Here is a 54,441-nt window from a genome sequence, read left to right as displayed (position 1 = left end):
TTCTTCGAAACCCTTGGCGCGATCATTCTCCGGGGTGGTGCCGAGCTGGCCCTGCAGGATCGCGATGCGGCCCTTGCCGTCGGTGATCTTGCCCACGTATTCGGCCAGGGTCTTGGCGCCGGCCACGCTGTCGCTGGCGATAAAGGTATCGCCGGGTGCGTCGGGGGCGTTGCGGTCCACGGCGATCACCGGAATGTTGGCGGCCTTGGCGGCTTTGACCGGCACACCCGCAGCAGTGGCACCGGCCGGGATGTAGATCAGCACATCGATCTGGCGGGTGATCAGGTCTTCAATCTGGCTGACCTGGGTGGAGGAGTTGCCCTGGGCGTCCACGGTGATCACCTTGATCCCCTTGGCCTTGCCCTCGGCTTCCACCGATTGCTTGATCTGGTTGAAGAAGTCGGCCTGAAGGTTCGCCACGGCCAGGCCGATGGTCAGGTCCTTGGCCCAGGTGGTGCCGGTGGCGGTGAGGGTCGCGGCCGCCAGAGCAGTGGCGATAAGCAGTTTCTTGGGGCTGAACATGTCGGTGACTCCTGGTTTTATTGTTGGAGGGTGTCAACTGTCGAACAGGGTTAACGGGCAGTGCTGGAACGGCGTCGCAGGGTGTCGATGGTCACGGCGAGGGCGATGACCACGCCGATCACCACTTGCTGGATAAACGGGGAAACGCCCAGCAGGTTGAGACCATTGCGCAACACGCCAATGATCAGCACGCCCACCAGGGTGCCGCCGATGCTGCCGACGCCGCCGCTGAGGCTGGCGCCGCCAATCACCACGGCGGCGATGGCGTCCAGTTCCAGGCTCAGGCCGGCACTGGGTTGCGAGGAGTCCAGGCGCGCCGCCAGGGTCACGGCGGCGATCCCGGCGAGGGCGCCGCTGATGGCGTACACCCACAAGGTAATCGCCCGTACCTTGATGCCGGACAGCCGCGCCACTTCCGGGCTGCCGCCCATGGCATAGAGATTGCGACCACCGGCACGAAAGCGCAGGAACACCCACGCCACCAGCAACATCACCAGGAACAGCCCGACGGTGGCCGAGAGAAAACCGAAATGCCGCACCGTGGCCAGGCTGGTGAACCACTCCGGGTAACCGACGATCTGCCGGCCTTCGGTGAGGATATTCGCCAGGCCACGCGCCACCGACATCATGGTCAGCGTAGCGATAAACGGCGGCAACTTGGCGTAGGTAATCAAGCCCCCGGACACCAGCCCGGCGAGCATGCCGGTGGCGATCGAAATCGGAATCGCAAAGCCCAGCGGCACGGCCTGATCCTGATAAAGCCAGCCGAGCATCATCATCGAGAAGGCCAGTACCGAGCCTACCGACAGGTCGATGCCGCCGATGACGATCACCGCCGTCATGCCAATCGCCAGGATGCCCAGCACCGTGACCTGATCAAGGATGTTCAGGCCATTGCGCAACGAGAAGAAGAATTCGGAGCTGAAGGAGAAGACCAGCACCAGCAGCACAAGACCGATCAGCGGGCCGCCGATATTGCTGGGGAGCAGTTTCACCAACCGTGGGCGGGGTGGCGGCTTGAGTTCGGCCGGGTGCTGGACAATAGCTTTGGCGTCCACAGTGTTCTCCTGATTTATTTTTTTTGGAGTGCTTTCAGGCGCCTTGAATATTTATGCGTGCCTGACTGTTAATTCAGATTCCAGTGACACCGTGTCAAAGTCAAGCGCTTAATTTTTCGGATATGCCTCTAATCCGGTGCTTTTATCCCGGCCAAAGCCACGGGATAGACCCGCCGGTGTGGGATTTTGCCCGTTTGTCCGAGGGATGTTTCTTCGATTTATTTGATTTTTCCGTGGATCGCTCACTTGACCGCGCGGACGATCAGCGTCTAAATAGAAATATATTGTCACTGCTGAATAAATATTCAAAACAGCTTTGGACGCTTTTACCTCACGTGGTCAGCCCCACAGGAGCCGCTGCATGAATGCCTTCCAGTACGACGCCCACCAGATCAAGGAACAGGCCCGCCTGATCCGCCGTCATGTGATCCGCCTCAACGCCGACTCACCGGCCGGCGGCCACACTGGGGCGGACCTTTCGGAAACCGACATCCTCGCCACCCTGTACTTCCGCATCCTCAATACCGGCCCGGAACGCACCGAAGACCCTGAGCGCGATATCTATATCCAGAGCAAGGGTCATGGTGTGGGCGGTTTGTACTGCTGCCTGGCGCAGGCGGGCTATATCCCCACCGAATGGTTGCCCACCTACCAGCACTTCAATTCCCACTTGCCGGGCCATCCGGTGCGCCAGAAAACCCCCGGTATCGAACTCAACACCGGCGCCCTCGGCCACGGCTTGCCGGTGGCGGTGGGGCTGGCGTTGGCGGCGAAGATGTCCGGCAGTAAAAAGCGCATCTATGTCCTGACCGGCGATGGCGAACTCGCCGAAGGCTCCAATTGGGAAGCCGCCATGGCCGCCGCCAAGTACGGGCTGGATAACCTGTTTGTGATCGTCGACAAGAACAAACTGCAACTGGCCGGCCTGACCGCCGAGATCATGCCGCTCGACCCGCTGGATGTGAAATGGGCCGCCTTCGGCTTCACCGTCAGCGAGTGCGATGGCAATGACGTGGGCCAGTTGATCGACACCCTGGAACGCATGCAGACCCAAACCGGCGCGCCCCAGGTGCTGATCGCCCACACCATCAAAGGCAAGGGCGTGTCCTTTATCGAAGCCCGCCCTGAATGGCACCACCGCGTGCCCAAGGGCGATGAAATCAATGCGGCACTGGAGGAGTTGAACCATGGCGAGTGAACATTTGGCGAGCGTCATGGTGCAGGCCTTTATTGACGCAGTCGACGCCGGGCTGGATGTGGTGCCAGTGGTCAGCGACTCCACGTCCACGGCCAAGATCGGCCCGTTTGTGCAGCGCTTCCCGGAGCGCTTGATCAACGTCGGGATTGCCGAGCAGTCCTTGGTCAGCGTCGCGGCGGGGTTGGCCCTGGGTGGCAAGATTGCGGCCACCTGCAACGCGGCACCGTTTTTGATTTCCCGCGCCAATGAGCAGATCAAGGTGGACGTCTGCTACAACCAGGCCAATGTGAAAATGTTCGGCCTGAACGCCGGTACCAGCTACGGCCCGTTGGCCAGCACCCACCACAGCCTCGACGATATTTCGGTGATGCGCGGCTTTGGCAATGTGCAGATCTTCGCGCCGGCCGATGCCATCGAGTGTCGGCAGATTGTCGATTACGCGCTGCGTTACCACGGCCCGGTGTATATCCGTCTCGACGGTAAAGCCTTGCCGGACGTACACGCTGGCGACTACCACTTCCAACCCGGTCAGGTGGATATCCTGCGCCAGGGCGCGGATGTGAGCATCGTCGCGTTGGGCTCGGTGGTGCATGAAGCCGTGGACGCCGCCGCCTTGCTGGCGGAGCAGGGCATCCAGGCGCAGGTGATCAATCTGTCATCGATCCGGCCGTTGCAGCGTGATGTACTGCTCAGCGCCTTGAGCGGCACCCGCGCGGTGATCAGCGTGGAAGAACACAATATCAACGGTGGCGTCGGCAGCCTGGTCGCCGAAGTGCTGGCCGAAGCCGGGCTGGGCATTGCCCTGATCCGCCTGGGCATCGGCGATGGCGAATACGCCGCTGCCGGCGCCCGTGAACCGACCCGCGCCTTGCATAACATCGACGCGGCTGGGATTGTGGCGGCTGCCACTCGGTTGCGGTGAACCCATGACTAACAACACTCCGCTGATCCTGGCGATAGACGAAGGCACCAGCAATGCCAAGGCGGTGCTGGTCAATGAACTGGGGCAGGTGATTGCTCGCGGTTCGCGGCCACTGAGCGTCAGCCATCCCCAGGCCGGTTTCTCCGAACAGGACCCGCTGTTTATCTGGCACAGCACCCTGGCCGCGATGGAGGAATGCCTCGCCCAGGTGGATCGGCCCATCACCGCCGTGGCGATCAGCAACCAGCGTGAATCCGTGGTGGCCTGGGACCGGCGAACCGGCGAGCCGTTGTCACCGTGCATCAGTTGGCAATGCCGCCGCTCCATGGCGTTGTGTACCCAATTACATGAGCAGGGGCATGAGGCGCTCATCCTCGAAAAAACCGGCTTGGCCCTCGACCCGATGTTTTCGGCGGGCAAATTCCGCTGGATTCTCGACAACCTGGACAACGGCCACGCCCGCGCCGCAGCGGGTGAGATTTGCCTGGGCACCGTCGACAGTTGGCTGCTGTGGAAACTCAGTGGCGGCCGGGTGTTTGCCACCGACTATTCCAACGCGGCGCGCACGCAGCTGTTCAACCTGCACACCTGCGCCTGGGATCCCGAGTTGCTGGACCTGTTTGCCATTCCGTTGGCGGCGCTGGCACCGATCCAGCCCAGCGCCGGTTTCTTCGCCGAAACCGTCGCGTTGGGCGGCTTGCCTGCGGGCATCCCGGTGATGTCGATGATCGGCGACTCCCACGCCGCGCTGTACGGGCAGGGCGGTTTTGCACCGGGGCTGGTCAAGGCCACCCTCGGCACCGGCTCATCCTTGATGACGCCCATGAGCGGCCCGATTGCGTCCACCCATGGGCTGTCGACCACCCTGGCCTGGCATGACGGCGGCAAGCCGACCTTCGGCATGGAAGGCAATATCGTCCACACCGGCGCCGCCGTGCAGTGGGCCTCGCGGCTGGTGGCCGGCGAATCCCTGGATGCCCTGACCGAGCAAGCGGCGCAACTGCCGGACAATGGCGGCGTGTACTTCGTGCCGGCCCTGTCGGGTCTGGGCGCACCGCATTGGAAAGCCGATGCACGTGGATTGATCTGCGGGCTGACGGAAGCCACCTCGGGCGCGCATATCCTGCGGGCGTCGCTGGAGTCCATCGGTTATCAGATTCGTGATGTGTTTGAAGCGATGCAGCAGGACATCGGCAGCCCGTTGAAGGAACTGTGGGTGGACGGCGGCGCCACGCGCAACCGTTGGCTGATGCAGTTCCTGGCCAACCTGCTGCAACGCCCGGTGGTGCGCAGCCTGTCGCCGGAAGTGTCGGCGTTGGGCGCAGCGCATCTGGCGGGCAGGGCGTTGGGGATTTGGGCGAGTGATCAAGCGTTGGGGCAATTGGAGCGCCAGCGCGAGCGGTTCGAGCCGCAGGATGATCTGGCGATGGCAGCCCGTTACGCAGAGTGGAAAAAGGCCTTGGCCCGCACCCTTCTCTAAAGATCCGTGGAGATCAACTGTGGGAGGGGCGGTGCGATGATTCGACTTGCCCCCGATAGCGGTTTATCAGTCAGCTCATCTGTAACTGTCGCCCACCGTCACCGGTTGCACCTGATAGCTGCGGCGCGCGTTTGCCGCTTCAACCGTGGCCACATCCAGGTTACCCCACAGCGGTCCCAGCACTTTCGCCGCGTCCTGCGGATGGTTTTTCACCCATTGTCCGGCGCTTCGAGCAGCGGCAGGCCGCTGGGGAATTCGTGCCAGCTCATCGCGGCCCGATCCGCCAGATAGCGAGCCGGCGGCTGGCCTACGGTCTTGCGGAACATGGTGATAAAGCCGCTGGCGTTTTCATAACCCAGGTCCAGGGCCACCCGCTGCACGCTGTCGCCCGTGGCCAAACGTTGCAACGACAGGATCACATGCAACTGCCGACGCCAGCGGCCGAAACTCAGGCCCAGTTCCTCCAGCAACAGGCGCGTCATGCTGCGTTCACTCATGCCGATACGCACGGCCCATTGGCCGAGGGTGGCTTTGTCGGCCGGGTCGGCCAGCAGGCTATTGGCCAGGCGGCGCAAGCGTGAGTCCTGGGGCATCGGCAGGTGCAGGGCTTCCAGCGGGGCTTGGGCGAGTTCATCCAATAGCGTGTTGATCAACCGTCCCTGGGCACCGTCGACCTCGTACAGTTGTGGGAAGCCGATCGCCTTGCTGATCAACTCATGCAACAGACCCGACACGCCCAACGTGCAGCATTGCGTGGGCAGGGCGCCTGCGGCATCGGGGTCGATCAGCAGGCAATACACATGGGCTTCGCCATTGCCCCGCGCCGAATGCGACACGCCACCGGGAATCCATAGCGCGCATTGCGGCGGAACAATCCATATCCCGGCCTCGATTTCACAGTGGATCACCCCGCGCAGGGTGTACATCAACTGGCCCTTGCGGTGAGTATGCGGGGTGTGCTCCCAGGTGTCCGACGCGCTGCTGGCGCCCACGGCCACCACGGCGCGCTGAACCACATCGGCATCCTTGGCCAGCAGCGGGTCGTGCAGATCAAGGCGCAGGTGTTTCATGGCAGGTCTCGAAAGTTGGCCGAATTGCGAAATAGTCTGGCTATTCTGTGCAATGCCGTCCAGCGCGGGCTTTCTTATAGTGAGATCCACTCTCATTAAGGAGCTTTGCCATGCGACTCGACAGTACAACGTTCCCTGTAGTCAAAATCGTCTTCGATGCCCCGAACCAAGGCGGGCCGGAGGACGCCTTCCGGGTCTTTGAAGACCTGTTGGCACGGCAGCAATCCTTCCTGCTGCTGCACGAAAAAGCCGTGGACGAAAACGACTACGAACACTCCCATGAACAGCGCAAGCAAGCCTCGATCTGGATGAAGAAGCACCGACAGGCGCTGCACACGTTCGTCAAAGGCATGATCCAGGTAGAACCCAGCGCCGCCAAACGCCTGGCACTCAAACCGTTTGCGCTGATGTTCGGCAAGGCCTGGGGCTATCCGTTGCTGGTGGTGGAGTCCAAGGACCAGGCCTGGGCGTTGGCGCGGGATGTGCTGGATGAGCGGGTGTCGGATGTGGCGCATTTTTGAAGGCGCGCAACACCTATCTGTGGCGAGGAGGCAGGCTTTCTCGCCGGTCGGCGAGCGGTGCAGGGTCAATTGAACTACTTTGACTGACGAGCGATCCCTACCCGGTACTGATCCATGCGCACGTTGTTGAAAAGATATATGGCCCTGTTGGACAACGACCTGAGTACGCAGATTTTCGACAATGTGAAAAACCTGCTGGTCTGCGCACTGTTGTTTGCGGCGGGCACCAACGCGCTTCTCGGTCAGCAGGCCCTTTTTATCGGCGTGTTTGCGTCAAACGTGGCGGGCTGGGGGTTGATCATCCTGTCCACGGTGTTGATGTTCCTGAACGTCAGCGATGGCATTCGCAGGCTGGCCAAGCTGCGTTATCACCTGGCCTTGCAGCTGTTGCTGGTCCTGGTTTATCTGGTGGTGGCCGAGCGGGTGGTAGAGATTGTGTGGGGCTTCCGCGCGCCTTGAAAATCGAGGTATTAACGCGTTCACGCTAGAATCGCCGCACGCGGACCCAGGATGCGCACCATGCCCACGCTTTATTGTTACGTCGATGGTTCTGACAACCAAGCAGTCGAATCGGTATTGGTCGACGCCTTTCGCGCGTTTGTCAGCGATTGGGCGCAATATTGCGCCGTGTTTGTGAATCACCAGCACGAGCGTACACCCGACATGGCGCCTGATGACCTGAATGATTGGTTTATCGGGCTCAACCTTCCTTTGCCTCCCGTTAGCCAATCTCAAATTGACCAATTGGTCCTGTTTGCAAAATCCTTGGCGGGCGCAGCAGGACGAGATTTTGTGGTGGGTATTTCGTTGCCGTCCGGGCTTTGCGAGGATCTGGTGTTTCTCGATGCAAACGCTGACGAGACTGAGGGGTTACGCCTGTACACACAGTTGGAGGCTGCGCTCCATGGGGCTTGATATTCATCTTGAGGCTGATAAGCGAATGTCCCTGGCACATCTGGCTGACGCTGTGAACGCGGTGGGTGGTGCTGAACTGGAACAGCATGAACAGTCGGTGGAGGCGCATTTTTATTCAGGTCTTTTTCTGAGCGGCTGCTATGAAGTGGATGATCCTGATATTCGGGCGCAAGACACGAATGATCTGGCATTTACGGTGGCCATTCGTTGTTATCTGCGCATCAAAGGGCCTGCGCCGGAGGGCGCTGATCCATTGGCTGACGTCAGGGAACTGGCGCAGCAACTGGCTACGAGGTGTGACGCCTGTTTCTTGATGTCGTTTCAGTACGAGTCCCTCATGTATTACCGGGACGAGGCGGGGTTTCACGTTCTGTAGTAGCTCACCTGACCTGCGTGTTTCAGGTATCCTCCGCGCCCCGCTTATCACTGATTCAAACCACGATGACAGGACAAGACATGCAGGCGCTGCTGGAGTCGATCCTCGACGAAGTGCGCCCACTGATCGGCCTCGGCAAAGTTGCCGATTACATTCCCGCGCTGGCCGATGTACCGGCCAACCAACTAGGTATCGCCGTGTACGGCAACGACGGCTCGGCCTACCGCGCCGGCGACGCCGATACGCTGTTCTCGGTGCAGAGCATTTCCAAGGTGTTCAGCCTGGTGCAGGCTATCGACCACGGCGGCGAAAGCATCTGGGAGCGCCTGGGCCATGAGCCTTCGGGGCAACCGTTCAACTCCCTGGTACAACTGGAGTTCGAGCGCGGCCGGCCACGCAATCCCTTCATCAACGCCGGCGCATTGGTGATCTGCGACATCAACCAGTCACGCTTCGCCGTGCCGATTCTGTCGATGCGTGACTTTGTGCGGCGCCTGTCGGGTAACCCGCAGATCCTGGTCAACAAAGTTGTCGCCGACTCCGAAGCCCAGCACGGCGCACGCAACGCGGCCATGGCCTACCTGATGAAGTCCTTCGGCAATTTCCATAACGACGTGGACGCGGTGCTGCACAGCTACTTCAACTACTGCGCCTTGCAGATGAGCTGCCTGGACCTGGCCAAGGCCTTCAGCTTCCTGGCCAACGAAGGCACCAGCGCCCACAGCGGCGAGCAGATCCTCACGGCGCGCCAGACCAAGCAAGTCAACTCGATCATGGCCACCAGCGGGCTGTATGACGAGGCGGGCAATTTTGCCTATCGCGTGGGGTTGCCCGGTAAGAGCGGGGTCGGCGGCGGGATTGTCGCAGTGGTGCCGGGGCAGTTCACGGTGTGCGTGTGGTCGCCGGAGTTGAACGCGGCGGGGAACTCGCTGGCGGGGATCAGGGCGTTGGAATTGTTGAGTGAGCGGATTGGGTGGTCGGTGTTTTGAGATCGTTCCCGCGCGAGTGGGAACGATGATCTGGGTCTCATGCAGCTGGATGGGCGTCATCCAGTGCTTTGTCCACCAACAGTTGCACGCCTTCCAGCATTCGGCAGATGCCCAATGCCACATTGCGTTGGGCGCCGTCGATTTCAAAGGCGAGGTGGGTGGCGATGTCGGTGATTGAGGATAGATCCTGGGAGGCGTTGATTAGCAGGGTTTCCGTGCCCAGGTTGGGGCGTACGGTGAAGAGTTTTTCTGGGGGATTTGGGGTGTCTTTGATCATGGTGGAACTCCAAGGGGAATGGAGCTGCCACGGTTCGCGGTCAAACGAATTAGGGTGGCAGCTATACGCGGGTTGACCGACCGGTCCCAAGGAGCCCGGCATACCCGAAGGTATCCCGCGTACAGCTGCCGCGACACGATACAGCAGGCGTCAAGAAAACGCCTGATTCGATGTGGCACAGATGCAGTTGGGAATCGGACGGTCAAATCCGGTCGCTGAATTGGCAGCGACGGCGCAGAGGTTAGTCAGCCGCGTTCCGAGCGACAACCTGAAACAGTCGTGGGAAAACTCTGAGAGTCTGGGGCGAAGTGCTATCCCTGTGGGAGGGGGCTTGCCCCCGATGGCAGTGTGTCAGCCAAAGATGCATCAACTGAAACGGCCTCATCGGGGGTAAGCCCCCTCCCACATTTGGATCTTCATTGGTTTTGGAATCGCCATCCACCCCAAACAAAAAATGCGCCCCTGAGGGCGCATTTTTTTGTTCGGTCAGCTATGCCTATCAGGCAATCGCATCCCAGGCCCGATCACCTTTCTCGTCCTTGATCCGAGTCGGCAAGCCCATCACGTCCAGCGCCTTGAGGAACGGCTCAGCCGGCAGTTCCTCGACGTTGGCCATGTGTTTCACATCCCACTCGCCACGGGCGACCAGCAGCGCGGCGGCTACCGGTGGGACGCCTGCGGTGTAGGAGATGCCCTGGCTGTCGGTTTCGGCGAAGGCTTCTTCGTGGCAGGCCACGTTGTAGATGAACAGTTCACGCGGCTGGCCGTCCTTGGTGCCTTTGACCAGGTCGCCGATGCAGGTCTTGCCGGTGTAGCCAGGGGCGAGCGAAGACGGGTCGGGCAGCACGGCCTTGACCACTTTCAACGGCACCACTTCCAGGCCTTCGGCGGTGGTGACCGGCTTCTCGGAGAGCAGGCCGAGGTTTTTCAGCACGGTGAACACGTTGATGTAGTGTTCGCCGAAGCTCATCCAGAAACGCACGTTGGGCACGTCGAGGTTTTTCGACAGCGAGTGCACTTCATCGTGGCCGGTGAGGTAGAGGTTCTGCGAACCCACGACCGGCAGGTCGTCGGTGCGTTTGACTTCGAACATGGTGTTGCTGGTCCACTGGCTGTTCTGCCAGCTCCACACCTGTCCAGTGAACTCGCGGAAGTTGATTTCCGGGTCGAAGTTGGTGGCAAAGTATTTGCCATGGCTGCCGGCATTGACGTCGAGAATGTCGATCGAATCAATGCGGTCGAAATGCTGTTGCTGCGCCAGCGCGGCATACGCGTTGACGACGCCTGGGTCGAAGCCCACGCCAAGAATGGCGGTGATGTTCTTGTCTTTGCACTCTTGCAGGTGGTTCCACTCGTAGTTGCCGTACCACGGCGGGGTCTCGCAGACCTTGCCCGGCTCTTCGTGGATAGCGGTGTCGAGGTACGCAACGCCCGTGTCGATGCAGGCACGCAGGACCGACATGTTCAGGAACGACGAACCGACGTTGATGACGATCTGCGATTCGGTCTCGCGGATCAGGGCCTTGGTCGCTTCCACGTCCATGGCGTTCAGCGCGAAGGCTTGGATATCGGCGGGAACCTTGAGGCTACCCTTGGCCTTGACGCTGTCGATGATGGCCTGGCATTTGGAGATGTTGCGCGACGCGATAGCAATACGACCGAGTTCGTCGTTGTGCTGCGCGCACTTGTGGGCCACCACCTTGGCGACACCTCCTGCACCAATGATAAGAACGTTCTTTTTCAATTGCTTTCTTTCTCCTATATCCGCCAGCTTACGAAAGGCTGGACAGGTAGTCGTCGTAACCAAATTCACGAACCACTTCGACTGTACCGTCGAGTTGTTTCACTACGATGGACGGCATTTTCAGGCCGTTGAACCAATTTTTCTTGACCATGGTGTAGCCAGCAGTGTCGATGAACGACAGCCGATCGCCGATGGCCAGCGGACGATCAAATTGATACTCGCCGAAGATGTCCCCGGCCAGGCAGGATTTGCCGCACACCATGTAGGTATGTTCGCCGTCGCTTGGCGCCAGCTTGGCGTTGAGGCGGTAGATCAGCAGGTCCAGCAGGTGAGCTTCGATGGAGCTGTCGACGACGGCGAGGTTTTTGCCGTTGTACAGGGTGTCGAGCACGGTGACTTCCAGGGAGGCGCTGTTGGTGATCGCCGCTTCGCCGGGTTCCAGGTAGACCTGCACGTCGTACTTCTGCGAGAACGCCTTGAGACGCTGGCAGAAGGCGTCGATGGCATAGCCTTCACCGGTGAAATGGATGCCGCCGCCGAGGCTGACCCAATTGACCTTGTGCAGCAGCGCGCCGAAACGTTCTTCGATGGTGTTGAGCATTTGGTCGAACAGGCTGAAATCGCCGTTCTCGCAGTTGTTGTGGAACATGAAACCAGAGATCTGCTCGATCACGCCTTCGATCTTCACCGGGTCCCATTCACCCAGGCGGCTGAATGGGCGCGCCGGGTCGGCCAGCAGGTAGTCGGAGCTGCTTACCTGCGGGTTGACACGCAGGCCACGGGTCTTGCCCTCGGAACGCTCGGCAAAGCGCTGCAACTGGCTGATCGAGTTGAAGATGATCTTGTCGCAGTTATCCAGCATCTCTTCGATTTCATCGTCGGCCCAGGCCACGCTATACGCGTGCGCCTCGCCTTCGAACTTCTGGCGACCGAGCTTCAACTCATACAGCGACGACGAGGTGGTGCCGTCCATGTATTCCTGCATCAGGTCGAACACCGACCAGGTGGCAAAGCACTTGAGCGCCAGCAGGGCCTTGGCGCCGGACTGCTCGCGCACGTAAGCAATCTTCTGCATGTTGACCAGAAGCTTCTGTTTATCGATGAGGTAGTACGGCGTTTTGATCATTTTTGAGAGCCTGCGGCGGTGCCTGCCAAAAAAGGACACGCATTGTGCCCGCACTTGGTCAGGATCGAAAGGTTAGTGAGCGGATTTAGCTGCGCCGCGATTATTCTGCCCTGCCAAGATGACAACCCTGCCTTGTGATCAGCCTTTCACCACAACAGGTCCGCTCTCCACAAAGCTAGCTCCCGGGCCTCACGCCACCCGATTACGCCCGCCAGCCTTGGCCTCATACAACTGCTGATCCGCCCGATTCAGCAGCGCCCGTGTGTCGCGGTCCGACGGTGCGGCAATGCCCACGCCGATACTCACCGTGACAGGCCCCACCTGTTCAAACTGCGCGCCGGCAATCGCGGCACGGATCTTCTCGGCCACCACATCCGGGCTGTCCGGTGCTTCGACCGCTGGTAGCAGCACGGCAAACTCTTCGCCGCCGTAGCGGGCGACAAAGTCGGTGACGCGGGTGGTGCTTTGGATCAGTTGGGCGAGTTGGCGCAGCACGTCATCGCCGACAGCGTGGCCGTGGGTGTCATTGATGCGTTTGAAGTAGTCGGCGTCGATCAGCAGCAGGGCAAAAGTGCGGCCGGTGCGTTGGAACAGCAGGCTGTTTTCCGCGAGTTTTTCGTCGAAGCGGCGACGGTTGTAGACGCCGGTCAGTGCGTCGTGGGTCGCAAGGTTGAGCAGCTCGGTATTGGCCTGGGTGAGGTCGGCGGTGCGTTGGGCGACGGTGGCTTCCAGGGAGGCGTTGGCGTCCTGCAACTGGCGCTCCTTGGCCAGCAGGGATTGGGTCATGCCGGTCAGCGAGCGGCCCAGCTGGGCGATTTCCAGCACTGAGTGCGCCTGGGGAAACACCGCGCCGGGCTGATGCTCCTGGACTTGCTTGGCGGACTTGGCCAGCCGTTCGATAGGCCGGCTGAGGGAGGAGGCCAGGCAATACGCCGCGACCACAAACGCCACGGCGGCGAGTACGCCGAGTATCAGGAGTTTGTAGAGCAGCGTGCGTGCCGGTTGCAGGGCCACCTCCAAGGGCTGGCGCACCATGATGTACCAGTTCATTTTCGCGTTGGCGGGGCTTGGCACGGCGACCGAAGCGGTCACAAAACCGTTGGCTGTGCTCCAGCCGGAAGACGTGACCAGCCTGTCTTTGGGCATCTGCTCACCGGCCAACACTTCGGGATAAAGCACCTTGCCATCGAAGTCGACAATCAGTGCCTCGATGTCAGGGATCGCGTCCTTCTGCATCACCGCCGAATCGACGATTTGCGTGACCCAACGCCAGTGCGCATGGGCTCCGAGTACGCCGATGGTCTCGCCTTTGGCGTTACGGATCGGCGCGGCGAAATCGATAAACCGCAACGGCTCGCCATTCGCCGCGCCCGGCAGCAACTTGGCCAGCAGCACCGCTTCATGGGGATCGCCCGTGTACTCGCCGTGCAGGCCCGCCTGGAACCAAGGGCGCTGGCTGACGGATTGATTCACCAGCAGGCCATTCACCGCCTGGCGCACACGGCCATCGACATCGGCGACGCCCATCCAGGCGTATTCGGCGCGAGACTGGGTGCGCAGTTCCATCAGCGTGAGGATGTCCGGCTCGTTCAAGTCACCTTTGCGAAACAGCGGCGCTTTGCTGAGCAGGGAAACCTCCAGCTGGCGCTCGTGCAGTTGCACAGCCAGCAGCGCAGCCGTGGATCGTGCCGTGCTCAACAAGGCATTGCCGCTGGCCTGCTTCATTTGCCCCGTGGCGATGTGCCCTACATAAAAACCCACGCTCAGTAACGTGAGCAAGGACAAAGCAGCAAACCATAGGGTCAAGTGAGTGCGCAGGCTGGCTTTGATCATGGGTGCTCATTTGGATGTGTTGTTCGCGAGCATAGTACCCGCAATGAATGGGTGCCGTGTCTGCTAAAGGTAGGTCTTAACATGAGTGAAACTTGTGATGGTCTAAAATATAATGAGTTTGTCTCACTATGATCTAATCCCGACAATGACTGCCATGCATAACGACATTGGAGTTGTAAGTCATGGCAGTCGCTCATTCCCTTGGATTTCCGCGCATTGGACGCGATCGTGAATTGAAAAAAGCGCAGGAAGCGTTCTGGAAGGGTGAGCTCGACGAAGCCGGCCTGCGCGCCGTTGGCCGTGACTTGCGCAAAACCCACTGGGATTTGCAAAAACAGGCCGGCATCGAGTTGCTGCCCGCTGGGGATTTCGCCTGGTACGACCAGGTGCTGACCCATTCGCTTATGTTCGGCGTGATTCCCGAGCGCTTTCGCCCGGCGGATGGCAAGGCCACGCTGCACACCCTGTTCGGCATGGCGCGTGGTCTCAGCGACAGTTGCTGCGGCGGTGCCCACGCCCAGGAAATGACCAAGTGGTTCGATACGAACTACCACTACCTGGTGCCGGAATTCAGTGTCGACCAGCAGTTCCACCTGGGCTGGGACCAACTGTTCGAAGAAGTCCAGGAAGCCCGCGAGCTGGACCACAACGTCAAGCCTGTCGTGATCGGTCCGCTGACCTACCTGTGGCTGGGCAAGGCCAAGGGCGGTGACTTCGACAAACTCGACCTGCTGGACCGCCTGCTGCCGTTGTATGGCCAGATCTTCCAGCGCCTGGCGGAACTGGGCGTGGAATGGGTGCAGATCGACGAGCCGATCCTGGTGCTCGACCTGCCGCAGGAATGGAAGAACGCGTTTGAACGCGCCTACAACCTGATCCAGCGTGACCCGCTGAAAAAACTGGTCGCCACTTACTTTGGCGGTTTGGAGGAAAACCTGGGCTTGGCCGCCAACCTGCCGGTCGACGGCCTGCACATCGACCTGGTGCGCGCGCCGGAACAGTACCCGACCATCCTCGATCGCCTGCCGGCGTATAAGGTGCTGTCCCTGGGAGTGGTCAACGGCCGCAACGTCTGGCGCTGCGACCTGGAAAACGCCCTGGCGACCTTGCGGCATGCCCATGAAAAACTCGGTGATCGCCTGTGGGTGGCGCCGTCCTGCTCATTGCTGCACAGCCCGGTGGACCTGGGCCGTGAAGACCAGCTCGATGCCGAGTTGAAAAGCTGGCTGGCCTTTGCCGTGCAGAAGTGCGCCGAGGTGGCGGTGCTGGCCCAGGCAGTCAACCAGCCTGAAGCGCCCAATGTGCTCGCTGCCCTGACGCACAGCCGCGCCGTGCAGGCCGCCCGTGCTGCTTCGCCGCGTATCCACAAACCGGCGGTCCAGGCACGCGTTGCCGCCATTACCGCCAAGGACAGTCAGCGCCGCTCGCTGTTTGCCCAGCGTATCGCGCAGCAGCGTGCAGGCCTCAACCTGCCGCTGTTCCCGACCACCACCATCGGTTCGTTCCCGCAGACCGCCTCGATCCGCCTGGCGCGCCAGTCGTACAAGGCCGGCAAGTTGAGCGAAGCCGAATACGTCGAAGCAATGCACAGCGAGATCAAGCACGCCGTCGAAGTGCAGGAAAACCTCGGCCTGGATGTGCTGGTGCATGGCGAAGCCGAGCGTAACGACATGGTCGAATACTTCGCCGAGCAATTGGACGGCTACGTGTTCACGCGCTTTGGCTGGGTGCAGAGCTATGGTTCGCGCTGCGTGAAACCGGCGGTGATCTTCGGCGACCTGAGCCGCCCGAAGGCCATGACGGTGGAGTGGATCCGCTATGCCCAAGGCCTGACCCACAAGGTCATGAAAGGCATGCTGACCGGCCCGGTGACGATGCTGATGTGGTCGTTCCCCCGCGAAGACGTGAGCCGCGAAGTGCAGGCCCGCCAATTGGCCCTGGCCATTCGTGATGAAGTGGTGGACCTGGAAGCGGCCGGCATCAAGATCGTGCAGATCGACGAAGCCGCCTTCCGCGAAGGCCTGCCATTGCGCCAGGCGCAGTGGCAGCCCTACCTGGACTGGGCCACCGAAGTGTTCCGCCTGTGCGCCTCCGGCGTACGGGACGACACCCAGATCCATACGCACATGTGCTACAGCGAATTCAATGATGTAATCGAGTCCATCGCGGCGATGGATGCCGATGTGATCACCATCGAAACTTCACGCTCGGACATGGAGTTGCTGGACGCGTTTGAAGCCTTCGCGTACCCGAATGACATCGGTCCGGGCGTCTACGATATTCACTCGCCACGGGTGCCGGATGCGTCGGAAATGGCCAACCTGCTGCGCAAGGCGGCCAAGCGGATTCCGGCCGAGCGGCTGTGGGTGAACCCGGATTGCGGGTTGAAGACGCGGGGCTGGCCGGAGACTGAGGCGGCGTTGATTCATATGGTGACTGCGGCTCGCCAGCTTCGAGCTGAATTGGCATAGCACGGTCAAAAAGTGTGGGGGGCTTGCACCCTCCCACAATTTAATCTAAGTCAGCTCAGAGGTATTTGAGCCACGCCAGATCCCGTCGACGCGCCTTCAACCCGGCAAACCAACGCACCGGCAAGTACAACGCCAGCGGCAGTAACAGCGCCGCCATCCAGACTGCGCCGATGCTGTCGAACCCGAAGTAGTTGCCCTGGTTAAGCCCGAACAGCGCCACACACGCCACATACAGCACTTTCAACACGTACAGGTGCAACAGGTAAAAAAACATCGGCGCGGCACCAAACACGGCCAATACCCCGATCCAACGCTTGTGCCCGGCGCGTTCAAACGCCAACAGCAGCAACAGCCCAATCCCCAGCGTCAACGCCAGGAACAACAACGAAGGTGGGTACTTGGTTACGTTGAAAAAGCTCATCAACGTCTGCACGCCACTCTCATAGGCCTGCCAAGGCTTCTCGCCATAGCCGTTGATTGCACGCAGCGCTACAAACCCTACCAACGATCCCATACCGGCCAGCAACAGATAGCGCTGGCGCACCGCAGGCAAGGTGGCATTGGCAAACCACGGACCGATGCCGTAGCCCAGGGCAATCACGCCGATCCACGGCAGTACCGGATACGTGGTGCGCAGGCGCAGGTCTGCGGAGACCTCGATCCAGCTGCGTTCATGCAGGATGGCCCACACGTCTTGCAGCGCCGAACCAGGAGTGAAGTGCACGCCATCGAGCAGGTTGTGCCCGCCGATGATCACCAGCGCGAGCGCGATCAGCAGCGGTCGCGGCAACCACACCAAGGCGGCGAGGGCGATCATGCTGAGGCCGATCGCCCAGATCACTTGCATGTAGATCACGCTGGGCGGCAGTTGAAAGGTCCAGGCGAAGTTGACCAGGGTGAACTCCAGCACCACCAGGAACAACCCGCGCTTGAACAGGAACGCCGACACATCGCGGCGGCCCTGGTATTTCTGGCCGTACAAAAACGCGGACAGCCCGGTGAGCAACACAAACACCGGAGCACACAGGTGGGCGAGGGTGCGGCTGATAAACAGCGCGGGTTCAGTGCTGTCGATGCTCATCGGGTCGCCGACCTGGCGGTGCAGCAGGAAGGTTTCCCGCACGTGGTCGAGCAGCATGAACAGGATCACCAGGCCGCGCAGGGCGTCGATGGAGAGCAGGCGTTGACGTAGGGGAGCAGCATCAGTCATGGGCGGGATCGCAGGGCAGGGTGGAAATTGGACGTTATCCTATAACATTAACGTGCCCGTTGCCCTCAATTGCTCTCTGATCGGGCTGACGGTTCTGATACCGTCATTGAAAGCGCTATCGGAGCCCCTCGCCATGATCACCCCACAATCCGTCATCGACTTCTGGCAACACGCCGGCCCCAAACGCTGGTTCGCCAAGGACGACGCCTTCGACGCACTGTTTCGCGACACCTTCTTCACCACCCACCTGCAAGCCGCCCGGCGCGAGCTGGAACACTGGTTGGACTCAGCCGAAGGCGCATTGGCCCTGCTGATCCTCCTGGACCAATACCCGCGCAATGCCTTTCGCGGCAGCGCGCACATGTTCGCCACCGACCCGCTCGCGCGCCTGTACGCCCAGCGCATGGTGGACGCCGGGCTCGACCAGCAGGTTGAGCCGGCATTGCGTGCGTTCTGTTATTTGCCGTTCGAGCACTCGGAAGACCCAAAGGACCAGCAACGCTCCCTGACCCTCAACCAGCAGTTGGATGCCAACACCTACCGCTGGGCCAAGGAGCACGCCGAGATCATTCAGCGCTTCGGGCGTTTCCCGCATCGTAATGCGGTGCTGGCCAGGGTCACCACCGATGAAGAGCGCGTTTTTCTGGACAAGGGCGGGTTTGCCGGCTAACCCGGTATTCCTCCCAGGAATGCCCCCATAAAAACCCTGCATTGTCTTTATCCGCGCACATCTCGTAGCGTGAATGCTCATTCAAGGAGATTGCCCATGAGCCAGAGCCCGTTGCGCCTTTACGTTGATTCGCTGTTCACCAGCCCGTACGCGATGTCGGTGTTCGTTACCCTGCGGGAAAAAGGCCTGCCCTTCGATCTGGTTACCCTGGATCTGGATGCGGCGCAAAACCAGACCGCCGATTTTGCCCGGTTATCTGTGACCCAGCGTGTACCGACCTTGGTAGAAGGAGACTTTGCGCTGTCCGAATCTTCGGCGATCACCGAGTACCTGGAAGACGCCTACCCTGACACAGCGGTGTACCCGGCAGATTTCAAGCTCCGGGCGAGGGCGCGTCAGGTGCAGGCGTGGTTGCGCAGTGATTTGCTGCCGATCCGTCAGGAGCGCTCCACGCTGGTGGTGTTCTACGGACGGCAGATGCCACCGTTATCACCTGTGGCCAAAGCGGCCGCCAGCCGGTTGATCACTGGGGCGCAGGCGTTGTTGGCGGGTAATCTGACGCACCTGTTCGGTGAGTGGTCGATTGCCGATGTGGACCTGGCGATCATGCTCAACCGCCTGATCCTCAACGGTGACAGCGTGCCGGCCGAGCTGGTGGCTTATGCCCAGCGCCAGTGGCAACGGCCGTCGGTGCAGGGATGGGTCAATCAGCCACGTCCTGCGCTGTAGCGTTGGCCGTCATTTGTTGCACGCGCCGGTCCAGGTCTTCCCAATCCGCCATGCCCAGCACCCGCGTGGTGTTCAAGCCGCGCAGGTAGCCGCGCAATTGTTGGGCGCTGGCGCAGGCTTGGTCGGCGTCGGCGTTGATGTCCTGCAGCACGGTTTCATAGTCGACCAGGTAATCGGCAATCCGCTCGCGAAACTCCGGCAGGACGGCTTCACGGATACGGTCGAAGGTTTTCTGGTGGGGCTTCATGGCGGCTCCTTATCGGTTTTATCGTGACACTATCGCTTCAGATAATAGTCACCATCACGCATCGCAAGTTCTGTTTTTACAAGGAAAGCGCAAAATCCCTTCATCGAGACGCTGTTCAAGGAAATGCGCGATGAGGACGATGATTCAGCTGGGTTTAATGATTCTGATGCTGGCCACGGTGGCAGTGAACAACGCGGCCATTGCCGGTGAACTGCGTACAGGCCATTTGCTACCCATCGTCGGTAGCGTAAACTCCCTGCAGCACGCGCAGTCAGTGGGTGTGTTGTTGAGCGACAACACCCGCGACAACCTCAGCTACCTCGAACGCTACCACGACATGGCCTTGAATGGCGCCAAGGATGCCCTCGACGGGCGTATCCGCCAGGCGTTCGTCAATAGTTCCGACCCGGAACTGGCCATTGACTGGTTGATGAGTTCGCTGCAAGGCACCTTTTTGTCGGTCACCGTCTACGACAACCTGGATGCCCTGGTGCAGGCTCACCCCGATGTGGTGGTGATGCTCGACACCCATAACCAACTGCTGACCCAGCGTAACGATCAGGTCGAGGCGCGTTTTATTGCGCGGTTCTATGACGCCGACCTGCAATACATCGCCAAGGCCGAAGGCGCGGTGCACAGGCAGGTGCCCTCGGTGTGGGTCCGCAACAAGGCCGCGCCGGAAATTGCCGCGCAGATCGAACAGCAACGCGATGTACAGCTCGATGCCTTGAAGCAGTTTGATGCGTCGCTCAAGGCGCTGGTGCGCGCCAGTTAACGTGAACTTTTACTTTTTTACCGTCAGGATTCTTAATGCGCTCTTTTCTCTTACCGGTCGCAGCCTTGTTGCTGGCCGGCTGTGTGTCCGCCCCCAACACGCCGACCTTGACCCTGCAAACCAGCAAAGGCCCCGAAGCCTATCTGCAATGCGTCCTGCCCAAGCTGGAAAAACACGGGATCACGTCGACCGTGACCCAGAACTCGCGCCACGCCCGCGCCGTGTTGACCAGCAAGATCGCCGCCGACGATGTGCTTGAAGCCTACAAGGCAGGAGAGGGCGGCAAGGTGTTCTTGTATGAGCGCAAGCCGCTGGCGTCGGCACTAACGCCATCGCGGCTGGAATTGGCTGCCAAGGAATGCCAATAACTTCAGGCAACCTGTAGTGAGCAGGCTTGCGCTGGGCTGCGAAGCAGCCCTTCCTACCGGTTGATGTGTACTCGGCCTAGGCTTTGGCTTCGTTGCTGAAGCTGTTGACGGTCTTGACCAACCCTTGAGCCGCCAACGCCACCAACTCACCGCCTTTCTCCACCGTCGCCAGCGCGGGGTCCGAGCCCATGCGTCCATCCGGGAAGCGCGCACGAAAGTCCAGGGCTTCACGGATCGGGCCGGTGTTGGCGATCTGTGGCGCATAGTCTGCTGTCTTGATCGAGCCCGGGTACGCCCATTGCGTCACCGCAATCTCCGACGGCGTGGCATGGCTGCCGTGGCCTACGGGGAATTGGCGGTGGGCCAGGTCGCTGACGCCTTCCAGGTCCCACCAGTTCACCAGCTTCAAGGCGAAGCCGGCTGGGCGGCGGGCGAAACTGGCTTCGGCGTACAACTCGGAAAACGCCGCTTCAATGGTCGCGATATTGCCGCCATGGCCATTGAGGAACAGGATCTTGTCGAAACCATGCCCGGCCAGCGAGCGCACCCAGTCGCCAATCGCGGCGATAAAGGTGGAAGGGCGCAGCGAAATGGTGCCGGGAAAACCCAGGTGATGCTGGGCCATGCCGATATTGAAGGTCGGGCCGATCAGGATGTCGGCGTTCTTTTGTGCCTCGACGGCGATGATTTCCGGGCACATCCAGTCGGTGCCCAACAGGCCGGTCGGGCCGTGTTGCTCGTTGGAGCCGATGGGGATCACCACCGTACGACTGCGCTCCAGAAACTGCCCGATCTCGATCCAGGTCGATTGATGTAGAAGCATGCGAAGCTCTCTTTTATCTGTGGGGACAGGCTAACCGCCACGGATTGTACGACTACTCGCCACCTGTTGGGGTTTGCAATTGAGGTACGTCGAGGACTTCAACCAGCGCTGGTCCGGGTACCACGAAAACATGAACTGCCCATCCTTGAGCTTGTCCACCACCTGGCGCGCCACCTGCGGGCGTACGGCCGGGCAACCCTGGCTGCGGCCGATACGGCCTTCGCGCTTGCTCCACAGCGGGCTCACATAGTCGGCGGCGTGAATCACGATGGCGCGATCACGGGCCTGGTCATTGAACCCCGGCTCCAGGCCGTCCATGCGCAGTGAATAACCGTGGGTGCCCAGGTAACTTTCCTGGGTGCGGAACAGGCCCAGGCTGGATTGATGGCTGCCTTCGGTATTGGAAAACTGGGTGGCGAAGTTTTCCCCGGACTTGGCGCCGTGGGCCACCAGGTCGCGCAGCACCAGGGTTTTCTTGCGCAGGTCGAAAATCCACAAGCGACGGGCGGTCGACGGTTGGGAATAGTCAATCACGGCCAGGCGCTCGGAGCGTTCCTCGCCATTGCTGACCGCGCATTGCATCGCGCTCAGGGCGCTTTTCAGTACAGTGGGGTTGAGTTCTGGAGCCGAGCGCGCCAGGCTGCTATACAGGGTAGGCGGGTTACCGTTGGCGGCGAGCGCAGCATTGCTCAATACAGCCAGACTGACGGCGATCCCCAGGCGGTACATAAAAGTCAGCATCTACAGTACATCTCCCCCACTGTGGATTGGAGCCAAGTCATTGTTCAAAAAACACGCATGTTACTTGAGCATTTGCTTGCTCGTTGCACCATTGGTCGCCACGGCCGACGCGCTGCCGGTGGAGCCGTTGCCGGTCACGACCCCCGCGCCGGTGGACCTGGCCCCGGTGCAACAGGCCCTGGCGCAACTGCCCAGCGTCTGCCCCGGCCTGGCGACGCAGATCGACGCGCCCGCCCTGGCGCGCCTGCAAGCCTTTTATCAGCAACAAGGCGATGCACCGTTATGGTCGGACGAGACGCGCCGCCAAGCACTCCAGACCCAGCTGCTGATGCTCGCCGACGATGGCCTGGACCCCACTCACTATAGTCTGGCCGTGCCACACGCCACGCAGAACGTGCTGTGCAGCGATATCGACAGCAGCCAGCACTACCTGCAAGCCCTGCAGGATCTGCACTTCGGCCGCTTGCAGCAATCGCGTTTCGAACCGCTGTGGCATTCCCAGCCACCCGCCCGCGACCCCGACACCGAGGTGTTGGCCTTTGCCGCCACCGGCCTGCACGACATGGCGCAAGCGTTCGACCAGGCCCGTCCCAGCGCGGATTTGTACCGCAGCCTGCGCAATGCCTATTCCACCGTGCGCCAGCAGCCGTTGCCCCAATGGGATGCGGTTGGCAGCGGCCCGCTGTTGCGTCCTGGCATGGACGATCCACGTGTTCCGGAACTCGCGCGTCGGCTGCACAGCGGAGGCTACCTGCCGATCGAACCCACGGGTGCCAGCAAGCAATACCGCCCCGAACTGGTCGCGGCGGTCAAAGCCTTCCAGGTCAGCCACTCCCTGCAATCGGACGGTGTGATCGGCGCTGGCACCGTGGCGGAACTCAATATCAGCCCGGCCATGCGCCGCGAGCAACTGCGCATCAACCTCGAACGCTTCCGTTGGCTGGCCCAGGACCTGGAGCCCGAGGGCGTGCTGGTCAACGTCGCCGCCGCGCAATTGAGCGTGTACCAGAGCGGCATTCCCGTGTGGCAAACCCGCCTGCAAGTAGGCCGCGCCGAACGCCAGACGCCGCTGCTCAAGTCACGCATCACCCGGCTGACGCTCAACCCCACCTGGACCATCCCGCCGACCATCATGCGCGAGGACAAACTCCCGGCCATCCGCCTTAACCCCGAATACCTGCGCCAGCAAAACCTGCAAGTGCTCGACGCCGAAGGCCATCCGCTGGCGCCCGAGCAGATCGATTGGGCGCGCCCCGGCAATATCCTGCTGCGCCAGGAAGCCGGGCCGCGTAACCCGCTGGGCAAGATCGTAATGCGCTTCCCCAACCCGTATTCGGTGTACCTGCACGACACCCCGAGCCAGCCGCTGTTCACCAAAGGCCCGCGTGCGTTCAGCTCGGGTTGCGTGCGGGTAGAGCAACCGTTGCTGCTGCGCGACCTGCTGGTGAGCCCGGCCGAACGCGCGCGCACCGATGAACTGCTGGCCACCGGCGTGACCCATGAATTCAGGCTGGCCACGCCGGTGCCGGTGCTGCTCGGCTACTGGACGGTCGAGGTCGACCGCCAGGGTGGGCTGGTGTACGCGCCGGATATTTACGCGCGGGACCTGGTGTTGATGAAGGCGATGGGGAGTGTGCTGTAGCGAACGGGCCGCTCACCTCAGGGCTTGTGATGTTTCAGGCGACCAGGCGCGATCAAACAATGGTGCCAACGCCGCCTGATGACTGATGCCAATCACCGTGCAGGCCGGCAGCTGTTCGCGCAGCAGCACCAATAGGGCATGCGCACTTGCCTCGTCCAACTGGTTGGTGGCCTCGTCCAGGTACAGCGTATCCGGCGCATACAGCAGCGCCCGCGCCAGGCCGATGCGCTGCTGCTCGCCACCGGACAGTTCCCGCGCCCATTCGCACTGTTCATCCAAACGCTGCACCAACCCCGGCAACCCCACCTGCAGCAGCACCGCAACCAAGTGGACGCCAGTCGGCACTTCAATCGCTGGGTAAGCCAGCAACTGACGCAGCGGCATGCTCGGCAGGTAAGGCTTCTGCGGTAGCAGCAAACTGCGACCCGGTGGCAATTGCCAGCCACCCCGGCAATACGGCCAGATGCCCTGCAAGGTGCGCAGCAATGTGGACTTGCCGATGCCGCTGCGTCCGGCAATCAACAGCCATTCGCCCTGGGCCACTTGCACCGACACATCAGCCAGCAGCAGGCCCGCGTCCGGGCGCAGTACATCCAGGCCGCTGATACACAGGCAGTCGCCAATCACCGGCGCCTGGGCCTGGCAGCGGCTGGCGGCGATGGCCTGTTCAAACTGCCCCAGCCGTTCCACCGCCGAGCTCCAGCGCATCAGCTTCGGGTACAGCTTGATAAACCAACTGAGGGAACCTTGCACCGCGCCAAACGCACTGCGGATCTGCATCAGGCCGCCCAACGTGATGGTCTTGGCCAGAAACGCGGGCAGGGCGGCGAACACCGGAATGATCAGGCTGACCCGTTCATAGCTGACGGTAAACAGGCTGAGGTTGCGCTCGCGGCCCATCAACTGGCGCCAGTTGTGCGCAATCGCCTGGAACCGCTCGGCCAGGTGCGCGCGCTCCACCGCTTCGCCGCGGTACAAGGCGATCTGTTCGGCATGCTCGCGCTTGCGCAGCAGGCTGGCGCGAAAGTCGGCCTCATAGTGCTGGCGGTCCACATTCAAACGGTGCAGCGGGCGACCGACCCAATGGGTGATCAAGCTGCCGGCCAGGGTGTAGAGCACCACAATCCACACCAGGTAACCCGACAACGTGACGCTGTACTCCCCGACGCTGAAAGTCTGCACCCCAGACAACTGCCACAGAATGCTCATGAACGCGCCGACCTGGGCCATGTTGATGATGAACGACGCTACCAGCTCCACGCTCAGGTCGGCGACGATATCCACGTCCTCGCTGATGCGCTGGTCGGGGTTGTCTGGCTCGCCGCTCAGGCCCAGGCGATAGAAGGCCTGGTCCGCCAGCCACGCGTGGGTGAACTGCTCGGTCATGGCCTGGCGCCAACGCAGCACCAGCGCTTTGCGCACCCAGTCCAGGGCGACGACGATCAGCACGTAGGCGCCCAGGTAAATCACATAGCGGCCCATCAGCGCGTACAGCGCAGGCGTGTCGAAGGCGCCGAGGGTGTCGTAGAAACTCTTGCTCCAGGCGTTGATCAGCACGTTGATCTGCACGATCAACAGGCCCATGCCGATGATGCTGGCCAGCATCAGCCAGCCCAGCCACTGCGAGCCCTGGCGCCAGAACGGCGCGGCCAGGCGATAGAACGTACGCAAGCTCTTCACGGCGCATCCGCCTTGGGCAGTACGCGCAGCAGCACTTGGTTATTGGGCGGGAACATCTGGCTGGCCAAGGGTTTGAGTAACTCCAGGCGTAGGCCGTCCGGCAAGCGGGCCTGGCGGCTCAGGTAGCGCGGGTCTTGCCATTGGCGTTCGCTGAGCAACAGGCGGCGCCATTGGGTGGTGGGGTCGAGCAGGCGTTTGTGTTCCTGGCGGCGCAGTTCCCTGCGTTCGCCGACGACCCAGTTGGCATCCACCGAACCGCCCAATTGCGCCAGGGTTTGCTGGGCCAGCGCCCAGAGTTCCTCGGCGCGTTGGGGGTCGCAGGTGAAGCTCAATTGGCTTTCGATACGCTGGGTGTCGGGGTTCAGTTCGCTGTCAAAACGTAGGCGATAGACGCCGGACGCTTCGCCGCGCAGGCGTTGCTTGAGCTGCTGGTTGGCCAACTCACGCAGGGCGGCGACACGGGCCGCCGCTTCGGGCGTCCAGGGTTGTTCGCTGAAACTGCTGGCTTCGAGCACCACCCGTGGCTCCAGAGCCACGGCGATGTCGATGCGGCGTTGACCGGGTTTTTGCAGGGCAGGGCGGCTGGGTTGGGCAACGCCACGGGGGATATTGGCCAGGTGTTCGCCCACCGAGTTTGCCAGTTGCACAGGGTCCACGTCCGCCATCAGGTAGTAGCTGACCGGGGCCTGGGTGAGTCGCTGCCAGTCTTCGGTCAGGGTGCCGGCTTGCAACACCTCCAAGGCCTGTTGATCCGGCGCTTGCCAGGTGTCGGCGCCGTAGCGCAGTTCACGTCGGGCGGCGGCGATGGCGTCCGGGCGGGTGCTCACGCGGGTCAGCAAATCATCGCGGGCAGCGCTGAACAGCTCGTCATCGATTGCTACGCCAACCTGGCTCTGGCGATAGCTTTGCAGCAGCGTGGTCAGTGCACCCATCGAGGCTTTTGACGTGGCGCTCAGTTGCAGGCGTGTGGCGCTTTGTTCAAGGCTCAAGGTTGCCTTGTGCTGTTTGCGCCACGCCTCCAGGCCTGGCGCGCCACTCTGGTTGCCCAGTTGCGCAGCCATCTGCAGGCGCCAGGCGGGTACGTCACGGCGCTCGTAACCGGCGGCCGATTCGGCTTGCAGGCGCCATTGGCCGTCTTCGGCATTGCGGCGCAGCCAGACCAGCCGATCACCGTTACTCAACTGCCAGTGCTCGACCTTTTCAGCGCTAAAGCTGCGCTTGCCGATCACCGCGCCCGGCGTGCCCGCCGTTGGCGGTGTGAAGGTGGCAATGGGCGGTTCCGCCGGTGCGGCTGACTGTGGCGCAACCAGCGATGAGTGGGCAATTGAGTCACGCAACTGCTGCACATCGTCCACCGTCGGCAGGCGTACTACGCGGTTGCCCGGCGCAGTGAATTGCAGCACTTGGTCGGGGCTGTCCAGCCAACGTTGCAGGCGGGCATCCAGGGCCGCAAGGTCGATGGTGTCCAGCGATTGGAGCGTACGCCGGGCGATCTGATGGGGCGCGACGACAGGGCGGTTCTGCACCGCGGCATCGTTGAGCGAGGTCACCCATTGCTCGAAGGTGCGTGATTCGTCCTTGGCCAGCATGCCGTCTGCCAATTGGCGGATTTTGCGCTTCTCCCGGTCCAGGTCCTGCGCAGTGAAACCGTGTTGGCGCAAACGCTCCAACTCGGTCAGCAGTTGCTTCAAGGCTTCATCATGATGAGCCCCGTCAACTGCCGCCGCGACGCCCAGTACGCTGGAGTATTCGCCGATCAAGGTTTTCTGTGCGGTCAGGCTGCGCACGCCGGCTTGCAGAGGCTGGCGGCGCAATTGGGTCAACAGGGCCGACAGCGCCATGCGGTCGATCAAGCGCTCGCGGGTGGCCTCGGCCGTGACGCCACGGCTGTCCGGTTCATGCAGGCGAAACAGCAGCGACACCTGGTTGCTGCCGGTCTGCGGGTCTTGCAGGCGGAAGATTTTCAACTGGTTGTCGAGGGGCAGTTCGCGGTGTTCACGCTCGGGCAATGCCTCGGCGGCGGGCGCGCCGAAGGCCTGCTGGATCTGCTGTGCCAACTGCTGCGGTTCGAAGTCGCCGACCACCGACAACACCATGTTATTGGGCACGTACCAACGCTGTTGAAAACGCTGCAACGCACCAAGCGAGGCCTCGCGGATCGCCGTTTCATTGCCGATGGTGCGATGTTGCGGGTAACGCGACCCGACCCGTTGGGTGGCTGCGCGCTGGTCATTCATACGCTGGGCCACGCCAAGGCCGCCGCGCCATTCTTCAATGACGATAGGCCGTTCGCGCTCAAGGTCAGCGGCGTTGTAATCACCCGCGAACACCAGCTGCGCGAGTTTCGACAGGGCCACCGGGGTTTGCGTGGTCCCGGCCATGGGGCTGAGCAGGTACTGGGTGCGGTCGTAGCTGGTCATGGCGTTGAAGTTGCGGCCCTGCACCCAGCCCAGCGCCGTCATCTGCGCACGCAGGTCGGTGGTTTGGCCGGCGCGGCTGCGGAAGGTCAGGTGTTCGAGCATATGGGCCACGCCCACCTGGTCGTCGTCTTCATCCACCGAGCCGGCGCGCACGGTCAGGCGCAGGTCCAGGCGCCCGGTTTGGGTACTGTCCTGTACCAGGCGGTATTCCAGGCCATTGGCCAATTGGCCGCGCACCACCTGCGGCGCCCACGGCAGCGGTGCCTGGGTGACGGGCGATGCGCAGGCGCACAGCAGCAGCGGGCCGAGCAGGCCTGCAAGTAATTTGTTCATCAGGGGTTCCAGGCTAATCAGGTGGCAGCGTTAGAAGCGGTAGCCGACTTCGAGCCAATATTGGCGGCCGACTTCATAGGTGACGGTGGAGCTGCCACTGCCGACGATCTCGTTGACGTGGTCGGTGACGTTGGTGATGTCCACGGCGGCGAACAGCGCTTGTTCCTTGCCCGTGGGGATTTCCCAGCTGACACGCATGTCCCAGGTGGGTGCCGCCTTGACCTTGGCGGCCTCGTACACGGCGAGGTCCTCGCCATTGACGGTTACGATTTCGCTGCTATCAATGATCTGTTCGTAGGCCCCGCGATAACGCAGGAAGTTACTCAGGGTGAGGTTCCATTGCGGGATCTCGGTGATGGTCGTCAGGCGGGCTGTCCAGGGGCGATTGAAGTCGCTGGCGGGCAACTCGCTGTAGGCGATGCGCTTACCGTCGTACAGCACGTCCTCATTGGCGTATTGATCGGCGGTGATGCCTGATTCATAGGTGCCGTAGGCGTCTTTGGTGCGCGACCAGTCAAACGCCGCCTGTACGCTGGTGCGTGACCCCAACCATTGGAATTCGTGCCGTGGGGTAATACTCAGCGTGACGTTGTCACTCTCGCTCGACGCGTCGTTGGTGTAGGTGTAATAGATGCTGTCGAAACCGGCTGCGGGGCCCAGCCCAAGCACGCGGGAGGAGGCCCGGCCGATCTTGTCCTTGCCGTCGCGGTGTACGTATTTGAGACGGAAGTCGGTGTCGAGCCAGACCTGGTCAAGCCCAAGGGTCCATTCATCGTCGTACGGCACCTTGAGGTCGGAGAACTTGTTCAGGTTCTCCACCTGGGTGGCCGTCCATGCACCGCCTTGAGTGGTGCGGGTGTAGCGGGTATTGAAGCCTTGGCGACCTTCGGCCAGGCGGTACTTGAACAGGTTGCGCCCGTAGTAGCGGTTGGCGCCGAACACCAGCACGGTGCTGCGATCACCAAAGAAGTCGTAGTCACCGGAAAAGCGCGGCGCCAGGTTCTGCTTCTGCATGTAGTCATCGCCTTCCAGGCGCAAGCCTGGGCGCAGGCCGAGTTTGCCGATCTGCAGGTTGTCGTGGATGAAAAATGCGTACTTGTTTTCGGTCAGGTCCAGCTTGCCGGCGCCATAGACGTTGCGGGCATTGGCCCATTGACGGGTGTTGCCATTGCGCAGCAAGCCGATGGAGCACAACGGGTCATCATTGAGGCAGGTGGCGATGTTGTCGCGGCGGGTGATGTTGACCGAGGTCGCTTCGGTTTCACGCTCCCAGGTCGCCTGGTTGCGGGTCAGCTCCATGCCGGTCACCACGGCATGTTCGGCGCCCGCCCAGCGGAACCCTTGCCAGTCGGCCTTGAGTTTGTAGTTGATGCCTCGCTGGGTTTGCGTGAGGTTGCCGTAGGAGCCTTCGCCGCTGCGTGAGGTCGCGGTGGTGGGCAGGCCCCAGTTCTTGGTGCTGGAGTAATACCAGGCGATCGCATCGTTGGACTCCGACTCCCTGGAACTGTTGAGGTCGGTTAACGCCAGTGTGTGCGACCAGCGTGCTGAATCGCCTTCCCACACTGCCTTGAGCGACCCTTGCCAGCCGCCGTTGATATTGGTGAAACCGGAGTTTTTGTAGTTCTCGCGAAAATAGGTGTTTTCCTGTGGCGCCTTGATGAACGAGCCGTCCAGACTCAAGCGCTCGTTGACGTTCCAGTACGCCTTGAACATGTAGTTGTCGAGCTGCCGCGTCTGGTCTTCGCGGTTGTCGCCATTCGGGCTGTTGTAGCCGTCTGCATACTTGTTGAGGGGGATCACCGAGCGCTTTTGCGAGAAGCTCACGATGGCGCCGAAGTCGTCGGTGAGGTGGCCTTCGAGCATGCCGCGCACGGTGGTTTTTTCGAACTCGGGCTGGTACTGCTCGTTGGACGCGTTGTCGAAATTGGCCTGGTCCTTTTCGGTGGTGTGGTAACTCGTCCACGCCGAACGGCTCATGGAATAGGACAGTTTGCCGTGCAGGTCCTGGCTGGGGCGACGGGTGATCGCATCGACCACGCCGCCGTTGAAGCCACCGTATTCAGCCGGCACGTTGCTGTCGTAGACCTTAACTTCCTGCAACAGGTCGGCGTCCAGGGCAATGCCGTGGGAGCGACTGGGCGAAGCATCGAACTGGCGGGTTTCGCCATAGCCGTGGGCGCCGGGGTCGAGGTCGTTATTGATCGAGATGCCATCGATCATGAAGTTGTTCTGGTAGAACTTGGCGCCGTTGATGCTGATGTCCGCGGGGTCGATTTCGCCCGGCGCATTGGAATTTTGCTGGGCACCGCTGAACTGCACGCTGGGGTGCATTTGCAGCAAGGTGGTGATGTCGCCGTTGGCGCCGGGGAAGGCCTGGATCGCCTTTTGATCGATCACCGTGGCGCCCTGGAACGAGTTTTCTTCGGTGAAGCCCAGCACGACCGTACTGTCCAACATCGTCGGGCCGCCAGCATCGGCACTGGGCAAGCGGTGAAACACCAGAGCACCGTCCTGATAGCCCCAGCCGATGCCGGTGCCTTGCAGCAGGTACGCGAGGGCTGCGTCGTTGCTCATGTCGCCGTTCACACCGGGGGAACTCACACCCTTGAGCAGTTGCGGATCGACGCTCACTTGCTTGCCGCTCTGTTGGCCGAAGGCAATCAACGCGCCGGCCAGGGCCTGTGGCGGGATGTTGAAGCCGTGGGTCGAGGCGGGCGTATCGGGTTGCGCCAGGGCCAGCGGCAGCGGGCCAAACGCGCAGCACAGCCCGAGCAGGCCGGCGGCGGCCCCTTTCTTCAGGCGCAGCGGCCACGTGCCCGGCGTACCGAACGTGTGAAGGGTGTGTGTCATGCAAAGATCCCCGCGCCGGCATAAAAACCGGCCAGTCAATGAATACGAATAAATCTCAATTGCTGCGCGCGGGACAGAAGACGGGACAGCGCGGGGGATTTTCAGAAAAAAGCTGAAATATTTTTAAAACACGGGAAATTACTTGCTCAACACCAGCAGCCACGGGCTGTAGGCGCTGACTTTTGCGCCGTAGGGTTGCAGCACGGCCTGAAGCGCCGCTTGGGGTTTGCGCAGGTCGTAGACGCCAGTGACCCGCTGCGCACCCAGTTGCTTATCGCGCAGCACAATGATGGCCGGGGTGTAGCGGCGCAGTTGCTCCAGCACCTCGCTGATCGGCAGGTCATCGGCAATCAACTGGCCCTGACGCCAGGACGCGGCCTGGCTGGGAGCAAAACCGCCGAGTTCGGCACGCCCGGCGCGCAAGGTGAGGCGCTGCCCCGGCACCAGGCTGGCGAGCGGGCGGCGGGCTTGTGCATCGTTGACATTGACCGAGCCTTGTTGCACGGCGACGCTCGGCTCATCCGGCGAGGCATCGACGTTGAACGCGGTGCCGGTCACGGTCACGCGCAGTGTCTTGGTCAATACATGAAAGGGTTTGCCCTTGTCCGGCATCACCTTGAAAAACGCCTGGCCGGTCAGCAGTCGCACATCGCGGTGATTGCCGGCGATATCCACCACAATCGCCGTTTGGCTGTCGAGTTGCACCACGCTGCCGTCACTGAGGGTGATGTCGCGGGTTTCACCGGCGCCGGTACGGTAATCGGCTTGCCAACGCAGCAGCAGGTTTGGCGCCAGCGCGACTACCAGACAGGCTGCGATGGCGGCGGCGACCCAGCGTCGAACCCGGCGCGGGCGGGCAGCGGGGCGCGGCATAGGCGCTGCGGGTTGTGGAATGGGTTCAGCGGGCGCTACTTGCCCCGTCAACTGCCACACACGTTCAGCCTGGCGATAGGCCTTGGCATTGGCCTCGCTGGCGGCGCACCAATCGGCCACTTGCCCACGCAGGTCCGCGTCCAGCGGTGCCTGTTGCACGCGCATCAGCCAGTCCAGGGCCTGGTCGCGGCGGGTGTTGGCGCTATCCTCAGTGGGCATGAATGGAGCATCTCCGCAGGCAAAAAACGGCGGGCAGGATCCCATGGATTCACCCTTCACCGCAAAAGACGCATCAGCCGCGGTTTTTTTCAGAAACGTCTCGGTGCGATCAGTCATCGTCCGTCCCCAGGCAGTCCATGCAGTGGCGCAGCGCGTCGTGAACCAACTGATGCACCAGCGCCGTCGACACCCCAAGCTCTGCCGCGACCTGCTGCAAGGTCAAGCCACCCAGGCGATGCATTTCAAAGGCGCGGCGGGTGCGTTGCGGCAATTGGGCCAGGGCGCGGGAGACGGCTTGCAGTTCGTTCTGGCTGCTCACTTCACGTTCGGGGGAGGCGCTGCTGGAGGGCAACTCGTTGAGCAGTTCGTCGCCACCGGGCTGCACCCGTTCGGTGGCGGTGCGGCGCGTCAGGTCCAGGGCGAGGTTGCGCACGATGCGGTACAGGTAGCTGGCCGGGTGGCGAATATCGGTGTGTTCATCCTGGCCGCTGAAACGCAACCAGGCTTCCTGCACCACGTCCTCGGCGCGGGCGCGGCAGCCCACGATGGGCGCGGCATAGTCCAGCAGCGCGGCCCGGTGGGTCAGGTAAAGCTGGAGTTTTTCATCCGCCAAGAGAGTCAGCTGCCTGCGCGCGACCGTGCCGCGTGGCACAGACTGGGAAGTGAGAGGGCGCGGAGTTTAGCTGTGGTTGATAATGGTTATCAACAACTGGATGGTTTTTGTGGCGCAGTCATCAATGGCGCAGGTGGGTGAGGAGCGCTTCAACCGCCTGCGTCGCACTGATCCGGGCGGTGTCGAGCGTCAAGGGCACTTCATCCCAAGGCTCGTATTCGTGAGTCGATACCGATTGCCAGCTCGGTGGAATCAGCCCTGGAATATCGCCCTCACGGCTGTCGACGCGGCGTTGGTGTTCACGCGTATTCGAGCAGACAAGCTGGATATCGACCAACGCCACACCCGCTGTTGCGGCGGTGACTCGCCACGCTGCGCGGCTTTCCTGCACCGGGTTCACGCAGTCGGCGACCACCGTGCGCCCCAATTGCAGGTTGCTCAGCGCCAGGGCATTCGCCACGCCGTAGCCGCTGGCGCCCGGCGCCACGCCCGCATCGCGAAGGGTTTGCTCGATCACATCGATGCGCAGGTAAACCGCAGCGATCCGGCCTGCCAGTTCACGGGCAATCGTGGTTTTGCCGGTGCCGGGCAAGCCGCTGAAGACGATAAGCATGGTTCGGTCCTTCGATAGGTCAGTGGGGCGGGTTCAGGGTATCCTCCAGTTCCCCCACAGGTCGACCCCAGGACACTCCATGCCCTTGCAGTTCGTAAAAATGCACGCCCATGGCGACGACTTCATCATCGTCGACCGCCGTGGCCTGGATGACCCGATTACCGCGCAGCTCGCCCGGCGCCTGGGCAATCGCCACACCGGCATTGGCTTCAATCAACTGGCCGTGGTGCTGGATTGCGAAGACGCCGTGGCGCGTATCAAGTTCTGGAACCCCAACGGCACGCCGCTGCAAACCTGCGGCAGCGCCACCCGCGGCGTGGCCGACCGTTTGATGCATGAAACCGGCAGCGATTCGGTGGTGCTGCGCACGGACCGTGGCCTGCTGACCTGCGTGCGCGAGGCGGGGCGACGGGTGTCGGTGAACATGGGCGAGCCGTCGCTGGACTGGGCCTCTGTACCGCTGGCCGAGGCCATGGATACCTGCACCTTGCCGATCGAGGGGAGCCCGGCGGCGTGCAGCATGGGCAATCCCCATTGCACGTTTTTTGTCGACGACATCAACGCCGTTGAAGTGGCCGCAGTGGGCCCTGCGCTGGAAATTCATCCGCTGTTCCCGGCCGGGACCAATGTGCATTTTGTGCAGGTGCTCGACCGTGGGCATATCCGCCTGCGCATCTGGGAGCGTGGCGGTGGCGTGCCGCTGGGGTCGGGTTCGTGCTGTTGCGGGGCGGTGGTCAATGGCATCCGGCGTGGCTTGCTGGATGCCACGGTGCAGGTGCAGTGCGATGGCGGCACGGTCACCGTGCACTGGACGGGCGAGGGCGGCGTGGTGTTGACCGGCAGCGTGGAGCCGGTGATGCAGGGCAGTGTCTATCTGTCTTGAAGGGCTACCGGTTCTGAAACTTCACCGTAAACGTGGTACCGCCCGTGGCGCAGGAACGCACCGCCACATCGCCGCCATGCACCTTGGCCAACTCGCGCACGATATACAGGCCCAGGCCCACGCTGCGCACTTCGCTGCCCTGGTCGGTGCCACGGGTCATAGGCTCGAACAACACCGCCAGCAAGGCCTCGGGAATGACCGCGCCGTGGTTATGCACGGCCACTTCGCATGCGCCGTTATCCAATTGCGAGGTGATGGTGATCGGTCGTTGCAGGTCGCCATAGGCCACGCTGTTGGCTACCAGGTTGCCGATGATCTGCTGCACGCGGTCGGCGTCCAGGCAGGCGTCGCCAGTGCCTTTGGCGGTATGTTCCAACGTCGCCTTGGGGAACGCCACACGCAGCTCGTCCACCGTGCGATGAATCACCTCATGCAGGTCCAGTGGCGCCGCCTTGATGGTGATGCCTTGGCCGACCCGGGCCTGGGTGAAGTCCAACAGGTCGGCGATCATGCGCTGGGCACGTTCGGATGATTGGCCGATATGCCCGAGCAGCTGGCGTTCCTTGGCGGTGCGCTCGCCACGGCGGAGAAAGTCCGACGCCATGCGGATCGCCGTGAGCGGGTTTTTCAGGTCATGACTGACAATCGCGACCATCTGCTCGGCAAACAGCGCACGGCGCTGGGCAATCGCGTAGGCCTCGCTCAGTTCAGCCTGGGCCCGTTGCAGCGCCAGTTCGGTGGCGCTCTTTTCCTGCAACAGCGCTTCGGCCAGGTTGCGTGCGTTGAGCAGCTCGCGTTCGTACTTGTCACGGTCGGTGGTGCCGAACAGCGCCAGGTCGTGCACTACCGCGCCGGCCTGTTCGCGTTTGTTGGCGTTGAGCAGCACGGTCACCTTGTGGCCGTCGTGGTGCAGCATGTCCAGCTTCACTTCGGTGACGCTGCCGTGCATGCGCAGCATCGGCGCCAGGTGGGTCTGGTGGAAGATCCGCCCGCCGATGGTCAGCAGGTCCTGGAAGCGTTGGCCGCACAGCTCGGCGTTGCTGAACCCCAGCCAATCACTGAAGCGCGCGTTGGCCTGCAGGATCGTGCCGTCTTGCGTGGTGACGGCCAGGGCGCAGGCGGCGCTGTCGAACAGCTCAGTGGGCACGGGCCACCGCCCACGGCGTGAGGAACGTGTCCATGGCCGCGGCGCAGGCTTGCGGCGCGCTCATGTGCGGGCAGTGGCCGACGTTGTCCACCAGGCAATAGGTGCTGTTGGGCAACACGCTGTGCAGGTATTCGCCCACGGCCACCGGGGCGATCAGGTCGTCGCTCGATTGCAGGATCAACACCGGGGTGGTCAGGCCAGTCACGTCCTGGCGGTTGTCGGACGTGAAAGTCACCCGCGCAAATTGCTTGGCGATGTCCGGCTCGGTGCGGCAGAAACTCTCGGCCAGCTCCTCACTCAGCGCAGGTTGCTCTGGCGTTCCCATGATCACCGGGGCCATGGCGCTGGACCAGCCGAGGTAGTTGCTGTCGAGGGTATCGAGCAGGTCGTCGATATCACTGCGCTTGAAACCGCCGACGTAGCCATCGGTATCGATATAGCGCGGTGAGGGGCCGATCATCACATGGGCGGCGATCCGTCCCGGCACCAGGCGATCGGCGAGGGTGCCGATCATGGCGCTGACCGAATGCCCCACCAGAATCACCGGCCCTTCGGCGTAGGCGTCGATGATTTCATTGAGATCGTGGGCGTAGCCTTCCAGCGTGTTGTATTTGGTCTTGTCGAAGGCGTCCAGGTCGGAGAGCCCGGCGCCTACCAAGTCATACATCACCACACGAAAGCGCTCTTTGAATTGCGGCGCGAGGTAGTTCCACATGGCCTGGTTGCAGCCGAACCCATGGGAAAACACCAGGGTCGAAGTCCCGCAGCCCATCACAGTGACGTTGTTGCGGTGGCGTAGGTCCATGAGGGTCTCAAAGTTATGGCGTATTGCTATGTGTGCGGCAGTTTAAATAGTCACCGCTGTGAGGTCACGTGTTATAGCGCTGATAAGGTAAAGTCGGCGCCTTCAGGAAGAAACTTCAGGTAACAAACATGATGCGGTGGTTGCGGCACTCTCTCTCGGTTCTGCTGGTACTGGTGCTCGCCAGCCTGTCAATCATCGCCCAGGCTGACACTTCGCCGATTGGCGTCGCCCTTGATCAGCGGGTCATCGACCTCACCAACACCCTCGACGCCAGCACCACCACTCGTCTGAAAGAGCAGCTTGCCGCCCTCGAACAGCGCAAGGGCGCCCAGGTGGCCGTGTTGCTGGTGCCCTCCATTGGTGCGGCAAGCATCGAGGATTACGCCAACCAACTGTTCCGCGCCTGGAAACTGGGGCGCAAGGACGTCGACGACGGCATCCTGTTGCTGGTGGCCAAGGATGATCGCAAGGTGCGCATCGAAGTGGGCTATGGCCTGGAAGGCACCGTCACCGACCTGTTGGCCCACCGCATCATCGAGGAGCACATCACGCCTGCGTTTCGTCAGGGCGATTACGCGGCGGGTATCAGCCAGGGGGTGAATGATCTGGTCGTGCTGGTAGACGGCGGCGAGCTGCCCGCCGTGGCAGGGCCTGGCGTCAACCCCCAGGCGATGGCGGTGCTGCTGGCGTTTATCTTCGGTGCGATTGGCGGTGTGCTGGTCGCCGCCCGCCAACTGGGTTGGCGCCGAGCATTGATCGCTGCGCTGGCGGTCACCGTACTGCTGACGACTTTCAGCGGTGGCCGCGAATGGCCGATGTTCCTGTTCGTATTGCCGCTGACGATATTGATCGGCGGCGCCACCTTCGGTGCGTTGTGGCTGGCGCGCACGGCGTTCTACTGCGTGATGGCCGTGCTGGTTTATGTGGTCGGGGTGGTGGTGGCGGACCGGTTTGTAGCGGTCAGCTTTGTCCACTGGCTGCTGTGGCCGTTCGGTGTGGCGTTGATCCTCGGGCTCTACGTGGGGTTGTTTTTTGTCATCAGGGAATCGTGGAAAACCCGTCCGCGTTTCTTCTTCGTGCGGGCGCTGGCGGCGGCGGCGATCTACGTGGCGGCGGGCGTGCTGCTGGGGCACGGTTATCAGGGCTGGATCATCGCGATCCCGGTGGCTTCTTTCGCAGCGTTTCTGCTGTTTGTGCAGAGTGTCTCGGGGGGCGGTTCGGGTGGTGGTTCAGGTTCAAGCTCCAGCAGCTCCAGCTCCAGTTCCAGCAGCAGTTCGTCGGGCGGCGGTGGGTCCAGTGGCGGCGGCGGGGCGTCGGGGAGCTGGTAAGGGCGAATGTTCTTGGCACTGGCGGGGGACTTTCTGTTCGTGAAAGTTACAGCTGCTTAGTCAGAAATATGCGGCTGCTGCCTTCCGGCGCGCAGGGTATTTCCCCAAACCGCACCCACCCATTTTTCTCGTAAAAGCCTGGCGCCTGAAAGCTGATGGTGTACAGCACGGCATTCAGGCAACCCCGGCGCCGGGCTTCGTCTTCGAAGGCTCGCAGTAGCTGGCTGCCCAGGCCTGTGCTGCGTAGCGCGTCGGGTAAGTGGAACAGGTCGAGGAAGGCCATGCCAAAGGACGTTCTGCCGGTAATGCCTCCCAGAATTTCCTCGGTGTGTGGGTCTCTGACGAGTGCCGTCAGAGGCCGCCGGTCGTTGAAGCCCGTGATGTCCTTGTTGAATGCAGCAAGGCCGGCGCCGAGCAGGCGTTCGACATCGGGCTGGGGTAGATCGCTGATTTCAATGAGGGGGGTAGTCATCATGGCTTCTCGCGGTTTTTAGGCTCGCACCCATCCGCCCATGTTATCGGACTTGATCTCGAAATCTATTGCCTCGCGATAAGGATCGCCGAGAGGGGCGTATTGGCCATTCCCGGCTGCCTGGGTGGGCTGCCAGCTTTGGGTAGCGGGATCGAACATCTCTGCGTCATCCCCGGCCGTTTTATCCAGCGAGTTGTGCATGGGCTTATCGTTGTCGATTCTGCTCGCCATATTGCCTAGCAGTATTTGCGAGAGCGAGTAGAAACGCGAAGTGTCGAGTGGCTTGCCTTGCGGTCGCGGAGTGAAGTGTTCAACGTCATTTTTGTCCGGTTTGTCCAGCGGGTTGGGCCGAGGCGTGTCGTTATCGATCCTGCCCGTACCCGATGCCTGGAACATCGAAGAGAATGTACTGAAACCATTGATTGAAGACATGACTGAACCTCTCTGACGGTAAAAAAAGGGCCCTTCGGACTCAGGTCTGACGGGTCGTTCCAGAGACTATCGAGCCCTGCCAGGCCGTTCAAGAGAGCTTATTTTCAGGTGTGTAACCGGTTAAAACCGCTTTGGACGCCGTTCGAAAAATAAGCGCTGTGGCTGTAGGTTCCGTCCTGGCGTTGGTGCGCAATCTCGGTTTTTCTTTAAATAGCGACGGTGCGAATAAAGATTCTGTCTGTGGCCGTGCCTTTTGCGCGGGTGCAAATTTTTATCGGTATATATCTCGATATAGTTGTGTCTTAGATCGCCATCACCATTTCATGCCACGCCATCCCGCCATGATCCGAGGGCGAAGGTCGAACGTAGGTGTAGCCCATGCGCTCGTACAACGCTACATGCTGCTCCTTGCACATCAGGTGAATCGTCTGCTTGCCCAGCGCCTTCATGCGCCGCACAAACTCTTTCATCAATACCGTGGAATAGCCTTTGCCTTGATGCGCCGGATCGACCACGACGGACATGATCACCACATTCGGCGCCTCGGGCGCATGCCCCACCAACTCCTTGAATGCCTCGTCCGACATCACCACGTCATGGGCGCAGCCACAGTTGATAAACCCCACCACGTGGTCATCGGCTTCAAGGATCAAAAAGCCTTGCGGGTACTGTGCAATGCGCGTGGCGATCTTCTCCAGGGTCGCGGCTTCGTCGCCTTCGTAGGCAGTGATTTCGATTTCATAGCAACGTGCCGCGTCGGCGGGCAGGGCGTTGCGGAAGGTGTGGGCGGGCATGCGGGTTCCTGGGTATTGGGTGAAGGGCCACATGATAGATACAAACTCCCCGAGTGACACGGGCTCTTGTGGCGAGTGGGCGTGCCCCAGCATCCAGCCTTGGGATCGCGTTAATATAAACTCCCACGCGCTGCCCCAAGGCGCCGACCAGGCCGCGAGGTAACCCGCCCGCATAAAGGAAGGACCCAATGCTGGAAATAAAACGCGCCACCCGCGAAGACGCCAACGCCGCTTTTGACATCCGCCGCGAAGCCATCCGCAGCCAATGCATCGGCGCCTACACCGCAGAACAAATGGCACTCTGGACCCGCGGCAGTGCCGACGATGGTTACAACAGGTTAATGGACAAACCGTTTTACCTTGGCTGGGTAAACGATAAACCGGTCGCCACCGCCATGCTCGACCTCGACAACAATGAAGTGGGCGCACTGTTTGTACTGCCCCAGTTCACTGGGCGCGGGTACGGCAAGGCACTGCTGGATCATCTTGAGGCGCTGGCGCGGGAACTGGCGTTAGGCGAAGTAGTGCTGGATGCCACGTTGAATGCAGCGAGTTTCTATCGGGCGTGCGGGTATGTGGGCGAGCAGCAGGCAATCTACCATTCGCCGTCGGGGCTGGAGTTGGCGTGTATCCCGATGAAGAAGCGGATCTGCCCGCTCCGCCCGTCACCCTCGGGGCCTGAGCAATAGTTGCCGATGGTATAGTCCCGGCGCTTTTTTACGTTTTGATCGCGCCGGGAGGCTCCAGGAGAATTCGCATGAACCTCTATACCGCAGGCTATGAGGGCCTCACCATTGATGCGTTTATCGCCCGCCTGAAGCAGGCCGGTATCGACAAGGTACTCGATGTGCGTGAGTATCCACTCTCGCGTAAAAAGGGCTTCTCCAAAAAAGCCTTTGCCCAGTGCCTCGCTGCTGAAGGCATCGCCTATGAACACAGTCGGCCTTTGGGCTGCCCGAAACCCATACGCAAGCAGTACAAGGAAGACGGAGATTGGGTTGCGTACGCTCGCGGCTTCCGAGCTTACATCCGCACACAGGACAACGTGCTGAACGAGCTGGTGTCCAGCGCGGTTGAACAGCGCATCTGCATGGTCTGTTATGAAGCAGACGCCAATTTTTGCCATCGCAGCCTGATCGCGGAATCGGCCCAAGCGCTGCACAGCTCTTTGCAAACCCAGCATTTGCCGATCAAAACAGAGCGATTTGTTGACCGTCTTCTTTCTGTCGCTTAGGCGGATAAATCAGGCTGACAATCAGCCATTGCCCTGGGAATCGGTGGAGGGTTCCCATCAAGAGCATCAAATCCTTCGTGGGTAGTTCGGTCTCCAATTTGTGCCTGAACGGGTATTCCCATCCGAGCGCGCCGTGCTTGCGGCGTACATTTCGATAGAGCTGGCTGGCCTCCCAGTCCACGATTTTATGGGTGTAGGACTTAACTTCGCCGTCCACCAGGCATTCGTAGATGTAATGAAAGTCAAAAGGCACCTTTTCCAGCCGCTTGATGCTGGCGCGCTCTTGGTCTTCAAACAGGCTGGGTTGGCGCTGCATGGCTTCCAGTTTTTCGATTTCTTCAGGCGTCCATGTTTCCGATGCTGACTTTTGAATGCGTAATGTGCGGATGCGTAGGGGCTTGATCAGACCAAGCGTCACGTTGCTATCAATTCTGGCTCTTTCCAGTGCTTCAAAGCTTTCATAGACCGGCAATTTATCCAGCCATACGCGCCGTTCGAGCCAGTCACCAGAGGGCAATACGTTTCCCGCGCAGATGCTGTCTACCGCAATTTTGTGGCTTTCTGGCCTGTGATCGCCTGGGTTTTTCTCAATCAGGGCATCAATCCATTGCCACTTTGCGAATTGCTGGTCCCCGTTGACCAAACGGAACGGGACCGGGTAAAGCCGTATCAGATTGCCCGCCTCGTCAATACCGGCAACACAGGAAGTCTCGGCGTATTTGGCACTGGGAGAAGGGTAGGTCTTACACAGAATCAGGATTCGAGCCTTGCGTTTCATACGGGCCACATCCAAAGGTCTTTTCTGAACTGTATCCAGACATCGGAGAGCTGCCAGAAAGACTTGTAACCACGCATTGATGCATCAGCCAAGTGTCGTTATCGAGCGGCGAACTTAGTGCGCAACAGCTTGATAACCCGTTCTACCGAATCCCCCTGAACCGCCGGAGGCCTCTGGCTCTCTCCAAATTCGCGCCACACAAACAGCGTCAGCTCGGCGCCGTCAGTCTGCGCCTGCGCAATGCCTGGCGCGGCGAAGTCTTGCAGCACGCGGTACCGCTCGTCACGCCAGAACGCCTCTTCCACCCAGTCATACACCGGGATGAAATGAAAGTGCAGCGGGAACCCTGGCATATGCCCATAACGGCTGATGTACAGCCACTTGGGTTTGAGTTGCGCTTCCATGACTCGCTGGGTCATGGCGAGCAGCCCGCCGAGTTCGGCCAGTGCGGCTTGCGGCATGTCCGCCAGGGAATGGATAGGCGCTTTGGCGCCCAGCATCAGGTACCCCGGCAGTTTGGAAGCCAGGTGATGGTTGAGCCGCCAGTGCTCGGTTTCAAGCAGGAGGTAAGCAGGGTCGATCTGCATCAGCGCGCATCCATGAAGACAAGGCTGGCAGGATAACAAGCGCCGTCAGCTGTATCTCACAAAACCATGGGATCTGTGTCTATCGCCCCCCTCTGTTGGCCGATAGCCTCGCACCACGACCACTCACGAACGGGCTTCCCATGGACCTTACTGCTGTCCCCTTTGGCACCACCGACTGGGCCACGCTCGAACCCGTCGTCTACCCCGGCGTTACCGGCAATGCGCTGTGGCGCACCTGCCATTTCGGCACCACCCGCGTGCGCATGGTGCAATACACCCCCGGCTACCTCGCCGATCACTGGTGCAAGCGCGGGCACGTGCTGTTGTGTTTGGAAGGCGAGTTGCATACGGAGTTGGAAGACGGCCGTCAGTTCACGCTGACGGCCGGGATGAGTTACCAGGTGGGCAATGACATGGAAGCGCATCGCTCATCGACGAGCGTCGGGGCGAAGCTGTTTATTGTGGATTGAACGGGTGACCTTTGTGGCAAGCTCCCTCGCCACAGGCACAGGAACAATCGCAAAAATTCAGTGCATCAATGCATCTTGCTATGGTCCATGCCATCCAGCCCACGGGCCTTGGCCTCGACCTCAACGGTACGCTTCTCGCCCTTGGCGTCCTGCACCGTCAGGGTCAGCGGCACCTGGTCGCCTTCCTTGATCTGTCCGGTCAGGCCCATCAGCATCACGTGGTAACCGTTCGGATCGAGCTTGACGGCCACGCCTGCGGGCAAGGCTACGGCGTCCACCGGGCCCATGCGCATGACGTCGTCTTTCATGCTCATTTCATGGATCTGTACGTCCTTGGCCACCGGCGATGCGACGCGCAGCAACTTGCTGTCGGTGTCGGCGGTGATGGTCATGAACGCGCCGCTGGACGGCTGGCCCGGCACCGAGGCGCGCACCCAGGCGTCGGTTACTTGCACCTGGGCGCTGGCGTGGGCGGCGAAACCCAGCAGGGCGAGGCCGAAGGTGAAGCGCTTGAGGTGTTGAACGGCAGTCATTAGCAGACCTCCATGACGGTGAGCAGGTCTTCTGCGCACTCTTTTGCGGTAAGGGATGCCTGCAGGCCCAGGCGCAGGTTGCCGCGCGTGTCGAAGACAAAACTGGTGGCCGTGTGGGACAGGGTGTAGGTGTCGCCGGCGGGGATCTTTTCATAAAAGATCCCGAATTCCTTGGCGGCCACGGCGATTTCTTCCGGGGTGCCGTACAGCGCTTCGAAACTCGGGTCGAAGGCCTTGACGTACTTGTCGAGAATCTCTGGCGTGTCGCGTTCCGGGTCGAGGGTGATAAAGATCACCTGCATGATCTCGCCGTCGCGGCCCATCAGCTTCTTGGCCTGGGCGGCACGGGCGAGGGTGGTCGGGCACACGGCCGGGCATTGGGTGAAGCCAAAGAACACCACTGGCATCAGGCCACGGTAGGAACTGAGAGTGACAGTGTCGCCCTCGGTGTTCTTGAGCTTGAAGGTGCGGCCCATGATCTTGTCGCTCAAGTCCTTGCCGTACTTGAAGTTCAACCTGGGGCTGTTGTCACAACCGGTCAGCAGGCCCAGACCCAACAGGCCCATGCCGGTCAGGACCTTGCGGCGGGTGAATAACGTACTCATCAACTGTGCATCCTGTGAAACGCCTGCATTGCTCTGGATCTACACATCAGGCTTTGAAAAGGAGTAAACGAGGAGGGCGCCAAGTCTACCAACCCTGGCGATGGCACGTAATCTGCGACGTTCTGCCACAGGGGCCGCGGTATTTCATCCCTTTGCGCCTTCGGTGTTAGAGTCGCCGCCATGAAATCGAGCCACTCCGACCGTTCGCTGATCGTCTGGACCCTGTACTTCTGCGTGCTGATGAACCTGTTCGCGTGCGGTTTGGGCCATGGCCAGATGATGGGCCAACAGCTCAACGGGATCGGCGGCGCGTTCTGTTCGTTGGACGGCAAGCAGGCGCCACTTTCCGACAAAGGGTTGGACAGCCCGGCTTCCAGCAACATCTCGAACTACTTTGCCTGCCCAGTGTGCGCCGCGTTGACCGTCGCCCTGGTGTTCCTGATCGGTCTGGCCTGGCTGCTGGGGCTCGGGCAACCGCCGCGCCCGGCCCACGAACGGCGCAACAAGGCGCCGCCGCGCCATGCCTGGCCCTCGGCCAACCCCCGCGCTTCCCCCGCATTCTGACGTGTGCCTTGGGCTTCCTGTGACCAGGAGGCGTTCGATCGTCACGACTGTGAGTGCGTTTCATGAACCATCAATTGCCTGCAGGCGCCAGTCGCCTGGTCAGCAAGGCGTCCCGTCGCCTGCGCGCGGAACCGGCGCGGGCTGAATACCCGAGTAACTCGCGCTGTTTCGTGCACCTGGATGCACGTCTGTTGCCCTACTGGCACACCCTGTTCGATATCTGCCCGGCGCTGCTCAAGCTCGACCCGCCCGAGGGTTTGAACCTGTTCCGCAGCTTCATGACCTGGGCCTATCGCAACCAGCCTGCGCAGGATTGGACCTACCACCTGAATGTGTGTCGCTGGTTGCTCGGCTCGCCGTATCGCACGCAAATCGACGATGAACCCATCGAAGCGTTCATGGCAGCGGCCGCAGCGTGTTGGGTCAACACTGACACCAGCCAGGCCCAGGGCGTGGTCCTGGCCTGGCAAGCCATGACGGTGTTCGATTGCAAGCGCGCGGTGCCCTTCGAAGCTGTACAGCCAGCCTTGCCACCCGCGCCGTGGGATTTCGCCTGGTGCCCAATGACCACCGAAGCAGGCTTCAGCGCTTGGTTGCCCGTGCCTTGATCGGCATCAAGGCGCGGTCTCATCGCGCTGGCATCTAATCAGTCGCTGCCGGTCACGTCAGCTGCCTATGCGTGGTGGTTGCTGCCGGTCTTTGTCTTTAGCGTCCGGATCGGGCTTGGTGGTTTTGTCCGGCTGTTTGACGGTGTCCTTGCTCTGTTTACCACTGTCAGCCGGGCTGCTCGGGTAAGTGCCGGGCGGCAGTGCAGACCCAGCAGCGCTGTCGTCTGCGGCAGCCGTGGCGGCCGGTGTCGGGTTGTCGCCGAATGCGGCCGTTACGGGCTGGCCTGACAGGGCTGCCAGGCAGAGTGCAAGCACGATCCCTTGTCTATTCGTCATGATTCAATCCTCTTGATTCATCGAACACAGCCGTGGACGTGCCCACGGGCCGACCGGTGCATTACGCAGCCATTGGCTTGCCTGCCGTCGCCTTCTTGTGCGCGGCCTTCATGGCTTGCATTTGTGCACCCAGCTCTTCCAGCAGGGCCTTGCCCAGCAGTTTTTTCGCCTGAGGAAACATCTCGGTTTCCTCTTCTTCGATGTGATGTTCCAGCAGTTCCTTGACCACCTTCACCCGACCGGAAAACTCGGTGGTGGACGGCTCCGTCTGCTTCAAGTCAGGCAGCACCAGGGAGTCGACGGTGCGATGCTCTTCCTTGGCTTCGTGGTACATGATGTCCTGCTCCTTGCCGCCGGCTTTACGGAAGGCCGGGTACAGAATCTCTTCCTCAAGCCGGGTGTGCAGGCTGATTTCCATTTCGAGTTTAGCCAACAGCTCGGTACGTTTTTTAACCCCGCGCTCGGTGGACTCACTCAGTTGGGTCAACAGCGCTTTGACACGTTCATGGTCGGCTTTAAGCAGGTCGATGGCATTCATGATGAAACCTCACAGACAGGGTTCGGGCGCGTCGAAGTGCGCGCTTCGTCTGGTAGGAAATTGCATAACTCAGACCATCCTCGACGACAGGTCAAAAGTCATTTGAATCAATAGGTTGAGATCGACTTTGAAAAGCCTCTGTCGTGCAGCTTGCATGGTCGGCCGCTAACCGGATTGCATTAAACCCGCCTCCATCGCGCGCGACGGACAGATGCTGACGACTCGGCATGTGCCGCAATTACTGGGCGAGAGCGCGCTGGTGTAATTCCGATGGAACCCTTGGCGCGAATGCTTGACCTAACCCATAGACCTCAGGAGGTGAATCATGGAAATGCATTATGTCTGGATCGGTTTGGCGGTGATTCTGCTGCTCTTGGAACTGTGGGCGATCAATGTCGTATTACGCAGCACCAGTGGCTGGGAGACCAAGGGGTTGTGGCTGGTCATTCTGATCTTTGTGCCGTTGTTGGGCCTGATTGCGTGGGCGATGTTCGGACCCAAGCGCGAGATGCCGGAACACCGCAAGAGCTGATGCTTTAAGCGATCAGCAAACAGGCGCCCCGCGGGGCGCCTGTTTACGTTCAGACGGCGATTATCAGCCGGCCAGCGCGGTGGCAATTGCTTCATTGAACGCCGGCAGATCGTCCGGGGTCCGGGAGGTGATCAAGGTCCAGCCATTGGCGTTGCATTGCTTGACCTCGGCGTCGACCCAACCGGCGGCGCCGGCGTTTTCCAGGTCGATGCGTACGCTTTTATAGGAGGTCAGAGTCTTGCCTTTGATCACGCCCGCGTCGATCAGCGTCCAGGGCCCGTGACAGATGGCCGCTATGGTCTTGCCGGCGTCGGCGAAGCTCTTGATCAAGCGCAGCGCCGCTGCGTCCTGGCGCAGGGTGTCGGCGTTGACGGTGCCGCCAGGGATCACCAGCGCATCAAAATCACTGCTCTGGACATCCGACAGTTGCACGTCGGATTCCACGGTCCTGTCCTTTTCGGTATCGCCGACAAACGTCTGGGTGGTGCCACCTTTGCTGGATGCATGGGTCACCGTCGCGCCAAAACCGCGCAGCGCATCCAGCGGCTTGAGCAACTCGTCGCGCTCGATGCCGGTGTTGGAGGTGATGATGAGGATTTTCTTGCCGTTGAGTTGCGCGCTCATGGTCGATTGTCTCCTGGGTAGAAGGGTTGTGGCCGGTGGATTCCTGGCCCTTTCAACGTTGCAGATACCTGACTGTTGAGGGCGCGCCTGGGCGAAAGGTTTAAATTTTTTTGCGTCGATTTCTGCGCGGCAATTTCCTTGAACTATCAAAACACCCAGGGCTCTGCTTCACAAAGGAGGCGACTTTTCGTACTCCCACCATTACCTGGAGAGATACCGTGGCCGCTCGTAAAACTCTCGACCGTCTCAGTTCGCAAGATGTCCGCACATGCGCAGACCCAGCCGTCAAGGCTGAGCGCAAACCGGGTCAATAATCATGGCGCGCGCCATTACCGCCTCTGAATTGGGGATCGAACTCAAGCCTGACGACGACAGCGGCTTGTTCAAGTGGTTTATCGCCAGCTTCCTGATGGGCAAGCGCATCCAGGCTCCCATCGCGGCACAGGCCTACAGGGAGATTGTGGAAGAGCAGGGGCGCGACACCGCGCGCAAGTTGCAGCACTGTACGTCGCGGGAGTTGGTGGCAATGCTGGGGCGTGCCCATTACGTTCGCTACGACGAATCCACTGCGCAGCGCCTGCTGGACCTCAGCGCGAAACTGAACGCCGAGTATGCCGGCAAGATCACCCACATCCGCCGCGCCAGCGCCGACCGTCAGGCGTTTGAAAAACGCTTGGCCGAGTTCGATGGCGTAGGCCCCAAGACTATCGAGATTTTCATGCGCGACGCGGCGGCGGTGCTGTTTTGACGGCATCGTTGTACGTCGGTTGTGCCGGTTGGAGCTTGCCGCGTGAGCACTGGCCGGCGTTCAGTGATGAGGGCACGCATCTGCAGCGTTACGCCTCACGCTTTAACGCGGTGGAGATCAACAGCTCGTTCTATCGCCCGCACCTGCCGAAAACCTATGCACGTTGGGGCGAGTCCGTGCCGCCTGGGTTTCGTTTTTCGCTGAAGATGCCCAAGCGCATTACCCACGAGTTGCGCCTGCGCCAGTGTGAAACGGCGCTGGAGGAATTTCTCGAACAATGCGCGCCATTGGGGGAGCGCCTCGGCTGCCTGCTGGTGCAACTGCCTCCCTCATTGAGCTATGAGCCCTCCAGTGCCAGCGCATTTTTCATGGCTGTTCGCCGATGTTTTACCGGCAATGTGGTGCTTGAACCGCGCCACGCCAGTTGGCTGGCGGCCGAGGCGATGTTGCAGGATTTGCACATCGGGCGAGTGGCCGTCGACCCACCTGTGATCGACGCCACGCCCACCTGCGCGGGCTGGCAAGGCGTGCGCTATTGGCGATTGCATGGGTCACCGCGCATTTATCACAGTGCCTATGGCCCGGAGCGTTTACGCGAGTTCGCGCGACACCTTGACCGGTCGGTCGCGGACGGCATTCCAACCTGGTGCATTTTCGACAATACCGCCAGCGGCCATGCCGTCGCTGACGCCCTGTACCTACTCGACCTCAACCCGCAACACCTCCAGCCCTAACTGCTCATACGCCTCCATATTTGGCACGTGCCATTCGGTAATCAACGTGTGAATCCGACTGCAGGGCGCCACTACGAACGGCTCCACCGCACCGAGTTTGTCCGCCATGGTCACGGCGACAACCTGGGAAGCGCTGTCGAGCAAGGCTTGCTTGACCACCACTTCATCAAAATGCACCGAACTGATGCCCACCTGTGGATGCAACGCGCATACGCCGGTGAACAACAGGTCGGCCTTGATGCTCTGGATCAAGCGCACGGCCTCGTGCCCACCGGTGGACAGCGTGGCCGGGTTGAGTTGGCCGCCGGCCAGAATCACTTTTACATGGGGATGATCGGCCAAGGCGATGGCGATCATCGGCGACGCCGTGACCACCGTCAGGTGGATCGCCCGCGGCAATGACTGGGCGATCTGTAGCGTGGTCGAGCCGGAGTCGAACAGCACAATCTGGCCGTCTTCCACTCGGCCAGCCGCCCATTGCGCGAGTTGGCGCTTGGCATCATTGGTCTCGCCGACCCGCGTGAAAAAATCTTTGCCTGTGTCTTTGGGCCGGGGCAGGGCGCCGCCGTGCACGCGCTGCAGCAGGCCGGCGGCGGCCAGTTCGCCGAGGTCGCGGCGGATGGTGTCCTGGGACACGGCAAAGTGCTCCACCAGTTCCGAGGCGGTGACTTTGCCGTCACGTTCCAGCAGCAACAGGATTTTCTGCTTGCGCAGGGAAGGCAAGTCGATAGGGTGATGGGCGTCGTGCATGTTTGTGCGCTTTTCTGCGGGTTTTTGCGAGATTAATCGCCCGCCCCTACAAACGCAATACCAAGGCACTTGACATCATCGCCCGTGAATTGGACGTGTCGATGGCGCTGTGTGGCTATAACGATATACGCGATGTGAAGCGTGGGATTTTGCTACCGGGGACCTTTCCAGAACTCATTGCCTGAGCAAATAAATCGTAAAAATACGAAAAGAGTTGTCCACGAAAACCGTGGGTATCTCTGTGGATAACTTTGCAAGACCCCAGCGGGTATGGCGATTTGGCCCACGGTCAATATTTGATCAACTTTCAGCGAGGCCCAGTATGGGCAGGGTTGGCGCTTGACAGCCAAGCGCCAACCCAGTGCCGAAAAGCGCTTTTATGAGTCGCCGTCGCGCCCTGTGGAGTGTGTGACAACCTGGGGTGGCATCCTGGCCTGCATCAGGTTGTCGAGTGCCTGGCGATAGCTGCGACCGGCCAGGCTCATGCTGTTGTTATGGCTGGCGCCCGGTACCAACAACAAACGCTTGGGCTCCTGGGCGGCTTCAAACAGTTGCTGGCTGAAGCGCGGCGGCACGTAGCGGTCGTCCAGGCCATGCACCACCAGCAATGGCATATGGATGTCGGCGATCTTGTCGATGGAATCAAATTTCTGCGACAGCAACCAGCGCACCGGCAATGCCGTGTTGGCCACCGCCGTGGCGACGTCCGCGAGGGAGGTGAAGGTGGACTCGATCACCAGGCCGCGCACCGGCAGCGGCGTTTGCTTGCCCAGCTCGGCGGCCAGGTCGATGGCGACCGCGCCCCCGAGGGAATGCCCGTAGATCAGACGCTTGCTCGGGTCAGGTTGCAGCAGCTGGAAGCGCTCCCAGGCGATGCGTGCATCTTCGTACACCGTGGTTTCCGACGGCAGCTCGCCGTGGCTTTGGCCAAAGCCGCGATAGTCGATGGCCAGCACTGAGTAACCGAGTGCATGTAATTGCTCGATGCGAAACAACTGCCCGGTGAGGTTCCAGCGCACGCCGTGCAGGTAGAGGATCGCGGGCGCGTCCTGCTTGTCCGCCGGGTACCACCAGCCATGAATGTTTTGCCCGGACTTGAAGCTGGCAGGCTTGAGTTCGAATTCCTGCACCGCCTTGGGCAAGCCGCTGTACCAACTGGCGGTGCCCGGCTCGATGCGAAACACCAGCTCGCGCTCCTTGTGTTGCAGCACGCTGCAGCCCACCGGCAGGCCAATGATCAACAGCGCCATGCACAGCATGGGCAACCAGCGCAGGCTCAGGCGCGACATAAAACGAGAGGGCATGAAGGTTCCAGGGCAAAGGTGAAGCAGCGTTTTTAACAGATGGCCTGCACAAGCAGGCATTAATTCGACGGCCGCGCATAACGATTGCTTGCAAAGTGTTGCAGCGCTGACAATGGCTTCCTTCTTTGAGCCAAGGACCGACCATGGACAACAGCCCCGTGCGCATCACCGCCGAAGAGACTCTCTCGGACAACTGGTACCTGCTGAAAAAATACAGCTTCGACCTGCGCCGCCGCGACGGCAGTTGGCAAGCCCAGACCCGCGAGGTCTACGACCGTGGCAATGGCGCGACCATCCTGCTGTACAACCGCGTGCAACGTAGCGTGTTGCTGATTCGCCAATTCCGCATGCCCACCTTCGTCAATGACTACCACGGTTACCTGATCGAAGCGGCGGCGGGGCTGCTGGACAATGCCAGCCCCGAAGAGCGCATTCGCCTGGAAGCCGAGGAAGAGACCGGCTACCGCGTCGGGCAGGTGGAGAAGGTCTATGCGGCGTTCATGAGCCCTGGCTCGGTCACCGAGCGGATTCACTTTTTCATCGGTGAATACCAGCCAGGAGATCGCGTGAGTGGCGGCGGTGGCCTGGAAGAGGAGGGCGAGGACATCGAGGTACTGGAGCTGGGCTTCGAACAGGCCCTGGCAATGGTGCAGAACGGCGAGATAGCCGACGGCAAGACCATCATGCTGTTGCAGCACCTGGAGTTGCGCATGTTGAAAGAACGCTGGTGACCTAAACAGCACGTACATCCAATTTTCCGTCCCCTGTCCCCGGCACACTCCCCTCATCGCTGACATTTCAAGGCAGAGGGGCACACCATGGACCCAGCACCACAGACGGGGCCCGACGAAGTCGTCACCCTGGTCGTCAAACACCTGATCAAGCAAGGCCAGGAAGCCGATTACGAAGCCTGGCTGCGCCGCATCGTGCGCATCGCTGGCGAGCGCCCGGGGCACTTGGGTGTCGACGTCGTACGCAGCAAACAGAACAACCTGGCGCTGTTCACCTGCGTTTTGCGCTACCGCTCCACCGATGACCTGGAAACCTGGCTCGACTCCTCCGAGCGCAAGGCCCTGATCGCCGAAGCCGCGCCGATGCTGGCCGACGGCGACAAGACCGAGATCGGTGCGGTCAACGAATTCTGGTTCGCGCCCCTGGCCGACAGCGCCGCCAAGCCGCCGCGCTGGAAACAGGCAGTGGTCACCCTGTTTGTGATTCTTCCGCTGACCCTGCTGGTACCCATCGTGTGGGGTCCGATCCTGCGCCTGCACCCGTTCCTCTCCAACTATGTGGTCGCCACGTTCCTGGTCACGCTGACCATCGTGCTGCTGGTGGTGTACCTGCTGATGCCGGCGGCCACCCGCCTGTTCGCCCCCTGGCTTGAAGCCTCTGTAAAGGAAACCCTATGAACGCCGATCTGATTCTGTTCAATGGCCAGTTCCACACCGTGGACCGGGAAAACCCACGCGCAACCGCCGTCGCCATCCATCAGGGCCGGTTCGTCGCCGTTGGCACCGACGGTGAAGCCATGGCCCTGCGTGGCAGCGGTACCCAGGTCATTGACCTCAAGGGCCGCACCGTGATTCCCGGCCTTAACGACTCGCACCTGCACCTGATCCGTGGCGGGCTGAACTACAACCTCGAACTGCGCTGGGAAGGCGTGCCGTCGCTGGCCGATGCCCTGCGCATGCTCAAGGACCAGGCCGACCGCACGCCGACGCCGCAATGGGTGCGCGTGGTGGGTGGCTGGAACGAATTCCAGTTCGCCGAAAAACGCATGCCAACCCTGGAAGAGCTCAACCAGGCTGCGCCGGACACCCCGGTGTTTGTACTGCACCTGTACGACCGCGCCTTGCTTAACCGCGCCGCCCTGCGCGTGGCCGGCTACACCAAGGACACGCCGAACCCGCCGGGCGGCGAGATCGTACGCGATAGCCACGGCAACCCCACCGGCATGCTGGTGGCGCGGCCCAACGCGATGATTCTGTATTCGACCTTGGCCAAAGGCCCGAAACTGCCGTTGGAATACCAGGTCAACTCCACGCGCCAGTTCATGCGTGAACTCAATCGCCTCGGTCTCACCAGCGCGATCGACGCCGGCGGTGGCTTCCAGAACTATCCCGATGACTACGCGGTGATCGAGCAACTGGCCAAGGATGAACAGCTGACGGTGCGCATCGCCTACAACCTGTTCACCCAAAAGCCCAAGGAAGAACTCAGCGACTTCAAGCATTGGACCGGCAGCGTCACCCTGCACCAGGGCGACGACTACCTGCGCCACAACGGCGCGGGCGAGATGCTGGTGTTCTCGGCGGCGGATTTCGAAGACTTCCTGGAGCCGCGTCCGGACCTGCCGCTGACCATGGAGCAGGAGCTTGAGCCGGTGGTGCGCCACTTGGTGGAGCAGCGCTGGCCGTTCCGCCTGCATGCCACCTACGACGAGTCCATCTCGCGCATGCTCGACGTGTTCGAAAAGGTCAACCGCGACATCCCATTCAATGGCCTGCCGTGGTTCTTCGACCACGCCGAAACCATCACCCCGAAAAACATCGAGCGTGTGCGCGCCCTGGGCGGCGGCATTGCGATCCAGGACCGCATGGCGTTCCAGGGTGAGTATTTTGTCGAGCGCTACGGCGCCAAGGCCGCCGAAGCCACGCCACCGATCAAGCGCATGCTTGCCGAAGGCGTGCCGGTAGGCGCGGGCACTGACGCCACGCGGGTGTCCAGCTATAACCCGTGGACTTCGCTGTACTGGATGGTCAGCGGCCGCACCGTCGGTGGTCTGGAGCTGCACGCCGAAGGCCTGCCGCGTCTCACTGCCCTGGAACTGTTCACCCACGGCAGCGCCTGGTTCTCGTCCGAGCAGGGCAAGAAAGGCCAGATCAAGGTCGGCCAATTGGCGGACGTCGCCGCGCTGTCGGCGGATTTTTTCAGTGTCGATGAAGAAGCCATCAAGTGGATCGAGTCGGTGCTCACCGTCGTCGGCGGCAAGGTGGTGTACGGCGCCGGCGACTTCGAAGATTTCGCCCCGCCGCGTGTGCCGGTGCTGCCGGACTGGTCGCCGGTGGTCAAGGTGCCGGGTCACTGGCGTCCGACTTCACCGCTCCAGGCCCAGGTTCACCAATGCAGCGGCCCTTGCGGCGTGCATTCCCACAGCCATGAAAAAGCCCGTCTTTCCAGTGTGCCGGTCAGCGACTTCCAGGGTTTCTGGGGTGCGTTTGGCTGCTCGTGTTTTGCCTTTTAAAACCCCCGAAGGAGTTAACCCATGACTTACAAACGCTTGAACAAAGATGATGCCGTTGTCCTGTTGGTCGATCACCAGACGGGCCTGATCTCCCTGGTCCAGGATTTCTCCCCCAACGAATTCAAGAACAACGTGCTGGCCCTGGCCGACGTGGCCAAGTTCTTCAACCTGCCGACCATCCTCACCACCAGCTTTGAAAGCGGCCCCAACGGTCCGCTGGTACCTGAGTTGAAAGAACTGTTCCCGGACGCGCCGTACATCCCGCGTCCAGGCCAGATCAACGCCTGGGACAACGAAGACTTCGTCAAAGCCGTCAAGGCCACCGGCCGCAAGCAGATCATCATTGCCGGTGTGGTGACGGACGTGTGCGTAGCGTTCCCGACCTTGTGCGCCCTTGATGAAGGCTTCGAGGTATTCGTGGTCACCGATGCTTCCGGCACCTTCAACGAAACCGTGCAACAGGCCGCTTGGGCACGCATGACTGCCGCCGGTGCGCAGCTGGTGAACTGGTTCTCCGTGGCTTGCGAGCTGCAAGTGGACTGGCGCAACGACATGGAAGGCCTGGCCAACCTGCTGTCGCCGCGTATCCCCAACTATCGCAACCTGATGAACAGCTACTCGGCATTCACTACCAAGTAACCTGCTCTCAAGCCTGTAGGTAATCCCTTGTGGGAGGGGGCTTGCCCCCGATTGCGGTGTGTCAGTCTGAATATTTTTGACTGATCCACTGCTATCGGGGGCAAGCCCCCTCCCACATTTGATTTGTGGTGTTGCGACCATCCAGTTATAAATCAGCCCATCGTCTACCGAGAAGCGACAATGAACCCCTTCGAAGACATGCGCCTGTTCTGTCAGGTCATGGAATCCGGCAGCTTCACCGCCGCCGCCGAACAGCTGGGCCTGTCCAAGCAGTTCGTCAGCCGCCGTCTGATCCAGCTGGAAGATCGCCTCGGCGTGCGTCTGCTCAACCGCTCCACGCGCCGGCTGGATGTCACGCCGCTCGGCCAGAGCTACTACGAATCCGCTTTGCGCCTGCTCGGTGAAGTCGAGCAAGTGGAGCAGGGCATCGCCGGCCAGAACAGC

General features: G+C 61.3%; 60 protein-coding genes and 2 pseudogenes (2 of these 62 running past the window's edge). 30 read left to right on the top strand and 32 right to left on the bottom strand.

What is annotated here, in order from left to right; genetic code table 11:
* Both DNK50_RS19185 and DNK50_RS19180 read right to left on the bottom strand, forming a co-directional pair.
* Positions 1-522: the 5' portion of a sugar ABC transporter substrate-binding protein gene (locus DNK50_RS19185; RefSeq protein ID WP_112195817.1), read on the bottom strand. The gene continues 411 nt to the left of window position 1, outside the view; the window shows 522 of its 933 coding nt (coding positions 1-522); the start codon lies at positions 520-522; the stop codon falls past the left edge of the window.
* 50 nt (positions 523-572) lie between these two features.
* Positions 573-1,580, bottom strand: a complete 1,008-nt coding sequence (locus DNK50_RS19180) for an ABC transporter permease (protein ID WP_099586942.1) — start codon at positions 1,578-1,580, stop codon at positions 573-575.
* Positions 1,581-1,941: 361 nt separating this feature from the next.
* On the opposite strand from DNK50_RS19180, the gene DNK50_RS19175 reads away from it, so the two are divergent.
* From DNK50_RS19175 to DNK50_RS19165, 3 genes are read left to right on the top strand one after another with little or no spacing between them, the layout of a single operon-like run.
* A complete protein-coding gene (locus DNK50_RS19175; protein WP_099586941.1) occupies positions 1,942-2,778 on the top strand; it encodes a transketolase in 837 nt (278 codons plus the stop codon).
* Positions 2,768-3,700, top strand: coding sequence for a transketolase family protein (locus DNK50_RS19170; RefSeq protein ID WP_112195815.1), 933 nt, complete (start codon positions 2,768-2,770; stop codon positions 3,698-3,700). The genes DNK50_RS19175 and DNK50_RS19170 overlap by 11 nt, the downstream gene beginning before the upstream one ends.
* Before the next feature lie 4 nt (positions 3,701-3,704).
* Entirely contained in the window at positions 3,705-5,180 is a 1,476-nt protein-coding gene (locus DNK50_RS19165) for a glycerol kinase GlpK (RefSeq protein WP_112195813.1), read from the top strand.
* Positions 5,181-5,276: 96 nt separating this feature from the next.
* Here the strand turns inward: DNK50_RS19165 and DNK50_RS19160 are convergent.
* Positions 5,277-5,402, bottom strand: a pseudogene (locus tag DNK50_RS19160) (ABC transporter substrate-binding protein); the annotation flags it as partial.
* Positions 5,390-6,250 (bottom strand): helix-turn-helix domain-containing protein, encoded by an 861-nt coding sequence (locus tag DNK50_RS19155; RefSeq protein WP_112195812.1) that lies wholly within the window; start codon positions 6,248-6,250, stop codon positions 5,390-5,392. The gene DNK50_RS19155 and the pseudogene DNK50_RS19160, both read right to left, overlap by 13 nt.
* A gap of 110 nt (positions 6,251-6,360) precedes the next feature.
* On the opposite strand from DNK50_RS19155, the gene DNK50_RS19150 reads away from it, so the two are divergent.
* From DNK50_RS19150 to glsB, 5 genes are all read left to right on the top strand, one after another.
* Positions 6,361-6,771: a hypothetical protein gene (locus DNK50_RS19150; protein WP_099586937.1), complete on the top strand. Its 411-nt coding sequence runs from the start codon at positions 6,361-6,363 to the stop codon at positions 6,769-6,771.
* 114 nt (positions 6,772-6,885) lie between these two features.
* On the top strand, positions 6,886-7,230 hold the full coding sequence (locus tag DNK50_RS19145) for a hypothetical protein (protein ID WP_099586936.1): 345 nt from the start codon (positions 6,886-6,888) through the stop codon (positions 7,228-7,230).
* Positions 7,231-7,290: 60 nt separating this feature from the next.
* Positions 7,291-7,686: a hypothetical protein gene (locus DNK50_RS19140; protein WP_099586935.1), complete on the top strand. Its 396-nt coding sequence runs from the start codon at positions 7,291-7,293 to the stop codon at positions 7,684-7,686.
* Entirely contained in the window at positions 7,676-8,062 is a 387-nt protein-coding gene (locus DNK50_RS19135) for a hypothetical protein (protein ID WP_099586934.1), read from the top strand. Before DNK50_RS19140 ends, DNK50_RS19135 begins: the two co-directional genes overlap by 11 nt.
* A gap of 80 nt (positions 8,063-8,142) precedes the next feature.
* Entirely contained in the window at positions 8,143-9,051 is a 909-nt protein-coding gene (gene glsB / locus DNK50_RS19130) for a glutaminase B (RefSeq protein WP_099586933.1), read from the top strand.
* A gap of 37 nt (positions 9,052-9,088) precedes the next feature.
* Here glsB and DNK50_RS19125 read toward each other — a convergent pair whose 3' ends face one another.
* From DNK50_RS19125 to DNK50_RS19110, 4 genes are all read right to left on the bottom strand, one after another.
* A complete protein-coding gene (locus tag DNK50_RS19125) occupies positions 9,089-9,328 on the bottom strand; it encodes a DUF6124 family protein (RefSeq protein ID WP_112195810.1) in 240 nt (79 codons plus the stop codon).
* A gap of 499 nt (positions 9,329-9,827) precedes the next feature.
* Entirely contained in the window at positions 9,828-11,072 is a 1,245-nt protein-coding gene (locus DNK50_RS19120) for a saccharopine dehydrogenase family protein (protein ID WP_112195808.1), read from the bottom strand.
* A 28-nt stretch (positions 11,073-11,100) separates the two neighbouring features.
* Positions 11,101-12,198: a carboxynorspermidine decarboxylase gene (locus tag DNK50_RS19115; RefSeq protein WP_112195806.1), complete on the bottom strand. Its 1,098-nt coding sequence runs from the start codon at positions 12,196-12,198 to the stop codon at positions 11,101-11,103.
* A 189-nt stretch (positions 12,199-12,387) separates the two neighbouring features.
* The gene (locus tag DNK50_RS19110; RefSeq protein ID WP_112195804.1) at positions 12,388-14,031 is read right to left on the bottom strand and encodes a sensor domain-containing diguanylate cyclase; all 1,644 of its coding nucleotides are present in this window, start codon (positions 14,029-14,031) and stop codon (positions 12,388-12,390) included.
* A 182-nt stretch (positions 14,032-14,213) separates the two neighbouring features.
* Between DNK50_RS19110 and metE the strand changes: the two genes are divergently transcribed.
* Positions 14,214-16,502: a 5-methyltetrahydropteroyltriglutamate--homocysteine S-methyltransferase gene (gene metE / locus DNK50_RS19105; RefSeq protein WP_112195802.1), complete on the top strand. Its 2,289-nt coding sequence runs from the start codon at positions 14,214-14,216 to the stop codon at positions 16,500-16,502.
* A 55-nt stretch (positions 16,503-16,557) separates the two neighbouring features.
* On the opposite strand, the gene DNK50_RS19100 is transcribed toward metE, so the two are convergent.
* Entirely contained in the window at positions 16,558-17,712 is a 1,155-nt protein-coding gene (locus DNK50_RS19100; RefSeq protein WP_112195800.1) for a DUF1624 domain-containing protein, read from the bottom strand.
* Positions 17,713-17,845: 133 nt separating this feature from the next.
* On the opposite strand from DNK50_RS19100, the gene DNK50_RS19095 reads away from it, so the two are divergent.
* On the top strand, positions 17,846-18,382 hold the full coding sequence (locus DNK50_RS19095) for a DUF924 family protein (RefSeq protein ID WP_112195798.1): 537 nt from the start codon (positions 17,846-17,848) through the stop codon (positions 18,380-18,382).
* Between the two features lie 96 nt (positions 18,383-18,478).
* Positions 18,479-19,111 carry a glutathione transferase gene (gene yfcF / locus DNK50_RS19090; RefSeq protein ID WP_099586923.1) on the top strand — a complete coding sequence of 211 codons (633 nt, stop codon included), beginning with the start codon at positions 18,479-18,481 and terminating at the stop codon, positions 19,109-19,111.
* On the opposite strand, the gene DNK50_RS19085 is transcribed toward yfcF, so the two are convergent.
* Positions 19,086-19,358, bottom strand: a complete 273-nt coding sequence (locus tag DNK50_RS19085) for a hypothetical protein (protein WP_099586922.1) — start codon at positions 19,356-19,358, stop codon at positions 19,086-19,088. The two genes, yfcF and DNK50_RS19085, sit on opposite strands and share 26 nt — an antisense overlap.
* 130 nt (positions 19,359-19,488) lie before the next feature.
* On the opposite strand from DNK50_RS19085, the gene DNK50_RS19080 reads away from it, so the two are divergent.
* Together DNK50_RS19080 and DNK50_RS19075 are read left to right on the top strand one after the other, a co-directional pair.
* On the top strand, positions 19,489-20,133 hold the full coding sequence (locus DNK50_RS19080; RefSeq protein ID WP_112195796.1) for an ATPase: 645 nt from the start codon (positions 19,489-19,491) through the stop codon (positions 20,131-20,133).
* A gap of 35 nt (positions 20,134-20,168) precedes the next feature.
* On the top strand, positions 20,169-20,501 hold the full coding sequence (locus DNK50_RS19075) for a hypothetical protein (RefSeq protein WP_099586920.1): 333 nt from the start codon (positions 20,169-20,171) through the stop codon (positions 20,499-20,501).
* 76 nt (positions 20,502-20,577) lie between these two features.
* On the opposite strand, the gene DNK50_RS19070 is transcribed toward DNK50_RS19075, so the two are convergent.
* Positions 20,578-21,324 (bottom strand): creatininase family protein, encoded by a 747-nt coding sequence (locus DNK50_RS19070; RefSeq protein WP_112195794.1) that lies wholly within the window; start codon positions 21,322-21,324, stop codon positions 20,578-20,580.
* A gap of 30 nt (positions 21,325-21,354) precedes the next feature.
* The gene (locus DNK50_RS19065; protein WP_099586918.1) at positions 21,355-22,065 is read right to left on the bottom strand and encodes a murein L,D-transpeptidase catalytic domain family protein; all 711 of its coding nucleotides are present in this window, start codon (positions 22,063-22,065) and stop codon (positions 21,355-21,357) included.
* 40 nt (positions 22,066-22,105) lie between these two features.
* Here DNK50_RS19065 and DNK50_RS19060 point away from each other — a divergent pair, with 40 nt between their 5' ends.
* On the top strand, positions 22,106-23,707 hold the full coding sequence (locus DNK50_RS19060; protein WP_099586917.1) for a murein L,D-transpeptidase: 1,602 nt from the start codon (positions 22,106-22,108) through the stop codon (positions 23,705-23,707).
* A gap of 12 nt (positions 23,708-23,719) precedes the next feature.
* Here DNK50_RS19060 and DNK50_RS19055 read toward each other — a convergent pair whose 3' ends face one another.
* The 6 genes from DNK50_RS19055 to DNK50_RS19030 form a co-directional block, all read right to left on the bottom strand.
* The gene (locus tag DNK50_RS19055; RefSeq protein ID WP_112195792.1) at positions 23,720-25,387 is read right to left on the bottom strand and encodes an ABC transporter ATP-binding protein/permease; all 1,668 of its coding nucleotides are present in this window, start codon (positions 25,385-25,387) and stop codon (positions 23,720-23,722) included.
* Entirely contained in the window at positions 25,384-28,140 is a 2,757-nt protein-coding gene (locus tag DNK50_RS19050; protein ID WP_112195790.1) for a M16 family metallopeptidase, read from the bottom strand. Before DNK50_RS19050 ends, DNK50_RS19055 begins: the two co-directional genes overlap by 4 nt.
* 30 nt (positions 28,141-28,170) lie before the next feature.
* Positions 28,171-30,990: a TonB-dependent receptor gene (locus tag DNK50_RS19045; protein ID WP_112195788.1), complete on the bottom strand. Its 2,820-nt coding sequence runs from the start codon at positions 30,988-30,990 to the stop codon at positions 28,171-28,173.
* A gap of 138 nt (positions 30,991-31,128) precedes the next feature.
* A complete protein-coding gene (locus tag DNK50_RS19040; RefSeq protein WP_256595304.1) occupies positions 31,129-32,082 on the bottom strand; it encodes a FecR family protein in 954 nt (317 codons plus the stop codon).
* Positions 32,083-32,191: 109 nt separating this feature from the next.
* Positions 32,192-32,695 (bottom strand): sigma-70 family RNA polymerase sigma factor, encoded by a 504-nt coding sequence (locus DNK50_RS19035; protein ID WP_099586913.1) that lies wholly within the window; start codon positions 32,693-32,695, stop codon positions 32,192-32,194.
* Positions 32,696-32,816: 121 nt separating this feature from the next.
* Positions 32,817-33,308 (bottom strand): AAA family ATPase, encoded by a 492-nt coding sequence (locus DNK50_RS19030; protein ID WP_112195787.1) that lies wholly within the window; start codon positions 33,306-33,308, stop codon positions 32,817-32,819.
* Between the two features lie 79 nt (positions 33,309-33,387).
* Here DNK50_RS19030 and dapF point away from each other — a divergent pair, with 79 nt between their 5' ends.
* The gene (dapF, locus tag DNK50_RS19025) at positions 33,388-34,191 is read left to right on the top strand and encodes a diaminopimelate epimerase (protein ID WP_112195786.1); all 804 of its coding nucleotides are present in this window, start codon (positions 33,388-33,390) and stop codon (positions 34,189-34,191) included.
* A 4-nt stretch (positions 34,192-34,195) separates the two neighbouring features.
* On the opposite strand, the gene DNK50_RS19020 is transcribed toward dapF, so the two are convergent.
* Together DNK50_RS19020 and DNK50_RS19015 are read right to left on the bottom strand one after the other, a co-directional pair.
* A complete protein-coding gene (locus tag DNK50_RS19020) occupies positions 34,196-35,338 on the bottom strand; it encodes a PAS domain-containing sensor histidine kinase (protein ID WP_112195785.1) in 1,143 nt (380 codons plus the stop codon).
* Positions 35,328-36,143, bottom strand: coding sequence for an alpha/beta fold hydrolase (locus tag DNK50_RS19015; RefSeq protein ID WP_112195784.1), 816 nt, complete (start codon positions 36,141-36,143; stop codon positions 35,328-35,330). The genes DNK50_RS19020 and DNK50_RS19015 overlap by 11 nt, the downstream gene beginning before the upstream one ends.
* 128 nt (positions 36,144-36,271) lie before the next feature.
* Here DNK50_RS19015 and DNK50_RS19010 point away from each other — a divergent pair, with 128 nt between their 5' ends.
* The gene (locus DNK50_RS19010; RefSeq protein WP_112195783.1) at positions 36,272-37,471 is read left to right on the top strand and encodes a YgcG family protein; all 1,200 of its coding nucleotides are present in this window, start codon (positions 36,272-36,274) and stop codon (positions 37,469-37,471) included.
* A 46-nt stretch (positions 37,472-37,517) separates the two neighbouring features.
* On the opposite strand, the gene DNK50_RS19005 is transcribed toward DNK50_RS19010, so the two are convergent.
* The 3 genes from DNK50_RS19005 to DNK50_RS18995 all read right to left on the bottom strand — a co-directional run bounded on the left by DNK50_RS19005 (position 37,518) and on the right by DNK50_RS18995 (position 39,169).
* Positions 37,518-37,943: an N-acetyltransferase gene (locus DNK50_RS19005; protein WP_099587034.1), complete on the bottom strand. Its 426-nt coding sequence runs from the start codon at positions 37,941-37,943 to the stop codon at positions 37,518-37,520.
* Positions 37,944-37,961: 18 nt separating this feature from the next.
* A complete protein-coding gene (locus tag DNK50_RS19000; protein WP_112195782.1) occupies positions 37,962-38,375 on the bottom strand; it encodes a hypothetical protein in 414 nt (137 codons plus the stop codon).
* Positions 38,376-38,677: 302 nt separating this feature from the next.
* Entirely contained in the window at positions 38,678-39,169 is a 492-nt protein-coding gene (locus DNK50_RS18995) for a GNAT family N-acetyltransferase (RefSeq protein ID WP_112195781.1), read from the bottom strand.
* 188 nt (positions 39,170-39,357) lie between these two features.
* Between DNK50_RS18995 and DNK50_RS18990 the strand changes: the two genes are divergently transcribed.
* Both DNK50_RS18990 and DNK50_RS18985 read left to right on the top strand, forming a co-directional pair.
* Positions 39,358-39,858, top strand: coding sequence for a GNAT family N-acetyltransferase (locus DNK50_RS18990; RefSeq protein ID WP_112195778.1), 501 nt, complete (start codon positions 39,358-39,360; stop codon positions 39,856-39,858).
* 68 nt (positions 39,859-39,926) lie between these two features.
* Positions 39,927-40,403 (top strand): DUF488 family protein, encoded by a 477-nt coding sequence (locus DNK50_RS18985; protein ID WP_099586904.1) that lies wholly within the window; start codon positions 39,927-39,929, stop codon positions 40,401-40,403.
* Here the strand turns inward: DNK50_RS18985 and DNK50_RS18980 are convergent.
* Together DNK50_RS18980 and DNK50_RS18975 are read right to left on the bottom strand one after the other, a co-directional pair.
* Positions 40,360-41,181, bottom strand: coding sequence for a hypothetical protein (locus DNK50_RS18980; protein WP_112195777.1), 822 nt, complete (start codon positions 41,179-41,181; stop codon positions 40,360-40,362). The genes DNK50_RS18985 and DNK50_RS18980 overlap by 44 nt on opposite strands.
* A gap of 98 nt (positions 41,182-41,279) precedes the next feature.
* On the bottom strand, positions 41,280-41,768 hold the full coding sequence (locus DNK50_RS18975) for an HIT family protein (RefSeq protein WP_112195775.1): 489 nt from the start codon (positions 41,766-41,768) through the stop codon (positions 41,280-41,282).
* A gap of 140 nt (positions 41,769-41,908) precedes the next feature.
* On the opposite strand from DNK50_RS18975, the gene DNK50_RS18970 reads away from it, so the two are divergent.
* Positions 41,909-42,238 carry a DHCW motif cupin fold protein gene (locus DNK50_RS18970; RefSeq protein WP_099586901.1) on the top strand — a complete coding sequence of 110 codons (330 nt, stop codon included), beginning with the start codon at positions 41,909-41,911 and terminating at the stop codon, positions 42,236-42,238.
* 65 nt (positions 42,239-42,303) lie between these two features.
* On the opposite strand, the gene DNK50_RS18965 is transcribed toward DNK50_RS18970, so the two are convergent.
* A complete protein-coding gene (locus tag DNK50_RS18965; protein WP_112195773.1) occupies positions 42,304-42,771 on the bottom strand; it encodes a copper chaperone PCu(A)C in 468 nt (155 codons plus the stop codon).
* Positions 42,771-43,376, bottom strand: a complete 606-nt coding sequence (locus DNK50_RS18960; protein ID WP_032889449.1) for an SCO family protein — start codon at positions 43,374-43,376, stop codon at positions 42,771-42,773. The genes DNK50_RS18965 and DNK50_RS18960 overlap by 1 nt, the downstream gene beginning before the upstream one ends.
* A gap of 180 nt (positions 43,377-43,556) precedes the next feature.
* Between DNK50_RS18960 and DNK50_RS18955 the strand changes: the two genes are divergently transcribed.
* Positions 43,557-43,940, top strand: coding sequence for a DUF2946 domain-containing protein (locus DNK50_RS18955; protein ID WP_099586899.1), 384 nt, complete (start codon positions 43,557-43,559; stop codon positions 43,938-43,940).
* 62 nt (positions 43,941-44,002) lie between these two features.
* Positions 44,003-44,548, top strand: a complete 546-nt coding sequence (locus DNK50_RS18950; RefSeq protein ID WP_112195771.1) for a putative natural product biosynthesis protein — start codon at positions 44,003-44,005, stop codon at positions 44,546-44,548.
* Positions 44,549-44,605: 57 nt separating this feature from the next.
* Here the strand turns inward: DNK50_RS18950 and DNK50_RS18945 are convergent, their stop codons facing one another.
* Positions 44,606-44,884 (bottom strand): hypothetical protein, encoded by a 279-nt coding sequence (locus DNK50_RS18945; RefSeq protein WP_112195769.1) that lies wholly within the window; start codon positions 44,882-44,884, stop codon positions 44,606-44,608.
* A gap of 61 nt (positions 44,885-44,945) precedes the next feature.
* Complete coding sequence (locus DNK50_RS18940) at positions 44,946-45,422, bottom strand: hemerythrin domain-containing protein (RefSeq protein WP_112195767.1); 477 nt, start codon at positions 45,420-45,422, stop codon at positions 44,946-44,948.
* Positions 45,423-45,747: 325 nt separating this feature from the next.
* Here DNK50_RS18940 and DNK50_RS18935 point away from each other — a divergent pair, with 325 nt between their 5' ends.
* Complete coding sequence (locus DNK50_RS18935) at positions 45,748-45,954, top strand: PLD nuclease N-terminal domain-containing protein (protein ID WP_099586894.1); 207 nt, start codon at positions 45,748-45,750, stop codon at positions 45,952-45,954.
* A 63-nt stretch (positions 45,955-46,017) separates the two neighbouring features.
* Here the strand turns inward: DNK50_RS18935 and DNK50_RS18930 are convergent, their stop codons facing one another.
* Positions 46,018-46,578 (bottom strand): type 1 glutamine amidotransferase domain-containing protein, encoded by a 561-nt coding sequence (locus DNK50_RS18930; protein WP_099586893.1) that lies wholly within the window; start codon positions 46,576-46,578, stop codon positions 46,018-46,020.
* A gap of 316 nt (positions 46,579-46,894) precedes the next feature.
* On the opposite strand from DNK50_RS18930, the gene DNK50_RS18925 reads away from it, so the two are divergent.
* Together DNK50_RS18925 and DNK50_RS18920 are read left to right on the top strand one after the other, a co-directional pair.
* Positions 46,895-47,326, top strand: coding sequence for a DNA methylase (locus tag DNK50_RS18925; protein ID WP_099586892.1), 432 nt, complete (start codon positions 46,895-46,897; stop codon positions 47,324-47,326).
* Positions 47,323-48,060: a DUF72 domain-containing protein gene (locus tag DNK50_RS18920; protein ID WP_112195765.1), complete on the top strand. Its 738-nt coding sequence runs from the start codon at positions 47,323-47,325 to the stop codon at positions 48,058-48,060. Before DNK50_RS18925 ends, DNK50_RS18920 begins: the two co-directional genes overlap by 4 nt.
* Here the strand turns inward: DNK50_RS18920 and DNK50_RS18915 are convergent.
* A complete protein-coding gene (locus DNK50_RS18915; RefSeq protein ID WP_099586891.1) occupies positions 48,025-48,810 on the bottom strand; it encodes a DeoR/GlpR family DNA-binding transcription regulator in 786 nt (261 codons plus the stop codon). The genes DNK50_RS18920 and DNK50_RS18915 overlap by 36 nt on opposite strands.
* A 59-nt stretch (positions 48,811-48,869) precedes the next feature.
* Here DNK50_RS18915 and DNK50_RS29230 point away from each other — a divergent pair.
* Positions 48,870-48,995: pseudogene (locus DNK50_RS29230) on the top strand (L-lactate dehydrogenase); the annotation flags it as partial.
* Between the two features lie 192 nt (positions 48,996-49,187).
* Here the strand turns inward: DNK50_RS29230 and DNK50_RS18905 are convergent.
* Positions 49,188-50,114 (bottom strand): alpha/beta hydrolase, encoded by a 927-nt coding sequence (locus DNK50_RS18905; protein WP_112195764.1) that lies wholly within the window; start codon positions 50,112-50,114, stop codon positions 49,188-49,190.
* Positions 50,115-50,257: 143 nt separating this feature from the next.
* Here DNK50_RS18905 and DNK50_RS18900 point away from each other — a divergent pair, with 143 nt between their 5' ends.
* The 5 genes from DNK50_RS18900 to DNK50_RS18880 all read left to right on the top strand — a co-directional run.
* Complete coding sequence (locus tag DNK50_RS18900; RefSeq protein WP_112195762.1) at positions 50,258-50,845, top strand: NUDIX domain-containing protein; 588 nt, start codon at positions 50,258-50,260, stop codon at positions 50,843-50,845.
* 87 nt (positions 50,846-50,932) lie between these two features.
* Positions 50,933-51,523 (top strand): antibiotic biosynthesis monooxygenase, encoded by a 591-nt coding sequence (locus tag DNK50_RS18895; protein WP_099586888.1) that lies wholly within the window; start codon positions 50,933-50,935, stop codon positions 51,521-51,523.
* Complete coding sequence (locus DNK50_RS18890; protein ID WP_099586887.1) at positions 51,520-53,358, top strand: amidohydrolase; 1,839 nt, start codon at positions 51,520-51,522, stop codon at positions 53,356-53,358. The genes DNK50_RS18895 and DNK50_RS18890 overlap by 4 nt, the downstream gene beginning before the upstream one ends.
* Positions 53,359-53,379: 21 nt before the next feature.
* Positions 53,380-53,997, top strand: coding sequence for an isochorismate family cysteine hydrolase YcaC (gene ycaC, locus DNK50_RS18885; protein WP_095015792.1), 618 nt, complete (start codon positions 53,380-53,382; stop codon positions 53,995-53,997).
* A gap of 180 nt (positions 53,998-54,177) precedes the next feature.
* A protein-coding gene (locus DNK50_RS18880; protein ID WP_099586886.1) for a LysR family transcriptional regulator crosses the window boundary here: on the top strand, positions 54,178-54,441 show its start. The gene runs 618 nt beyond the window's last position; only the first 264 of its 882 coding nucleotides appear in the window; its start codon is at positions 54,178-54,180; its stop codon lies beyond the right edge, outside the window.

The organism is Pseudomonas sp. LG1E9, from assembly GCF_003290225.1.
In the GTDB taxonomy this organism is placed as follows: Bacteria; Pseudomonadota; Gammaproteobacteria; order Pseudomonadales; family Pseudomonadaceae; genus Aquipseudomonas; species Aquipseudomonas cyclaminis.
Note: the sequence above shows the minus strand (reverse complement) of the source record. Positions and strands in the feature narration are given on the sequence as shown.

Bases quoted from the DNA above. Each gene is read 5' to 3' on its own strand.
- DNK50_RS19175 (WP_099586941.1), top strand. From the start codon at position 1,942: ATGAATGCCTTCCAGTACGACGCCCACCAGATCAAGGAACAGGCCCGC.
- DNK50_RS19170 (WP_112195815.1), top strand. From the start codon at position 2,768: ATGGCGAGTGAACATTTGGCGAGCGTCATGGTGCAGGCCTTTATTGAC.
- DNK50_RS19165 (WP_112195813.1), top strand. From the start codon at position 3,705: ATGACTAACAACACTCCGCTGATCCTGGCGATAGACGAAGGCACCAGC.
- DNK50_RS19155 (WP_112195812.1), bottom strand. From the start codon at position 6,250: ATGAAACACCTGCGCCTTGATCTGCACGACCCGCTGCTGGCCAAGGAT.
- DNK50_RS19150 (WP_099586937.1), top strand. From the start codon at position 6,361: ATGCGACTCGACAGTACAACGTTCCCTGTAGTCAAAATCGTCTTCGAT.
- DNK50_RS19145 (WP_099586936.1), top strand. From the start codon at position 6,886: ATGCGCACGTTGTTGAAAAGATATATGGCCCTGTTGGACAACGACCTG.
- DNK50_RS19140 (WP_099586935.1), top strand. From the start codon at position 7,291: ATGCCCACGCTTTATTGTTACGTCGATGGTTCTGACAACCAAGCAGTC.
- DNK50_RS19135 (WP_099586934.1), top strand. From the start codon at position 7,676: ATGGGGCTTGATATTCATCTTGAGGCTGATAAGCGAATGTCCCTGGCA.
- glsB (WP_099586933.1), top strand. From the start codon at position 8,143: ATGCAGGCGCTGCTGGAGTCGATCCTCGACGAAGTGCGCCCACTGATC.
- DNK50_RS19125 (WP_112195810.1), bottom strand. From the start codon at position 9,328: ATGATCAAAGACACCCCAAATCCCCCAGAAAAACTCTTCACCGTACGC.
- DNK50_RS19115 (WP_112195806.1), bottom strand. From the start codon at position 12,198: ATGATCAAAACGCCGTACTACCTCATCGATAAACAGAAGCTTCTGGTC.
- DNK50_RS19110 (WP_112195804.1), bottom strand. From the start codon at position 14,031: ATGATCAAAGCCAGCCTGCGCACTCACTTGACCCTATGGTTTGCTGCT.
- metE (WP_112195802.1), top strand. From the start codon at position 14,214: ATGGCAGTCGCTCATTCCCTTGGATTTCCGCGCATTGGACGCGATCGT.
- DNK50_RS19100 (WP_112195800.1), bottom strand. From the start codon at position 17,712: ATGACTGATGCTGCTCCCCTACGTCAACGCCTGCTCTCCATCGACGCC.
- DNK50_RS19095 (WP_112195798.1), top strand. From the start codon at position 17,846: ATGATCACCCCACAATCCGTCATCGACTTCTGGCAACACGCCGGCCCC.
- yfcF (WP_099586923.1), top strand. From the start codon at position 18,479: ATGAGCCAGAGCCCGTTGCGCCTTTACGTTGATTCGCTGTTCACCAGC.
- DNK50_RS19085 (WP_099586922.1), bottom strand. From the start codon at position 19,358: ATGAAGCCCCACCAGAAAACCTTCGACCGTATCCGTGAAGCCGTCCTG.
- DNK50_RS19080 (WP_112195796.1), top strand. From the start codon at position 19,489: ATGAGGACGATGATTCAGCTGGGTTTAATGATTCTGATGCTGGCCACG.
- DNK50_RS19075 (WP_099586920.1), top strand. From the start codon at position 20,169: ATGCGCTCTTTTCTCTTACCGGTCGCAGCCTTGTTGCTGGCCGGCTGT.
- DNK50_RS19070 (WP_112195794.1), bottom strand. From the start codon at position 21,324: ATGCTTCTACATCAATCGACCTGGATCGAGATCGGGCAGTTTCTGGAG.
- DNK50_RS19065 (WP_099586918.1), bottom strand. From the start codon at position 22,065: ATGCTGACTTTTATGTACCGCCTGGGGATCGCCGTCAGTCTGGCTGTA.
- DNK50_RS19050 (WP_112195790.1), bottom strand. From the start codon at position 28,140: ATGAACAAATTACTTGCAGGCCTGCTCGGCCCGCTGCTGCTGTGCGCC.
- DNK50_RS19045 (WP_112195788.1), bottom strand. From the start codon at position 30,990: ATGACACACACCCTTCACACGTTCGGTACGCCGGGCACGTGGCCGCTG.
- DNK50_RS19040 (WP_256595304.1), bottom strand. From the start codon at position 32,082: ATGCCCACTGAGGATAGCGCCAACACCCGCCGCGACCAGGCCCTGGAC.
- DNK50_RS19030 (WP_112195787.1), bottom strand. From the start codon at position 33,308: ATGCTTATCGTCTTCAGCGGCTTGCCCGGCACCGGCAAAACCACGATT.
- dapF (WP_112195786.1), top strand. From the start codon at position 33,388: ATGCCCTTGCAGTTCGTAAAAATGCACGCCCATGGCGACGACTTCATC.
- DNK50_RS19015 (WP_112195784.1), bottom strand. From the start codon at position 36,143: ATGGACCTACGCCACCGCAACAACGTCACTGTGATGGGCTGCGGGACT.
- DNK50_RS19010 (WP_112195783.1), top strand. From the start codon at position 36,272: ATGATGCGGTGGTTGCGGCACTCTCTCTCGGTTCTGCTGGTACTGGTG.
- DNK50_RS19005 (WP_099587034.1), bottom strand. From the start codon at position 37,943: ATGACTACCCCCCTCATTGAAATCAGCGATCTACCCCAGCCCGATGTC.
- DNK50_RS19000 (WP_112195782.1), bottom strand. From the start codon at position 38,375: ATGTCTTCAATCAATGGTTTCAGTACATTCTCTTCGATGTTCCAGGCA.
- DNK50_RS18995 (WP_112195781.1), bottom strand. From the start codon at position 39,169: ATGCCCGCCCACACCTTCCGCAACGCCCTGCCCGCCGACGCGGCACGT.
- DNK50_RS18990 (WP_112195778.1), top strand. From the start codon at position 39,358: ATGCTGGAAATAAAACGCGCCACCCGCGAAGACGCCAACGCCGCTTTT.
- DNK50_RS18985 (WP_099586904.1), top strand. From the start codon at position 39,927: ATGAACCTCTATACCGCAGGCTATGAGGGCCTCACCATTGATGCGTTT.
- DNK50_RS18980 (WP_112195777.1), bottom strand. From the start codon at position 41,181: ATGAAACGCAAGGCTCGAATCCTGATTCTGTGTAAGACCTACCCTTCT.
- DNK50_RS18975 (WP_112195775.1), bottom strand. From the start codon at position 41,768: ATGCAGATCGACCCTGCTTACCTCCTGCTTGAAACCGAGCACTGGCGG.
- DNK50_RS18970 (WP_099586901.1), top strand. From the start codon at position 41,909: ATGGACCTTACTGCTGTCCCCTTTGGCACCACCGACTGGGCCACGCTC.
- DNK50_RS18965 (WP_112195773.1), bottom strand. From the start codon at position 42,771: ATGACTGCCGTTCAACACCTCAAGCGCTTCACCTTCGGCCTCGCCCTG.
- DNK50_RS18960 (WP_032889449.1), bottom strand. From the start codon at position 43,376: ATGAGTACGTTATTCACCCGCCGCAAGGTCCTGACCGGCATGGGCCTG.
- DNK50_RS18955 (WP_099586899.1), top strand. From the start codon at position 43,557: ATGAAATCGAGCCACTCCGACCGTTCGCTGATCGTCTGGACCCTGTAC.
- DNK50_RS18950 (WP_112195771.1), top strand. From the start codon at position 44,003: ATGAACCATCAATTGCCTGCAGGCGCCAGTCGCCTGGTCAGCAAGGCG.
- DNK50_RS18945 (WP_112195769.1), bottom strand. From the start codon at position 44,884: ATGACGAATAGACAAGGGATCGTGCTTGCACTCTGCCTGGCAGCCCTG.
- DNK50_RS18940 (WP_112195767.1), bottom strand. From the start codon at position 45,422: ATGAATGCCATCGACCTGCTTAAAGCCGACCATGAACGTGTCAAAGCG.
- DNK50_RS18935 (WP_099586894.1), top strand. From the start codon at position 45,748: ATGGAAATGCATTATGTCTGGATCGGTTTGGCGGTGATTCTGCTGCTC.
- DNK50_RS18930 (WP_099586893.1), bottom strand. From the start codon at position 46,578: ATGAGCGCGCAACTCAACGGCAAGAAAATCCTCATCATCACCTCCAAC.
- DNK50_RS18925 (WP_099586892.1), top strand. From the start codon at position 46,895: ATGGCGCGCGCCATTACCGCCTCTGAATTGGGGATCGAACTCAAGCCT.
- DNK50_RS18915 (WP_099586891.1), bottom strand. From the start codon at position 48,810: ATGCACGACGCCCATCACCCTATCGACTTGCCTTCCCTGCGCAAGCAG.
- DNK50_RS18905 (WP_112195764.1), bottom strand. From the start codon at position 50,114: ATGCCCTCTCGTTTTATGTCGCGCCTGAGCCTGCGCTGGTTGCCCATG.
- DNK50_RS18900 (WP_112195762.1), top strand. From the start codon at position 50,258: ATGGACAACAGCCCCGTGCGCATCACCGCCGAAGAGACTCTCTCGGAC.
- DNK50_RS18895 (WP_099586888.1), top strand. From the start codon at position 50,933: ATGGACCCAGCACCACAGACGGGGCCCGACGAAGTCGTCACCCTGGTC.
- DNK50_RS18890 (WP_099586887.1), top strand. From the start codon at position 51,520: ATGAACGCCGATCTGATTCTGTTCAATGGCCAGTTCCACACCGTGGAC.
- ycaC (WP_095015792.1), top strand. From the start codon at position 53,380: ATGACTTACAAACGCTTGAACAAAGATGATGCCGTTGTCCTGTTGGTC.